53 protein-coding genes (1 of these 53 running past the window's edge) are annotated in these 57,671 nt (G+C 30.7%); 27 read left to right on the top strand and 26 right to left on the bottom strand.

The annotated features are described in order from the left end of the window. The 4 genes from OA93_RS25145 to OA93_RS18650 form a co-directional block, all read left to right on the top strand. The coding region (locus tag OA93_RS25145) for a hypothetical protein (RefSeq protein ID WP_039115257.1) at positions 1-663 on the top strand (663 nt) is incomplete at its 5' end. Beyond that, on the top strand, positions 653-1,120 hold the full coding sequence (locus tag OA93_RS18640; RefSeq protein WP_039115258.1) for a hypothetical protein: 468 nt from the start codon (positions 653-655) through the stop codon (positions 1,118-1,120). The genes OA93_RS25145 and OA93_RS18640, both read left to right, overlap by 11 nt. A gap of 156 nt (positions 1,121-1,276) precedes the next feature. After that, on the top strand, positions 1,277-2,248 hold the full coding sequence (locus OA93_RS18645; protein WP_039115260.1) for a hypothetical protein: 972 nt from the start codon (positions 1,277-1,279) through the stop codon (positions 2,246-2,248). 2 nt (positions 2,249-2,250) lie between these two features. Continuing rightward, the gene (locus tag OA93_RS18650; RefSeq protein ID WP_039115262.1) at positions 2,251-2,658 is read left to right on the top strand and encodes a hypothetical protein; all 408 of its coding nucleotides are present in this window, start codon (positions 2,251-2,253) and stop codon (positions 2,656-2,658) included. A 496-nt stretch (positions 2,659-3,154) separates the two neighbouring features. Here OA93_RS18650 and OA93_RS18655 read toward each other — a convergent pair whose 3' ends face one another. From OA93_RS18655 to OA93_RS18720, 14 genes are all read right to left on the bottom strand, one after another. Further along, entirely contained in the window at positions 3,155-4,090 is a 936-nt protein-coding gene (locus tag OA93_RS18655; RefSeq protein WP_039115264.1) for a DUF6252 family protein, read from the bottom strand. 203 nt (positions 4,091-4,293) lie between these two features. Beyond that, on the bottom strand, positions 4,294-5,415 hold the full coding sequence (locus tag OA93_RS18660) for a type II secretion system F family protein (RefSeq protein ID WP_039115266.1): 1,122 nt from the start codon (positions 5,413-5,415) through the stop codon (positions 4,294-4,296). Next, a complete protein-coding gene (locus OA93_RS18665; protein ID WP_039115267.1) occupies positions 5,415-5,915 on the bottom strand; it encodes a hypothetical protein in 501 nt (166 codons plus the stop codon). Before OA93_RS18665 ends, OA93_RS18660 begins: the two co-directional genes overlap by 1 nt. Next, positions 5,896-6,234, bottom strand: coding sequence for a hypothetical protein (locus OA93_RS18670; RefSeq protein WP_039115268.1), 339 nt, complete (start codon positions 6,232-6,234; stop codon positions 5,896-5,898). The genes OA93_RS18665 and OA93_RS18670 overlap by 20 nt, the downstream gene beginning before the upstream one ends. Continuing rightward, positions 6,209-7,420 (bottom strand): hypothetical protein, encoded by a 1,212-nt coding sequence (locus OA93_RS18675; RefSeq protein ID WP_039115270.1) that lies wholly within the window; start codon positions 7,418-7,420, stop codon positions 6,209-6,211. The genes OA93_RS18670 and OA93_RS18675 overlap by 26 nt, the downstream gene beginning before the upstream one ends. 4 nt (positions 7,421-7,424) lie before the next feature. Further along, positions 7,425-8,213 carry a hypothetical protein gene (locus tag OA93_RS18680; protein ID WP_131474506.1) on the bottom strand — a complete coding sequence of 263 codons (789 nt, stop codon included), beginning with the start codon at positions 8,211-8,213 and terminating at the stop codon, positions 7,425-7,427. Between the two features lie 39 nt (positions 8,214-8,252). After that, complete coding sequence (locus OA93_RS18685) at positions 8,253-8,759, bottom strand: hypothetical protein (protein ID WP_039115274.1); 507 nt, start codon at positions 8,757-8,759, stop codon at positions 8,253-8,255. Between the two features lie 3 nt (positions 8,760-8,762). Continuing rightward, positions 8,763-9,716: a hypothetical protein gene (locus OA93_RS18690; RefSeq protein WP_039115275.1), complete on the bottom strand. Its 954-nt coding sequence runs from the start codon at positions 9,714-9,716 to the stop codon at positions 8,763-8,765. After that, positions 9,700-10,224: a hypothetical protein gene (locus OA93_RS18695; protein WP_039115277.1), complete on the bottom strand. Its 525-nt coding sequence runs from the start codon at positions 10,222-10,224 to the stop codon at positions 9,700-9,702. The genes OA93_RS18690 and OA93_RS18695 overlap by 17 nt, the downstream gene beginning before the upstream one ends. After that, on the bottom strand, positions 10,217-11,404 hold the full coding sequence (locus OA93_RS18700; protein ID WP_039115279.1) for a hypothetical protein: 1,188 nt from the start codon (positions 11,402-11,404) through the stop codon (positions 10,217-10,219). Before OA93_RS18700 ends, OA93_RS18695 begins: the two co-directional genes overlap by 8 nt. Further along, a complete protein-coding gene (locus OA93_RS18705; RefSeq protein WP_039115280.1) occupies positions 11,404-13,311 on the bottom strand; it encodes a secretin N-terminal domain-containing protein in 1,908 nt (635 codons plus the stop codon). Before OA93_RS18705 ends, OA93_RS18700 begins: the two co-directional genes overlap by 1 nt. Beyond that, positions 13,312-14,721, bottom strand: a complete 1,410-nt coding sequence (locus OA93_RS18710) for a GspE/PulE family protein (protein ID WP_039115283.1) — start codon at positions 14,719-14,721, stop codon at positions 13,312-13,314. Next, positions 14,718-15,194: a hypothetical protein gene (locus tag OA93_RS24945; RefSeq protein WP_123912116.1), complete on the bottom strand. Its 477-nt coding sequence runs from the start codon at positions 15,192-15,194 to the stop codon at positions 14,718-14,720. Before OA93_RS24945 ends, OA93_RS18710 begins: the two co-directional genes overlap by 4 nt. Positions 15,195-15,200: 6 nt before the next feature. Beyond that, positions 15,201-15,635 (bottom strand): type II secretion system protein, encoded by a 435-nt coding sequence (locus OA93_RS18720; protein WP_039115286.1) that lies wholly within the window; start codon positions 15,633-15,635, stop codon positions 15,201-15,203. 1,010 nt (positions 15,636-16,645) lie between these two features. On the opposite strand from OA93_RS18720, the gene OA93_RS18725 reads away from it, so the two are divergent. Beyond that, a complete protein-coding gene (locus OA93_RS18725; protein WP_052259521.1) occupies positions 16,646-17,263 on the top strand; it encodes a murein L,D-transpeptidase catalytic domain-containing protein in 618 nt (205 codons plus the stop codon). 29 nt (positions 17,264-17,292) lie between these two features. Here OA93_RS18725 and OA93_RS24950 read toward each other — a convergent pair whose 3' ends face one another. Continuing rightward, complete coding sequence (locus OA93_RS24950; RefSeq protein ID WP_131474507.1) at positions 17,293-17,526, bottom strand: hypothetical protein; 234 nt, start codon at positions 17,524-17,526, stop codon at positions 17,293-17,295. Positions 17,527-18,273: 747 nt separating this feature from the next. Here OA93_RS24950 and OA93_RS18730 point away from each other — a divergent pair. From OA93_RS18730 to OA93_RS18745, 4 genes are all read left to right on the top strand, one after another. Then, positions 18,274-18,819 carry a hypothetical protein gene (locus tag OA93_RS18730; protein WP_123912117.1) on the top strand — a complete coding sequence of 182 codons (546 nt, stop codon included), beginning with the start codon at positions 18,274-18,276 and terminating at the stop codon, positions 18,817-18,819. Between the two features lie 177 nt (positions 18,820-18,996). Further along, positions 18,997-19,374, top strand: a complete 378-nt coding sequence (locus OA93_RS18735) for an IS6 family transposase (RefSeq protein ID WP_052259522.1) — start codon at positions 18,997-18,999, stop codon at positions 19,372-19,374. An 855-nt stretch (positions 19,375-20,229) separates the two neighbouring features. Continuing rightward, positions 20,230-21,645 carry a DUF1254 domain-containing protein gene (locus OA93_RS18740; protein ID WP_039115291.1) on the top strand — a complete coding sequence of 472 codons (1,416 nt, stop codon included), beginning with the start codon at positions 20,230-20,232 and terminating at the stop codon, positions 21,643-21,645. Positions 21,646-21,676: 31 nt separating this feature from the next. Continuing rightward, positions 21,677-23,104: a DUF1254 domain-containing protein gene (locus OA93_RS18745; protein ID WP_039115293.1), complete on the top strand. Its 1,428-nt coding sequence runs from the start codon at positions 21,677-21,679 to the stop codon at positions 23,102-23,104. Positions 23,105-23,703: 599 nt separating this feature from the next. Here the strand turns inward: OA93_RS18745 and OA93_RS24235 are convergent. Then, positions 23,704-24,102 carry a hypothetical protein gene (locus OA93_RS24235; protein WP_052250213.1) on the bottom strand — a complete coding sequence of 133 codons (399 nt, stop codon included), beginning with the start codon at positions 24,100-24,102 and terminating at the stop codon, positions 23,704-23,706. 17 nt (positions 24,103-24,119) lie between these two features. Further along, positions 24,120-24,836: a hypothetical protein gene (locus OA93_RS24240; protein ID WP_052259523.1), complete on the bottom strand. Its 717-nt coding sequence runs from the start codon at positions 24,834-24,836 to the stop codon at positions 24,120-24,122. A 722-nt stretch (positions 24,837-25,558) separates the two neighbouring features. Here OA93_RS24240 and OA93_RS18755 point away from each other — a divergent pair. The 16 genes from OA93_RS18755 to OA93_RS18830 all read left to right on the top strand — a co-directional run bounded on the left by OA93_RS18755 (position 25,559) and on the right by OA93_RS18830 (position 47,206). After that, a complete protein-coding gene (locus tag OA93_RS18755) occupies positions 25,559-26,941 on the top strand; it encodes a sigma-54 dependent transcriptional regulator (RefSeq protein WP_039115295.1) in 1,383 nt (460 codons plus the stop codon). Beyond that, positions 26,916-28,058 (top strand): FIST N-terminal domain-containing protein, encoded by a 1,143-nt coding sequence (locus OA93_RS18760; protein WP_039115298.1) that lies wholly within the window; start codon positions 26,916-26,918, stop codon positions 28,056-28,058. Before OA93_RS18755 ends, OA93_RS18760 begins: the two co-directional genes overlap by 26 nt. A gap of 2 nt (positions 28,059-28,060) precedes the next feature. Further along, on the top strand, positions 28,061-31,087 hold the full coding sequence (locus tag OA93_RS24245; protein ID WP_052259524.1) for a PAS domain S-box protein: 3,027 nt from the start codon (positions 28,061-28,063) through the stop codon (positions 31,085-31,087). A 143-nt stretch (positions 31,088-31,230) separates the two neighbouring features. Continuing rightward, entirely contained in the window at positions 31,231-31,665 is a 435-nt protein-coding gene (locus OA93_RS18770) for a response regulator (RefSeq protein WP_039115300.1), read from the top strand. Between the two features lie 20 nt (positions 31,666-31,685). Further along, positions 31,686-32,414: a polysaccharide biosynthesis/export family protein gene (locus OA93_RS18775; RefSeq protein ID WP_039115303.1), complete on the top strand. Its 729-nt coding sequence runs from the start codon at positions 31,686-31,688 to the stop codon at positions 32,412-32,414. Positions 32,415-32,425: 11 nt separating this feature from the next. After that, positions 32,426-34,576: a Wzz/FepE/Etk N-terminal domain-containing protein gene (locus OA93_RS18780; RefSeq protein WP_039115305.1), complete on the top strand. Its 2,151-nt coding sequence runs from the start codon at positions 32,426-32,428 to the stop codon at positions 34,574-34,576. 5 nt (positions 34,577-34,581) lie between these two features. Further along, positions 34,582-35,808, top strand: coding sequence for a hypothetical protein (locus tag OA93_RS18785; RefSeq protein ID WP_039115308.1), 1,227 nt, complete (start codon positions 34,582-34,584; stop codon positions 35,806-35,808). Continuing rightward, positions 35,799-36,914: a glycosyltransferase family 4 protein gene (locus OA93_RS18790; protein ID WP_131474509.1), complete on the top strand. Its 1,116-nt coding sequence runs from the start codon at positions 35,799-35,801 to the stop codon at positions 36,912-36,914. Before OA93_RS18785 ends, OA93_RS18790 begins: the two co-directional genes overlap by 10 nt. Further along, on the top strand, positions 36,911-38,203 hold the full coding sequence (locus tag OA93_RS18795; protein WP_240474766.1) for an O-antigen ligase family protein: 1,293 nt from the start codon (positions 36,911-36,913) through the stop codon (positions 38,201-38,203). Before OA93_RS18790 ends, OA93_RS18795 begins: the two co-directional genes overlap by 4 nt. Positions 38,204-38,339: 136 nt before the next feature. Further along, on the top strand, positions 38,340-40,700 hold the full coding sequence (locus tag OA93_RS18800) for a hypothetical protein (protein ID WP_039115314.1): 2,361 nt from the start codon (positions 38,340-38,342) through the stop codon (positions 40,698-40,700). 1 nt (position 40,701) lies between these two features. After that, positions 40,702-41,391: an acyltransferase gene (locus tag OA93_RS18805; RefSeq protein WP_039115316.1), complete on the top strand. Its 690-nt coding sequence runs from the start codon at positions 40,702-40,704 to the stop codon at positions 41,389-41,391. Continuing rightward, a complete protein-coding gene (locus OA93_RS18810) occupies positions 41,388-42,614 on the top strand; it encodes a glycosyltransferase (RefSeq protein ID WP_039115318.1) in 1,227 nt (408 codons plus the stop codon). Before OA93_RS18805 ends, OA93_RS18810 begins: the two co-directional genes overlap by 4 nt. Before the next feature lies 1 nt (position 42,615). Then, positions 42,616-43,686, top strand: coding sequence for a glycosyltransferase family 4 protein (locus OA93_RS18815; RefSeq protein ID WP_039115320.1), 1,071 nt, complete (start codon positions 42,616-42,618; stop codon positions 43,684-43,686). A 120-nt stretch (positions 43,687-43,806) separates the two neighbouring features. Beyond that, the gene (locus OA93_RS18820; protein WP_039115322.1) at positions 43,807-45,015 is read left to right on the top strand and encodes a DUF1972 domain-containing protein; all 1,209 of its coding nucleotides are present in this window, start codon (positions 43,807-43,809) and stop codon (positions 45,013-45,015) included. A gap of 6 nt (positions 45,016-45,021) precedes the next feature. Then, positions 45,022-46,101: an MraY family glycosyltransferase gene (locus OA93_RS18825; RefSeq protein ID WP_039115324.1), complete on the top strand. Its 1,080-nt coding sequence runs from the start codon at positions 45,022-45,024 to the stop codon at positions 46,099-46,101. Between the two features lie 199 nt (positions 46,102-46,300). Beyond that, positions 46,301-47,206, top strand: coding sequence for an NAD(P)H-binding protein (locus OA93_RS18830; RefSeq protein WP_117615857.1), 906 nt, complete (start codon positions 46,301-46,303; stop codon positions 47,204-47,206). Positions 47,207-47,329: 123 nt separating this feature from the next. On the opposite strand, the gene OA93_RS18835 is transcribed toward OA93_RS18830, so the two are convergent. The 9 genes from OA93_RS18835 to OA93_RS18875 form a co-directional block, all read right to left on the bottom strand. Continuing rightward, positions 47,330-48,514 (bottom strand): DUF3570 domain-containing protein, encoded by a 1,185-nt coding sequence (locus OA93_RS18835; protein ID WP_039115326.1) that lies wholly within the window; start codon positions 48,512-48,514, stop codon positions 47,330-47,332. A gap of 18 nt (positions 48,515-48,532) precedes the next feature. Beyond that, positions 48,533-48,766, bottom strand: coding sequence for a DUF4266 domain-containing protein (locus tag OA93_RS18840; RefSeq protein ID WP_039115327.1), 234 nt, complete (start codon positions 48,764-48,766; stop codon positions 48,533-48,535). After that, on the bottom strand, positions 48,763-49,656 hold the full coding sequence (locus OA93_RS18845; protein ID WP_052259525.1) for an FAD:protein FMN transferase: 894 nt from the start codon (positions 49,654-49,656) through the stop codon (positions 48,763-48,765). Before OA93_RS18845 ends, OA93_RS18840 begins: the two co-directional genes overlap by 4 nt. Before the next feature lie 40 nt (positions 49,657-49,696). After that, the gene (locus OA93_RS18850; protein WP_039115328.1) at positions 49,697-50,131 is read right to left on the bottom strand and encodes a thioredoxin family protein; all 435 of its coding nucleotides are present in this window, start codon (positions 50,129-50,131) and stop codon (positions 49,697-49,699) included. 84 nt (positions 50,132-50,215) lie between these two features. Then, positions 50,216-52,723, bottom strand: a complete 2,508-nt coding sequence (locus OA93_RS18855; protein WP_039115330.1) for a cation-translocating P-type ATPase — start codon at positions 52,721-52,723, stop codon at positions 50,216-50,218. An 88-nt stretch (positions 52,724-52,811) separates the two neighbouring features. Beyond that, positions 52,812-53,501 (bottom strand): VIT family protein, encoded by a 690-nt coding sequence (locus tag OA93_RS18860; RefSeq protein ID WP_039115332.1) that lies wholly within the window; start codon positions 53,499-53,501, stop codon positions 52,812-52,814. A gap of 11 nt (positions 53,502-53,512) precedes the next feature. Continuing rightward, positions 53,513-53,911, bottom strand: coding sequence for a hypothetical protein (locus OA93_RS18865; RefSeq protein ID WP_039115334.1), 399 nt, complete (start codon positions 53,909-53,911; stop codon positions 53,513-53,515). Between the two features lie 217 nt (positions 53,912-54,128). Then, positions 54,129-54,566 carry a DUF2231 domain-containing protein gene (locus tag OA93_RS18870; protein ID WP_039115336.1) on the bottom strand — a complete coding sequence of 146 codons (438 nt, stop codon included), beginning with the start codon at positions 54,564-54,566 and terminating at the stop codon, positions 54,129-54,131. A 26-nt stretch (positions 54,567-54,592) separates the two neighbouring features. After that, the gene (locus OA93_RS18875; protein ID WP_039115338.1) at positions 54,593-54,868 is read right to left on the bottom strand and encodes a hypothetical protein; all 276 of its coding nucleotides are present in this window, start codon (positions 54,866-54,868) and stop codon (positions 54,593-54,595) included. Positions 54,869-55,831: 963 nt separating this feature from the next. Here OA93_RS18875 and OA93_RS18880 point away from each other — a divergent pair. Both OA93_RS18880 and OA93_RS18885 read left to right on the top strand, forming a co-directional pair. After that, the gene (locus tag OA93_RS18880; RefSeq protein WP_039115339.1) at positions 55,832-56,920 is read left to right on the top strand and encodes a pentapeptide repeat-containing protein; all 1,089 of its coding nucleotides are present in this window, start codon (positions 55,832-55,834) and stop codon (positions 56,918-56,920) included. A 562-nt stretch (positions 56,921-57,482) separates the two neighbouring features. Next, positions 57,483-57,671, top strand: partial view of a DUF6252 family protein gene (locus OA93_RS18885; protein ID WP_039115340.1) — the 5' portion only. Its footprint extends 384 nt past the window's final position; 189 of the gene's 573 nt are visible here — the first part of the coding sequence; it begins with the start codon at positions 57,483-57,485; its stop codon lies beyond the right edge, outside the window.

Consider the following 57,671-nt stretch of genomic DNA (forward strand, 5'->3'; position numbering starts at 1 on the left):
TCAGCATTATATGAGCCAATAACTATTAAAGAATTTATGCAATACAAAAAACAATTTTGGGATGCATTTTCAAATTCTCCAGAACTATTTTCGTCAGGATATAAATCATACACAATAGGAGGAATGAATGGGGAAAAGTATAAAAATAGTGGATTTATTGGTTTAAATAAAGGTACGTTTACTATTGGTTCTAGTGAGTTAGGTAGTACCATTTCTTACGACCCAACTCCTATTGACAGGTCAATTCCTAGTTTTTTGCAAGTACTTAAGGAGGCACCCAAAAGCGCAAGAATGGCTGCGGGTATGAATACAGCAAAAAATGATGTTGCAGGAGTTAGTTTGGTGGTAGCAGGACCTACTTTACTTTCTGGTGAGGCAACCGCATTAGGTTATGCCAGTGCTGCATCAGATGTAGACCAACTTACAGGTATTTCTACTAAGTTAACTGAAGGTAATGAAAATGCTCAAAAAGCAGTTTTGTATGCGAAATTTTTTATTGATGCAGCTAATATGTTTAATAATGTAGAAAGTATTTTTAAATTTAATACTATAGAAGTGATAGGAGCAACAAAACTTTTGCCAGATACGATGATTGGTACTGCCACATCAGCTGGAGATGCACAGAGTGCAAGTGAACTTAATCAAGAAAAAAATGAACAATAATAATAATAATAATAATAATAATAATAATAATAATAATAATAATTGTTTGTTAGTTCGAAAAGTATCATGGATAAAAACATTATTTCCACTTTTAGCTGGGATATCAATTTATAGTATTTGTTGTGTTTTGTCTTGGGATGATTTTAATATTACAGTCTTTCTGTGGGTTCAGTCTATGGCTATTTTGTTGATTTTTTTTTCTAGATATAATGCAGTAAGACTTTATTTGTACGAGGATTATATGATTGTTAAATTTTATCTTTTAAAAAAAGAAATGAAAGTAAATTATAATCAGGTGAAAGAAGCTCTAATAAGTTCTAATAGATATGACGGAACGACTATTAGATTTAGAGTAACCGTTGGCGATAAAAAATATACTTTCCGAATTGATAAATTCGATACTGAATTCACTAATTTTCTTAAGGCAAAAGTTAATTATAGGATTTCTAATAATTAGTAAGCCTAAATGATTTAGTAAGAGCATCGATTAAAACAACAAAACCTAATACTAGATATGATTCTGGTATTAGGTTTTGGCGTATGGTAGAAGTTAAGAAAGTAAAGCAGTTTTTATAAGGTCTTTGAAAAGAGTATAAGGTGTTATCCTTTTGGTATGCAAGTTCCAACCAGACATGGCAATACCAACGAATATCGATATGGGTTTGGTTCTCATGAAAAAGACGATGAAATCATGGGAATTGGAAATAGTTATGATTTTGGTGGTTATAGCTTGAATGTAAGAATAGGCATGAGAAATCAACAAGACCCCATAAAAAATGCTTCGATTTCTCCGTATGCTGTGTTTAATGATAATCCAATTTATTATACTGACCCTACTGGGCTTGCTCCTGATTGGCATCGAGATTCTTCGGGTACTTTAGTTGCTGATAAAGGAGATACAGCCGAAACATTGGCGAAATTTAAAGGAACTTCATTGCAGGAAGCTAGAGCAGAATTCAATAAAAATCATTACCGTTACGAAAGTCAAATGGCTGGAGGGGAATCTTTTTATAAATCAGAAAGACATGTTTCTTCTGGAGAATATGGTCCAGACAAAGACCCTGTACATGCAGTTATGGCAGCTGGTGTAGTTACTTTACCAGTATTGGCAGCATCAGGTAGTTTAGCGGCTGGAGGAGCTTATTTGTGGTCAGAAGGAGCAGCGGGATATGCATATTTGGCATCAGAAGGAGCAGCGGCATGGTCTCAAGTAACTTGGGGTTCTGCTGTAACATATGCTGTAACAAATGCAACATTACAGTATTATTCTAATGGAAGAAATGCAGGAAAAATAAACATGGTTTCATCGTTAAGTTCAATAGTTCCAGGAATTGGTCCTGCAATTTTTGGAGAAACATTTACTAGGACACCTAATAATATTATGGAAGGAGATGGACCTACAATGCCAGAATCATTTAATAAATGGGCTGTTCAGGCTGGTTCGGCAGTATTAAGCAATCGTTTCGGAAAAGCAGCAGATAGTCATCTTTCTGGTTCAGCTTTTGGAGAGGCGATGGTTAGAGAATATTTTAAAAGCATAATAGGAATAGGGGCTAATTCTGTTCCAGAGGTAATAAAAGAATAGTTATGAAAGGTAATACAAAAGGTTTATTGATTGTTGGTTTTGTATTCATTCTTATGATATTCGGATATATGAGAAGTTATTGGGCTGAAAAAGAATTAAAAAAAGATGGTAAAATAACAATTGCGAGAATTGATTCTATTTTTGTACCTCCTAAATGGTCTTCAACTATATATTTATCTTACTATATAGATAATAAGAAATGTACCTCTTCTAAAGAGGATGTAAATTATAAGAGTTCTAAGAAAGATATAGGGAAATTTTATGAGTTTAAGTATTTACCAAATTCGCCTAGAATTGTTAGACTAAATTTTTCAAAACAAATCACTGATACAACGGCTATTTTAAAAGCGGGATTTTCAAGAGAGGAAATAGAAACTGGTAATTTTACTATAGATGAACCTAAAAACTAAACCTTAAATAGCATCGATAATAAAAAAACCTAATACTAGATATGATTCTGGTATTAGGTTTTTTTATTATCGATTCTAATGTCGTTAAACGTTCTTGATTAATTTTTACATAAGGAAAATTTGTAAAAAACGTTTTGTGTTGTTTTTATAATTTTAATTAAATATCTTAATTTCTTTACTTGATTAGCTTTGGAGAGAATTTTAGATTTTTTTTTTTGAAAGTTTATTAACATTTGTTAATCTGCTTTTTAGTTCATTTTTGGGAAAATGAACTAAATTCAAGAAGAGGCTATTCCAAAAGAATAGCCTCTATTTTTATATAGATCTTTATTTTTTGATAATCTCGAAAAAGTAGAGTAGTAAGATTATAGCAATATTACCATGAGATTCTGCTATAGTCAATAAAAAAAGCTAACTGCAATTACGAAACGGGTTTCATTTATTGAATAAAAAAAATCCGCTAAAAGCGGATTTTAAATTATATTACAATAATTATTTAATACGTGACATTAAAGGTTCCTTCACTCGCTTCATGTGTTGTAGTTACAAAAAATGATTTAAAAGAAGCAGTAAATTTTCCGCTAATTTTCTTCTTGGCAGTATCATGACTTAAAATAGTAATGGTTCCATTCCCAAAAAAACCTCCATTATTAGTGCTATCTTTTGTGTAATTAATATAATTATAATCAGACGTTTTGTAATTGCCGGCTTTAATAGTACTTGGGAAACTTATCGAAATGTTTTCCCCGACACCATTTTCCCCGTTAATAAATATTTTTCCTAAAGACGATTTTGCAATCACATTTGTTACATCAAAGGTGGCTCCATCTAATTTGGCAGTTAAAGTGTTATTGTTTGCAATTGGGGGTGCATTATCCTTAAAACTAATGTCATTAAAAGAACCTTTGGTAATGACTTTGGTTTCTGTTTTATTATTAGAAGTATATCTTAAACCTGTAAATTGAAAAGTTCCAGATATTTTTTTCGTTTTTTGATCAATAGCGGTGATAGTAATATTTGCTGTGTCCTTATAATCTGAAACACCAAACTCTTCTAATGCATCTTCTGGAGATTTCGCTATAAAACTGCTATACTCATTGGATGAAGGAATATAGGCGAATGCTAACATTGGAATTGAAGTGCTTGCATTTTTCCAAGTATAGGTTCCTACTTTATTTGATGGTATAGTCAATTGAACAAAATCTCCATTTGGAGACCTTAGTCCTGTAATAGAAACAAAATTATCATTTACAATTGCTTGTACAGCTGTAGAAACAAAAGTTTTTCCATCAATCTCAAATTGTAATTTTCCTGATTCGGCAGTTGGATCAGTCACATCGATTCCGTCATCAAACGATTTATCACTGCTACAGGAAGTAATTGATAATCCTAGCGCAATTGCTAATAAAAGACTAGTACTTAGTTTTTTCATTTTAATTATTTTTTTATTGTTTTATAACAACAAATGTACTTTTCAAATGGACCATTGCGGAGCAGAATATATTATATGAGTAGTAATAAAAGTTTTTATTTTACCGGGAGATTTGGAGCGATGTATCAAACTTTCAGTTTTAGTTTTTTATAATAAATCAGGATAAAAGAGTATTATATTTTCTGTGAATAAGAGAGAAAAAATTATTTATTTATAATTTTACTTAAATCGAACATTGGAGCATACATTGATACCATAATCACTCCGACAATAACACCAATAACTATAATAATCAGTGGTTCCAAAACAACACCTATCATTTTAGTCTGGTGGTTTATCTCTTCATTATATTGCTCAGTTAAGCGCTCAAACATTGTTTCCAACTGATTAACTTGCTCAGCCACTTCGACCATAGAAATCATTTTATTTTCGAAAACAGGGTGCTTCTTTAAACTTTCATTCAAAGATCCGCCTCTTGTAATATCTTCCTTTATTTGTACAATAGCAATTTCTATGGGATAAAAGCCAATCATTTTTGCTGTCAAAGTCAATGAATTGATTAGTGTAGTCCTCGAGGTGATTAGCAAATTCATAGCTTGGCAAAAACGGGATAAGTAAATTTTGCGAATCAAGTTTCCAAAATAGGGAATCTTTAAAAGTATATGAGTAGTAAATGATCTATAGCTATTCTTATTTTTTAATAGCATATGAATTAGTACCATACTGACCAATACGCCAATTATAAATGAAAAAATAATTCCAGAATGATTGGATATTTTTATAATAATTTGAGTACTTTGAGGGAGTTCACTACCAAATTGCTTAAAAACAGAACTAAACATAGGAACTACTTTATTGAGCATAAAATAGAGAACCAGAAACGTAACCAACATAACGATAGTAGGGTAAGTCATTACTGATATTATTTGTCTTTTCATCTGGATCTTTCGGTTAAAATATTTTTGTAGTTCTACCAGGACTTCTTCTAGTTTTCTAGTTTCTTCACCTATCTGGATGCTATAATATTCGTAGGGTGAAAATTGATTACTTTCCCGCATTGATTCATAAATGCTTTTTCCTTCTATTACATTTTCTTTTATTTCAAGAATGATTTCTTTTTCGAATTTATTACTCGATTGGTTGCATACAATTTCCAATGCTTTTTTAAAATCTACACCAGATTTTAATAGCATACCTAATTCTCTATAAAAAATCTCCTTTTTTTTATCCGATAGTTTTTTTGAAAAACCAAAAGAAGGTGATTCTATCTTAAAATTTTCCTTCTTGTTTTTTGTGACTTTGTATGTACTTAAATCGAAACTCATTATTTTTTTATTGTTTGTAATAATTCATTTGAATATACCCTTTTGTAAAATCTTAAATCCAATGGTTTTTCATTGGATTTTATTTTTAATCTTAATTTCTGAAAAACAAATTCTCCCGAATTGCTTTGTACTGTATCCATGATTATGCTATTTAGCTTAATCTGGAACGTATCTATAAATGTTTTACTATTTCTTAAAATATAATCATCGGAAAATCGATAGCTAACTTTTTCTCCCGTATACCCTTTAAAATAAATTTCGCGCTCAATAATTATCATTTTCTCTTTTTCAAAAATATCTTTATTCAAGCTATACGTCAATCGGTTCAAATCATTGATTATTTCATTTTGATTTTTAAAATCTAACATCCGTCCTGTAATAATAGAGAAAATAACAAACAGTGCTCCTATAATGATGGCTGCTATTGCCATACCTACAATAGTTTCGATAATAGAAAAAGCAGGGACAGATCTTGGGCTATTACGGATTATTTTGTACATAGAAACTTTTTTCAAACTTAAGTTGCATACTATCTTTGTATTGTATCGAAATCTTTTTTAGATTGTCGTTTATGACTTCTTCTTCTTCTTCTATCAAGAGATTTTCGTTTGCTATCGAATCATTTTGGATTTGTTTCAAAAAGAAGATTTCATTTACTTTGTTTTGGTTACTGTAAAACATTGTTGAGGTTTTGGTTGTGAAAACTGAAGTAAAAATTAATACTGCAAAATATAAACAGATTGAAATAATCGTCAAAGCAATAACTGATTCTAATATAGAATTGGCGGGTAGCTTATAATACTTTTTTAATGATTCCATAAGTTGTTTTTGGGGTATTAAACAAGGGGATTGAAATAAAGTAATTAGGACGTTTAGTAGTATTTATCTCTACATCACTAATCATATTGTCATAAGTCGAAGAGTTTGTTTTAAAAAAAAAGCGATTGGTATAAACTGAACCATACACATTGCTTTTGAGCATTAATTTTCCGGTGCAGTACAAATCGCCAAATAACAATCCCTCTTGATCTATTTCTATACTGTTCTTATCATTCATCTCAAGAGAATTACCAAATAAAACAATTGCTCCAGCTATTAGGCACTCTTTCTTTATTTTTATCTTAGACTCATTCTCGCTATCATTATAAACACAGATTACTGATGGATAATTTAAGACTACTTTTTCTTCGAGTTCAATTCCTTTTTTTGCAAAAGCTTGCACTGTACCTGTAAAACCTGCTTCGAAAGTTATTTTGGGCGCAATTAAAATTACATCTTCTAATATGGCATTTTTTTTAACCCGAATAGAATCTTCTGATCGTAGAATAAAATTGCCTTTAAGAATAATATTTGCTAATGTTGCCTTAACCTGTATTTCTTTTGTTGCATTAAAAAAAGAATTAAAATACAAGGAATCCAGAGGTTTATCAATATCATTTAATTTTGTTTTTTCGAATTTTGTCCCTTCAAATATTTTTTTAAAATCCGAATTTATAATTGGTAATTGCGGCTCAGAAATAGTATTTTTTCCTTCAGCAAGAAGTTGGTTCTTGCTATTGTTTATGTACGATGTTTCAATAAAGGTACTTGGCAGTTGACAGTTACCGACAAGTTTTATTTTGCCCGAATAGGTGAGCGATTTTGATAAATTGCTTAGATAAATTGCCGTTTTATCAGTACCACTTGCTCCAACAAAATAAACTGAAGCTACAGTATCTTTTGCTATATATGAATTAGCAAGAACTATTGAAAAAAGCCCATAAGGTTTTGTCTCATAACTGCCTTCGATACTTGAATTTTGTTCTTTTTCTACTTCTGTGGGAACCATTTTATTACCTAAAGCAAAATTTACAACAGATTGGTTTTGAATGTACAGTTCCTCTTGTAAATTATAATACAAATTGAGCTGATTGTATAAATTAGAAAAATACAACAATGCGCCACAAATTATAGAAACAATTAAGCAGATATAAAGGGCGTATAATAAACTATGGGCTTTAATCATCTGTTTATTGCTTTGGTTTCTTGGCAAATATTTTTTTGAAAAAAGTGATTAATTTAGAATCCTCTTTTGGTTTATTTGAGTTAGCTTGATCTTCTTTTTGGGCAATTTTCTCTTTTTCTTTCTGTTCTTTTTTAGCGTTTTGTTTTTCCTTGGCTATAGCTTTATAAGTTGCTAACTTGCTAAGGTCATTACTATATGCTGCCTTTTTTAATTCTTTTTGAGATTCTTTATTTTGGTTGTATTCTTCTTTACGTTTAAAATTTTCTGATTTGGTTAGTTTTTCTTGTTTTACAACAACAATTCCTTTCTTATAAATCAGCGTATCTTTCTTTTCAAAATCAATCCATTTTTTTGATTTGAGATTGGAGCTGTAATTTCCGCTTTCTACCAAATTTCCAGTTTCGTTATAACGGAAATATTTTCCTGATCGCAAACCATTACTCCAGCTTTGTGTAGTTGCCAAAACACCATTAGAATACCAAGTTTTCCAAATACCAACCCGAAGACCGTTCTTGAACTTGCCTTGCTCTGCTAATTGATTATTATGAAACATTTTTATAAATCTATCGTTTAGCATATCACCGGCAATACCGCCTTGGGCTCCATGAATTTGTCCGCCCTTAAACCAATAATAGGTTTTATTTTTTTTGGGTTTTATTTTTTTATCAACAGTATAAAACTCATACCTAAAATCTTTATTCGAGATTCTTTTTAAGGTATATGGATCTGAAAAAGAAACCAATGCAAAGGCGATAAATAGGAGGAGAATAAGAAGGGATGGAGTTGTTTTCAATGTGACGTTTTTAAATATTTTATAGAATAAATTATAAGCCTATTTTAAGCGGATTATTTTGGTTTCTGAATTAAAAATAACTTGAATAGAATCTTTGTATTTCTTTTTAACCATCAAGCCATTCATAGGACTATTGAGTTTTAATCTACATAGCTTTGAATCTATTTTTAGCAGAACCAGTTCTTCATTTCTTCCCTTGGATTCAATATATCCGTAATAAGTAAGATCTGGCCAGGTAATATTTGGTTTAGGTTTTGGAACTATTGAGGCTCTATTTTTTTTTGTAGTCGGGAAACCTAAATTTTGCTTTTCATCAACAGTAGTACCACTCAGTAATTGTTTGTTAAGAAACGGGTCATGCTTTATTTTATCTAATTCAAAAGTGTCTTTGTTTACTTGATGAAAAACAAAATCGTTATTTGAGTTTTGCCTTTTAAGCACTGTTTCGTTAAAAAAAAAGGATCCATTAATGCTTTTATATATCACAGTTCCCCATAGTACTAAAACTATGAGAATAAGAATTATATTTATTTTCTTCTTTACCATATTTTAATTTAGAGAAAACTTGAAACTAGTGCTATTAATTCCAATATTTCCTGCGGTATCTATCGCTTTCACTCTCCAATAATATTGTGCGTTATTCGAAAAAGTTTCTTGAAATGTTGTTGATGAGCTATTTTTAGTTTCAATAATTGTTGTAAAATCGGCATCATTTGAAAATTCTATTACATAAGAAATAGGCGATTTTTCATTACCTGTGTCGGCAGCAATACTCCAAGAAAAATTAATCGTTGAGCTAGCCGTTAGGCTTGCGTTATCTTTAGGTTCAATATTTTTAGGTTGATTAGGAGGAGTCGTATCGATACTAAATTTTCGAGTCGAATATTGTTTCGTTTCAGTATCTAAATTTTGAGCTTTTACTCTCCATTGGTAATTTCCATCCACTAAATTAGGTACATCAATAGTTATAGATGTTTCTGTTAAATCATCTTTGCTATAGATTACCTGATTGGTTACTGTATTTAATAGTTTAATAGAATAACTTGTAGCATTGTCCAGCGATTCCCAACTTAAAGGAACATTAACAAAATTTATAAATTTATTATTCTCAGGACTTAGCAAAATCACTTGTTGATTGGTTAAATCATCAGGTATTATTGTTGAAAAAGGAGATGGGAAAGAATAGATTGACTCATACGCAAAATTTTCGGCTCTTACTCTCCAAATATAATTTCCAGATTTTAAAGGCAATGTGATATTTGTTCTGGTTGTTAATGAATCGAGCAATAATATTTGATTGGACTCGAATATTTGAATACGGTATGTATCTGCTCCTTTTATATTGTTCCATACAAAATTCACAACATTACTTTCTATTATAGTTTCACTTGCGGGAGAATTAATTTGGATTGTATCATCACTAATGTCTTTTTCAAGAATATCGTCGCATGAATACATTAGAATCACTAAGAGTAGTAGTATTGTTTTATTTATTGTTTTCATAATTTTGAAATGTCATTTTTAAATGTAGGACTTCAGTTTTGTTATTATTTTTTATGGTGTAAAATTTCATGCTAATTATTCTTGAAAGCGTATACTTTTTTTCAAAATCGTAAGCTAATTTCAGGAGTTGATTACTTTTTCCTGTTACATCTAATTGATTGGTGATAACACGATAATCATCTTCTGGAAAATCATGAATAGGCTGTAAATCACTAATAGAGATTTCGGGCGAATTTTTTGCCGCAAAACTCACGATACCTTGTTGTACCATTTCTTTGGTGATTCCATCTTTGCCAATTATTTGATCCAAATAAGCAACATCTTTGATCAAACCATTCGTGCTCATTGCTTTTTTATTGATATCGGCTGCTTTTTTTGATAGTGCCTTGTATTCTGTAATTACTTCAAATAAAGGATGAAATGATCTTTTGTAAGCTGTAATTGATATTATTAAAAAAAGAAATAGCAAGGCGTAAACTTTTTGTTTGTACGAATATTTTTCAAACATTTTTTAGCGTAATTTTTATTTCGAATATGGACTTATTTTTTTTGTCTTTTTTTAAACTTATAATTTCAAAACGTTGCAACCAATTCATTTTCTTCAACCCTTCTAGCCAATTATTAAATGTGACTTCCTCAAAAGTCTCCCCTTTAATTAAGATAGTCCTATTTTCAAATAATACTTTTTTATCTTCTTTGTACCCTTCTTTTATCGGAATGATATTTAATTCATTTAAGGAGATAGCAATGGGTATTGTTTTAATGATTTGATATGCATAAAAGGAAAGAAATTTAGAAGACAGCACTCCAGATTCTTTCAGAACTTTCAATTTTTTTTCTTTCTGTTTTTCTAAATCTAATATCAATTGATAGGACTGATCGGAATATACAGTTTGCAGGTTGAGTTCTGCATTTCTAGCTCCATAGTACCGAATCAAGGAATAACTCATTAATAGAGTGCTTAGAAATCCCACAAGTATTGTTATTCCAAAAAAATGAAATGCTTTTTTATAAATTAATCCTTCACTTTTTAAAGAAATGTCGATAGTTTTTGAAACTTCATCTGGCTTAACAAAATAATGTATGACAACTCCATATAACGGCAAAAAATCACTCAAAAGATTTTCGTTTCCAATTTTATATGATTTGCTTTTTAATATTTCATTTTGTTTAGTAAAACCTATTAGCCTTTCTTTTTGGAACTTTAAACATAAATCTGCCGAAATTAATTGTTCGTTTTCTACTACATTATATAACAGTGCGCCCAAAAAAGAACCTACATAAACATCCAAAACTTGAAATCCATTTTCTCGAAATTTGATAAGAGTTTCATCAACGATGTTTTTTCTGCAAAAACTTATAAAATTCGACTTTAGTCCCTTTAAATCAGTGTAGCATATTGCGTTAAAATCGATGTTTTTTTGCCAATTTATATCAGCTTCATTATCAAAATCAATTTCTTTATTTAAAACTCCTTTTCCATCAATGACGATTAAAAGAGGTTTCCTTTTATCTGTTTTTGTTGTTAATTCTTCAAAAGATTCAAATGTGTTTGTAGCAAGAATGGTAATCTTGTTTGCCTTTTTTTTAATGGAAAGCAAATTATAGATTTCACAATCGTCTTTTTTAATTACGCCAACAACATTTATATCGTTTAGCTTTATAAGTTTAGATAGTATCGCTAGCATTAATATATAACTGTAGGTTTAATAAAAATATGAAGTTTAGAGTCGTTTTTACCTTTCTTTCTGCTACTGAAAAACCATTTTAGGATTGGAACTCTTGACAATAAGGGAGTACCCGAACCAGAGTTTTCTTTTTTTAATTCATCTAAACCGCCTAATAAAATCATCTCACCGTTTTTGACCCTTACCAGTGATTCAAATTTTTGAGTGGCTTTTCCAGGAGGAGCATCTTCACCGGCTCTTGCCAGGAAAGAACTCTTTTCGACAGCAATGGTTAGCGTTACATTTTCATCAGTAGAGACATAAGGTTTTATGGCTACACTTAGATTTGCATCTGTTGATTTCCATGTTCCTGAGTTTAAAATGTCATTACCAATGCTATTGTTTATTAATCGATTGCTTTGTTCAAAGTAATAACTTGTTTCTCCAATAGACAGTTTTGCTTCATGTCCGCTTATGGTAGCTATTTTAGGGGTTGACTCTATTTTTAAAACAGAATTATTTTCTAATAGTTTTAGATTCAAATAAAAAGATTCGGTTACTTTTCCGATTTTAAATAGCCCAAAGCCATTAAAAGCGTTTATCAAACTGTTTACAGAAGATCCATTTAAAGTTACATCAGAACTGGGAAATAACACGCCACTTGTTTTGGTGGCGTTTATTTTGTCTAAACCTGCTTTTATTCCAGTTTGGATATCATATGATTTATTATACTGTACAATAATTACTTCAATTTGAACCATTGGCACTACTTTGTCAATTTGCTTGATATATACTTTTAATTCCTCTAGAATAGATCTTGAACCTGAAACAATTAACCCATTTAATTCAACAAATTCTTTTATTTCTAATTTCTCTGAGAATACTTTTGGGAGTGTATTGATTACCGACTCAATTGATCGATTTTCTAACTGAATCATCTCGGTAATCCTTAATCCTTCTGTGGCTTCTTCTCCAATTAAGTAAAAATGACCTTGCTTTTTATACGTATATTTTTTCCCTCTAAATATATGTTCCAGTAATTCATCAAATGTGATATTTGTGGCAGATAGTGTTGTTTTCTCATTTTCGGGTTTATTGTATAAAAAATAATTTATATGCAATTTTTCTGCAGCCTCAGTTAATAAATCTGATGCATCTGCGATATAGGCATTTATCTCTAGAAAGCCTTTTTTATTTATATTCACATCGTAGTAACCAGGAACGCCACTACTAACTCTCGCTTGTTTTGATTTTTGGCTACTATTTGTAATAGCATTCGCTGTAGGGGAAGTATTCTTTTCTAGATAATAAAATCCATTATCATCCTTAGTGACTAATAGATCATTTGATTTTGACATCATTTCTATGACCTGATCAAATGGGCGATTTAAAATATAAGAAGAAATTTTCAGGGTTTTTACATCTTGTGCTACTATTAAATTTTTGCCCGATTTATCGATAATTGCTTTTGCAATTGCAGGCAATGAGTCATTTTCTAGTTTTACAGATAAAAAATCATTCTGAGCATTATAAGTTACGTCTATAATCTTGGGTGTTTTTTTTTCGGGAATTACTACAGTTTTTCTTTTTTTGAAAACAATAATATTATTCATAAAAGTAACCTCCAAGTCATATTTCTGAGCAATATGAATAAAGACATCTTTTACCGTTACATCAAAGAAATTGTGAGCTATAGGTTGATTAAGTTCCACATCCACATCTACATTCAATTGATGCTCTTCGGCTATAGAAGAAATAAAATTATGCAATGTTAATCCAGAAACATCAATTTTAATAACTTGGTTTAATCCTTTTTTTTGCAAGGATAATTCATCAAATTTCCTATTTAATTCGCTTATGTCTTGTTGTGCTGCTATACTTGTTGTAAAAAATAACGCAGTTAGTATGTAAATAACCTGTTTGAGCATTTATATGTTTATTAAAATTGAATATATTTCTTCCAGAGAAGTTTCTCCCATTGCTAAAATCTTAAATGCTTTATCAGAAAGTGATTTGTAATTTTTATCCTTACTAAATAATTCTGTAATGGTATTATTTTTAATTGCCTCAATGATGTTATTATCAATGTTCAGAATCTCGTAAATAGCTTTTCTTCCTTTATAACCAGTATGGAAACAACTATTACAGCCCACTGGTTTGTAATAAGATAAAATGTCATAAGGGAATTTAAAATTCAATGGAAAATCTTTAGGGTTGCAACTGGCTTCTTTTTTGCAATTATCGCAAAGCTTCCTTACGAGTCGTTGTGCGACAGAAAGATTTAGGGTCTCGGCAATTAGATAGGAGGGAACCCCCATGTCGATTAGTCTGGAAATTGTTCCTATTGCCGAATTAGTATGGATAGTTGATAAAACCAAATGGCCTGTTAATGATGCTCGAATTGCCATAATAGCTGTTTCGGAATCACGGATTTCTCCTAGCATGATTACATCGGGGTCCTGACGTAAAAATGATTTTAATGCTGAAGAAAAGGTTAGTCCAATATCTTCTTTTAGTTGTACTTGATTGATTCCTCTTAATGTATATTCAATAGGGTCTTCGACTGTCACAATGTTTCTTCGAGTTTCATTAAGTAACTTTAATGTAGCATATAGCGTTGTTGTTTTTCCCGAACCTGTTGGTCCGCTTATAAGGATAATTCCATTAGGCTTTTTTACCGCTTCAAGATAATTTTCTAATTCTTCTTTTTGCAGGCCCAATACATTTAAATCAATATCTGAGGCATCTTGACCTAAGAGGCGCATTACTATTTTTTCGCCAAATAATGTAGGTAAAATAGAAATCCTGATATCAAACGAATCATTGGTAATCCTTCCATCTTGAGGAAGTCTTTTCTCTGTTATATTTAATTTGGCTTGAATTTTAATTTTATTAACGAGCTCCAGGTAGTTATCACTTTCTATTTTATAGCGTTCAATTAATTGCCCATCTATTCTAAAACGAATGCGAGAGGAATCTTCATAAACTTCAAAATGAATATCACTACATTTTAATGACTTTGCTTCAATTAATAAATTCTCAAGAAAGTCTCCCTTATCTAGATTTAGAGACTTATTAGAATTTAAAGCTCTTTCTTTTCGATAATAAATAGATAATGCCTTTTCAATTTCTATTGAATCTATGGGATGTAAAACAATACTTTTTCCTAAAAAAAGTTCTAATTCTTCTTTGATATCCACTCCATTATTGGAATTATCAACATATAATTCCAATGTATTTTCAAATATATATTTAGGTACTATACGGTATTGATTGGCAAGATCATTAGTTACAACATACAGAATTTCGGGAAGGATTGTGATATCTTGTATTATCATAACAAAGAGATTTTTTGAAAGAATAAAAAATATTCTTTTAAAAGGACAAGACATAATAACAATGCCGAAAAACCAGCTAAAGGAACTGTTTCTTCTTTAATATACTTCCTTAAGGCAAGTTGTAAAATAATAGCAAACAACATAGAAAGAACAAAGAACAAAATATAATTTTCAACTAGAAATAATGGGGTAATGGCGATATAAAACAATAAATCCCCCAATCCAAAATAGTGATGAAATGGATTTAGAATTTTTTTAGATTTTATAGCCATGTATACTACTAAGACACTAAGTGTAGTAAAAAAGAAACAGGAGTTCAAAAGGATTATTTTCCATAAAGCATGACTCCTTAGAGGACTTTTAAAAAATGATACAGAGAAAATCACTACAGGTAAAATAAGGTGTATTTTTCGGCACTTCCAATCTTGCGCAAAAACAGCACTTAGAGCAAACAACAAAACTATCAAAGCCATTTTAATTTATTCTTTCGTTATTTCGATTAGTATTTTTTTGCTGTTTATTTCCCAGGTATTAAAACTACCATCGCCATCCAAGTCAGAAGTAGCTGTGGCCCTAGCTAAAAAAGAATCGTTCGAAGCTTCCAATATCTCTATTTTATAAACAGCTTGGCCACCTTCATCAACTGTTTTTTCAGGTTCAAAACCAATTTCTTCTAAACTGCTGGAATATTTTGAATGTCTATAGAAGTAACTTTTCTCAAGCCCATAAACCTGATTTAGCATTGCTTGGGCCTCAATCGCTTTTGCTTGACCTATTACAGAGGTCTGGTTTGGCAACACCATAAGCAATAGTATGCCAATTATACATAACACAATTAAAATCTCAGTTAAAGAGTAAGCTTTAACAGTTGATTTTTTAATTACTTGATAGTACTTCTTACTCTTATTTGACATTTACATCTTATTTATTTGATAGCTAATTATATTAAAAACCATTTTTTTTTATTTTTAATAAGTCGTCTTGATTAAATCATTAACGATTGCAATTATAGGGTACATACACTCAAGAGTAGGTTAAAATAAATTGATAAATCACGATAATAAGGTATTTATTTGATTCTAATTATTTTATTTGAAGCAGCATGAAAGATGGTATATAGCCTCTGAAAGGAGAAGTATAAATTCGGAGGAGAGAAATGACGGGTCTTTTTTTACTTTAATTATTTTAACACCAAAAGTTTTGAATCATTTAAGTTTTTTTAGGGAAGCTTTAGACTTTTTTGTATAGCATTCTAATTGAGGGGGATCTCCAATTATTTTTTGCAGGGATCTACTGGGGTAATTTTAAAAATCCTAATCATGGGAAGTTTCTCAGCGTTTTTCTCTGATGAATTGATATTGCGTCGGTGTTTTCATTACCACCAATTTTATTTGAGTTACAGATTAAGTCAATTTGAGTGCAGTGGTAGATACGACCTTTAGGATTCATCTCTTTTTGTTCCTTCAAAACGTTAAGTAAAATGTTTTTGCTGGTAGGGAAAATAGATATTAAAGTAGAGTATGAGTATTTGAAGTTAATATAGAAATATCTTTTGCTACATGAAATACATTGTCAACTGCCACACATGATGACAACAGAAATCCTAAATTAAAAAAGTATTACTTCTGAATTTTTTCATACTCTTAAAATTAGTTAGAGAGTATTGACTTTTATGACAAAGAAGGGAGTTGTTCTATCTATAAGTTAGTTAATCTGATGCAAAAAACAATAGGTTGTGTATGTAATGTATTGTTTGTCTTTTTATTATGTTATTGCAAAAGTCTTAATTTGTTATTTTATGGTTTTATTTTGTTTATTTAGACTGTTTACTATGACTAATTTTGCAAATGTAAATTTTAGTTTGCGATTGTCTAAATAGTATTCGTAAACCCAAATTTATTTTTTATGATAGAAAATATATTTTATGAAGGGATTTTATTTATTAGTTCATTTTTTGCTAAGTTTTGTTGTGAATGCAAATGTATTAACAAATGCAAATGAATACAGAAGAGATACCATACCGACAAATGCTGAAATGGTAAGGATTGAGAATCAGATAGAAGAGGTGAGGGAAATAATAAAGACTAATGTGCATTATAATGCAAAAATTGCCTTTTTTGTTGATATGCAAATAAAATCTGGTAAGTTTCGATTTTTTGTGTACGATTTAATTAAAGGTGAGGTTATAGATAAGGGGCTTGTCGCACATGGATCTGGATCTGAAACTAACATTAAAGGAAATTTAAAATTTAGTAACGAACCCAATTCACGATCTACCTCTTTGGGAAGGTATTCTATTGGTAAATCTTATAAGGGAATGTTCGGGAAAGCATATAAATTATCGGGTTTAGATGCTACGAATAATAATGCTGAGAAGAGAGCAATAGTTTTACATTCTTATTCTGCAGTTCCTTCTCAAGAGCAGGATTACTATATATCAAATAGTCAAGGTTGTCCAATGATTAATGAAGATTTCTTTAAGAGATTAGAAAAAATCATTGATTCTTCAAAATCAAAAATAATTTTAAATATCTATTATTGAAATATTTAGAATACGATTAAAGATACTTCTTATAGTTTAGTCGCATAAAGAGAATGATAGATAATTTGGTGAATACAGGATAGTAGCGAAAGTTTGTGGTTGGTGGTCTGTTGCATTCTTTTGGCAAGTGTTCCATCATCAAGCTGACTTTTCCCTCTCTTGATATTTTCCGTACATGTGTCCAATTCTTTGTGGCATGAATAGTGTTGCAATATTTGATGCTTAGCTCTATAGTTATGAGCTTGAATCCTAAAGTGTACCATTGCCTTGGTTTTTTTGCATTTTTTTAAATATTAAAATCGGGTGTACTTGTATCCACTTTTAGGTATGAACTCTACCTAAAAACAAATTCGTTTTTCAGGTATTTTTTTTACTAAAACGATTATGGTTTTGAATTAAATCTCTTTTCATATAAATGAAAAAACTGTGTCATTCTTGATTTATTTAAAAAAGTTTTTATATGTACGTGTCTTTTTGTGTTGTTATTATGATTTGTAGTAGTAGTCCTCTTAAGTGGTATCACAATAATTTTGCGTAATATTTATAATTTTTTTGAAAGGATAAACTTTTATATATGCTATTTTGGTTTGTATGTTTAACAAAACATGTGCGTTAGTTCATTACATTTTAATAATGATAAAAGTGTGCTTCTATCGGATTGTTTTAATTTATAAAGAATAAAACTGTTATAGATTAAAATTGCACTTTAATAAAAGACATGAAAGTCTAACAGAATAGTCAAGAAATTTTTTTCTGTTTCAAAAGGAGTTTCAAAACTTCACAATTATTTTCAGAAAACTTTTTGTTAAACAAAAGGAGAAATATGATTTATTTTAATGCAATAAATTATTTGGCGATAAAACTTAATGGCTTGTAAGAGAATCAATTTTACTTTGTATAAAAGCAATTGAATCCTCTGATATTGGAGCTTTAAAATTATATTCTAGCCAGAACTAAAGAAAAATTAATAAAAAACGGAATACTTTATTATAAAAAAAAATAACTAAATAATGAGAATCCTTGTCAGTATCTTTATAATGTTTTTTATTTCCTGTGAAAAAAAGAACAATGAACTTAGTTTTAAGGGACATGAATATATTTCAATGGCAGAAATCAAGAAGAAATCCCCGCCTTTAAGACTTCTTGATTCATTGAAAAAAAAATATATGGATACTGTCGATAGGGAGGATATACCTGTTAAAATTTTATCCGCAAAATTGCTTAAAAACGAATATTCAAATTTTAGAGATATCCATCTTGTTTTTAAAAACATATCTAAAAAGGATGTTCAAGCAGTTAAAATTCAGTGGTTTAGTGTTAATAGTCTTGAGGAGCCATCAAATTTGAGATATTTTTTTGTCCGTGGTGAAAGTTGCGGACTCAGTGTTAAACTATTAAAACGAAGTATGGTATCAAAAGTCACATTTGAAGAATTTTCAAGTGACGCTAATCGTGTTATAAAAGCAAGGGCATATGAGGTAATCTTTTCTGACGGAACGGTATGGTCACTTAAAAATCAGGAATATCTAGATGCTTATTTAATTAAAAGTTATTGAAAATATTTTTTAATATTATTCTGTATGGGTAAAGAGGTTCCGATATTTTTGTTTTAATCCTAGTAATATAAAGCTTGCGTTTTGTCATTTATTCTTTTAGGTTTTTATAATTTAAAAATTTGGTTCTGTCGCATCTGGGAATAACTTTTATCTTTAGAATTTTAAAGCGATCAAAAAATGAATACTAGAGGTCATTGTTATCCAAAATACATAATTCTTCAGGCAGTATATTTCAAATTAAGATTTACAGGTAGTTACCGTGGTGTTGAGGAAATAATGAAAATTAGAGGAGTGATTGTGGATCATGCTACGATTCAGCGCTGGGTTTATAAGTTTACACCTTTGCTTGAGTCAGAGATGAAGAAGAGAAAAGGTAGAGTGGGAGGGAGCCGGAGATTAGATGAGACCTATATCAAAGTAAATGGTATTTGGTGTTATTTATATAGAGCAGTAGATAAATTAGGGAATACAGTACACTTTCTTTTGACCAGAAAAAGACAGAGAATAAGCGCGCGGTCTTTTCTAATTAAGGCAATTAGTAACAACTGCAGATAAGAGTAATAAACATTGATAAAAGCGGTTCTAATACTGCAGCGATCAAAGTATATAACAAACGTTCGTTCTCAAAGATTAAAATCCGACAGTGAAATTAATTTCAATCATACTATTTCAGATAGAATATATTTGTGCCTTTCCACATCATATTTCTTCTTAAACATTTTAAAACTTTTTGTGGTGTATTTTTCTTTTGGACTGCTTAAATGTACTAATGTTAATTAATCTTATTTATTCCTTTAAAATCTAGGTTTATAGGCGGTTTGGATGTCCCGTAGAGGAACAGGATAAATTTCTATAAAAATTATGGAAGATTTGAAGAGATTGGCTTACTACAGGTAGGAGCTGTCTCTACATGTCTTCAATATTTTGGTTTGGATGTCCTCTTGGGGATTGATGTAAAAAAATATACTATTTCTCAAATTATTTCAAGAAAATGTTACATGATGATTTATTTAAACTAAAAATAGACAGTCTTAACTTTTGTCGCAAGAATATAGTAGCTCCAAAATTATATGATCTATGATATTGCAGTAATGCTTATAATAATAATTTGAAGATCATGAAAAAACGATAGATTGTAATAGTTTAATTTTCATGTTTTTAAATTAAAAGTAACAATTTTATTTTCTGATTCAAACTTTGTTTTTATTGGAAAATTAGTATTAAATTTACTATTGCCTCAATAAACGAATCTTTTTAGACTTGTAATTTAAAATGATTATAATATTTAAGCAACAAAATTAAATTTAAGCATTTAGAATATTTTTTATTTTTTGAATTGATATTTCCTGTATCTGGTTACATATATTATAGATTCTTTAAACGATTAATTAAATAATAAATTTCCAAATTATGCAAAAATCACTTTTAATTTTTATCACTTTTCTATTTTTAACAAGCTGTAAAAAAGAAAGCTCTACTCAAAATGAATTAAGTCCTAAAGAAGCAAAAGCTCTTGCAAAAGAAGCATACATTTATGGTTATCCGATGCTGATGGGGTATAGATCTACGTACTACTCAACTGTAGATAAAAAAAGTCCTGCCTATCGAAGTGATTTTAATATTATAACACACGACAGACGACCTGCAGATGATACCCGAAAAGATGTGGTTTCAATGAATGCAGACACTCCTTATTCTTTATTTGCAATGGATTTACGCACAGAACCCATTGTTCTGTCTGTTCCTGCCGTAAAAGGCAGATATTATGTTTTCCAATTTATTGATCTCTTTACCCACAATTTTGCTTACGTAGGCACCAGGACTACAGGTACAGAAGCAGGAGATTATTTATTTGTCGGACCAGATTATAAAGGAGAAATACCAAATGGAAAGTTTAAAAAGATTTTTCATGTAGAGAGTCAGCTTGCAATTGGAATTGGAAGAACCCAATTATTTAGTAGCAAAGATTTATCGAATGTTACTCAAATTCAGGATAAATATAAAGTTACTTCAATGAGTAAATTTTTAGGTACTGCATCACCAGCAAAAGCTCCTGAAATTAAATGGGTTTCTGTTAATCCAAAAGATTTTGAAGATTTAAATTTTATTAAGTATTTAAATGTCTATTTAAACTTAGTTAAACCATTCAATAAAGAAGATGCAGACGAGATAGCAAGATTTGAAAAAATAGGAATTAAGCCGGGAGCCGATTTGGATACCTCGCAGTTTAGTGAGGAGATTAGAAAGGCTATTAATGAAGGTGTCGAGGAAGGAATTACAGCTATTAAAGAAAAAGCAGCCCATATTAGTGAGCAGAAAAATGGCTGGAATATGATGGATCCTTTTGGAGACCGAGCATTTTATAAAAAAGACAGACTTCTGCGTGCCGCAGCAGTTATGGTTGGAATCTACGGAAATGATAAGATTGAAGCTTTTTATCCTGTTGCTTACATTGATAAAGAAGGACAGACATTGAACGGAAAAACAAGCAAGTATAAAATTCATTTTTCTAAAGATGAGATTCCGCCTGCAAAATATTTTTGGTCTATAACCATGTATGATAAAAGTGCGGATGGCACAGGAGGATATTTGATTAAAAATCCTATTAAAAGATTTCTTATCAGTTCTACTTCTGAAGGACTAAATTACGATAAAGATGGAGGACTGACAATCTACATTCAAAATCAGAAACCAGACAAATCGAAAGAGTCAAATTGGCTTCCTTCACCAGCAGAAGAGTTTTATTTAATGGCTAGAATTTATGGCCCCAAAGAAGCAGCTTTGAACGGTAAATGGTCACCGCCAGCAGTTGAGAAAGTAGAATAAGTTTCTAAGTATTAATTCAAAAAAAATAATTATGAAAAAGAAAATACTAGTATTCATTTTGGTTGTAATAACTTTCGTTGGTTGTAAAAAAGTAAATAAAGCCGAAGAAATAAGTTCATCAAATCAGGATTCGGCTAAGGTTGATCTCAAAGAAATTAGAGAAATAACAAAGGAAGCATACATATATGGATTTCCTTTAGTAGATAACACCAGAATACAATATGCTTATTTTGTAGACAAACAAAATCCTGAATATAAAGCACCATGGAATACCATTCGTAATATTCCTCGTGTTTTTACATCGGAAGATAAAGCTGTTCAAACTCCAAACTCGGATACTCCTTATTCTTGGATTGGCTTAGATTTAAGAAGTGAGCCAGTTGTTTTTATTATACCTCCGATTGAAAAGAGCAGATATTGGAGTTTGCAGTTAATTGATTTATATACATATAACTTTGCTTATTTAGGAAGCCGAGCAACTGGAAATGGAGGAGGTGCTTTTATGCTTACTGGACCTCACTGGAAAGGAGATATGCCAAAAGGAATTACCAAGGTAATTCAATGTGAAACAGATATTGCATTGGGAATAATCCGTACCCAGTTATTCAACGCCGGCGATTTAAAAAATGTAGAAAAAATACAGAAAAATTATGTTATAAAAACACTTTCTGCCTATTTGGGTAAACCAGCACCACCAAAAGCAAAACCACTTGATTTTGTGAAGCCTCTTACTCCGGAGGAGCAAAAAAAATCATTAGAATTCTTTAATAATTTAAATTTTGCCTTGCAGTTTTGTCCGATACATCCTTCTGAAAAAGATTTAAGAGCTCGATTTGCTAAAATTGGGATTCAGGAAGGAAAAGTTTTTAATCCCGCAAGTTTGAGTCCTGAAGTTAAAAATGCTATGGATGAGGGAATAAAAGATGCTTGGGCAGAAATGGCTGATTTGAAGAAAAAAGTAGTGACTGGTGAAGTTTCTTCAGGAGATGGTTTTGGGACAAGAGAATTTCTAAAGAATAATTATCTTTTTAGAATGAGCGGTGCTTTTCTAGGAATATATGGAAATTCAAAAGAGGAAGCAATTTATCCGACCTATTACGTTGATGCAAAAGGTGAAAAACTGAATGGTAAAAATCGCTATATTTTGAAATTTCCTCCTGGACAGCTTCCACCTGCCAATTCTTTTTGGTCGATTACCATGTACGATCAGCCAGCAAGTCTTCTTGTAGCAAATTCACTTAATCGTTATTTGCTCAATTCAACGATGCTGGGACAATTTAAAAAAGATGCTGACGGCAGTTTAACTTTTTTCTTTCAATCTGATTCACCCGGGAAAGATAAAGAGTCGAATTGGCTTCCTTCACCAAAAGGCGATTTCGCTTTAATAATGCGATTATATTGGCCAAAAGAAGCTGCTTTAAACGGAACGTGGAAACAGCCTCAACTAGTTAAGATTTAATGTTTTTTTATTTTAAATCATTGTGTAAGTTATTGTGAATCAGATTCTATTTGTGCTTCTCTTAATATGAAATTTTATTAAATAGCAAATAAATTTAGAACCGAATTTAGGTGGTCATTTTATTTTAGCATATAAAGGTCAATAAAAATAATTTTTCCAATTTTCTAATTAAGATCTCATTATTTGGCTTTGAACAGCAGTTGAAAGTAATTTAGGAGAATATAAAACTTAATTTCCGGCGTACATTCTCGCTGTTCGAGTCCTGTTAGGCTATTATAAGCTAAGTTTTAAATTTACCTTATTTTTCATGTAAATACCTGTATGTTCTACACTTTGTTTCTTTGTTTAGTGTGATTCTAGAAAAAAGATAATAAAAAGTAAAAACAAGTAAAAGTCACTTATTTAATAGGGTATATAAAAAATGGCGCCAATTGTCTTCAATTGACGCCATTTGGCTGTGGTGACCTCTACGAGACAAATTTCTATAAAATTTATGGAAGATTTGAAGAGATTGGCTTTATGAATTTGGTTTGGATGTCCTGATGGGGATTGATGGATAATTCATGTATTTATTTTGATATGAGTTATAAATATTCGAGTTAGGAACTATCAAGAATTAATAAATTACATTCATTTACCTCTAAAGATAACATTACTATCGAATTTCGTTCAAACAAAGGATACACTTTATGATGCAAAGAAACGGGAGTAAATTCAATAAAATAAGTCAGCAGTTCTTTTGTTGTTGGGTAATTAGGAGTTTTTGATTTTAACTTTCCGTTAGAATTGTTCCAATCACGAATAAACTTTTTTAAAGCAAGATTCACCTTTTCTTCCCCAATATAATTTTGAAGTGCATACATAGCCAATATTCCTTTTGCAAAAGCGGCTCTATTTTTTCTTTGGAATATTTTTTTCATCACCATTAAAGCAGAATATTGGGCAAGGGTTCTCAAAATCATATTTTTTCCCTGAACATTAGCCGCTTGGAGCTGCATTCCCCACCATTGGTGTGCTAATTCATGGGCAATTCTATAGAGAATAATATCGATAATGATTGGTGGTCAATATTAAGCATAAATTCATTGGATTCAGAAAATGGTATTGCCCCGGAGAAAGACTCTGCTTGTTCAATGTAATTAGGAGTTTCTATGATAAGCATATTCCTATGTTGATAAGAGCCAAAATTCGTGGAAAAATAATCAAAAGATAATTTGACAGCTTGGGTCATTCTGTGCACGTTATATTGATGTCCTTTTTGATAATAGATTTCTAAATCTACCGGAGTTGCCAAACGATCATTTTTAGGAAACCATTTGCTCTTGGAAACTTCATAATCTGCCGATATTATCGCATACTGATTTACTTTTGGTTTATCCGTTTTATAATGAAAACAGGAACGATTACCTAATGTCCAGTCCTTTAGTAAAGTGCCGCAAGAAATGGCTTTTTGACTTTTGTCTGTCCCAATAGTAACTTCAAAATTGAGTAAATCAGCATTACCTCCAGTACCTGCATAAGTTAATTTCGTTTTATCATTTCTTTTGGCCATTTCTTTTGCAGGTGTCAATTCAAATTCTGTCCTAATTCTTGTATTATCAAGCTCATATTCTTTGCTGTAGCCCAGAGTTGGTAACGCTTTATTTGTCAAGTATGTTCCGTTTTGAAGGACACTGTTATTAGAATCATTTTCTTTGAAACCTTTAGCTGTATAAGTCTGCTTAAATTTCATTTTAATAGCTTCACCTGCCTGGACAATGGTGTTATTTATATAGAGTAGTTGATAGATCTGGTAATACAGTTTAAGAGAAGGCAGATGATGAGTGCCCAGTCATTTCTAATTAAAGCAATTAGTAATAACTACAGGTCAAGAGTAATAAACATTGATAAAAGCGGTTCTAATACTGCAGCGATCAAAGTGTATAACAAGGCTTCGTTCTCAAAGATTATAATCCGGCAGTGTAAATATCTCAACAATATTGTAGAACAGGACCATCGTTTTATAAAGTGGAGGATTTTAAATGGTTTAGCTTTTTAAAATTTTGAATCTGCAAAGAGAACTTTAAGCGGTATTGAGATTGTTCATATGCTTAGAAAGAATCAGATGGTTAATCCTGAGAAAACTATATTTAAATTCTTTTGTAAATTGGCAGGCTAACTTTTAAATTACTTAAATTCTTATATTTGATTCTGACAGATGCGACAGAACCCAATAATTACGAACCGTGCTCTCGGACAGTTCCAGTTTTTTTTGCAAATTCTACTACTGAAACGTGTGTCTTAAGTTTTTGTAGCAAATTAGAGGGTGACTTCACTTCGCAAACGCATTGTTAATCAAGCATTCTTTTTTTTTCTTCTTACAAAAAGTAATAAATATATGATTGAAAATTAAAGACATAGAGTTTTTTTTGTAACTTGGTATGAATTAGATTTAATTTTAACAAACAGATACTTATGAAATTATTCAAAATTTTTTTAGTTGAAGATGATCCCTTTTTTGGAGAAACTTTAAAGTATCACCTTAAGTTAAATCCTGATTTTGAAGTTTTTTTATTTAAAACAGGAAAAGAATGTTTGGATAATTTATTTCAGAACCCCAATATAATTTGTTTGGATTTTGGATTGCCAGATATAACAGGTGATTTACTTCTTAAAAAAATTCAACAAACAAATAATCAAATTCCCATTATCATTATAAGTGGTCAGGAAGAAATTGAAGTAGCCGTTGATTTTTTAAAATCGGGTGCAAAAGATTACATTGTGAAAAGCAATCACACAAAAGAGTTGCTTTGGAATTCAATTATTAAAATCAGGGAAAATTTAAACCTTATAAATGAAGTAGAAGAACTAAAGGAAAAACTCGAGCAAAAGTTTAGTTTTGAAAATACTATAATAGGGCAAAGTGAAGGAATAAAAGCTGTTTTTAATAAAATAAATAAATCTTTAAGTACTAATATAAATGTTTCTATAACGGGAGAGACAGGAACTGGTAAAGAGATTGTTGCAAAGGCAATTCATTACAATTCTGAGAGAAAAAACAAACCCTTTGTAGCATTAAATATGGCTGCTATTCCAAAAGAATTGGTCGAAAGCGAGTTTTTTGGACATGAAAAAGGAGCCTTTACTGGGGCAGATCAAAAAACGATTGGGAAATTTGAGCAAGCCGATGGCGGAACTATTTTTCTTGACGAAATAGCTGAGCTAGATTTAAATCTTCAAAGTAAATTACTACGAGTGCTTCAAGAACGCGAAGTGACAAGACTTGGTGGAAAGGCAGTCATTAAGTTTAATGCCAGATTAATTATTGCGACTCATAAAGATTTAAAAGAGGAGGTTAAAAAAGGAGCATTTAGAGAAGATCTGTATTATAGAATTATCGGTTTGCCAATAGAATTACCACCTTTAAGAGAGAGAGGTAACGATATTTTACTTTTGTCAAAACATTTTATCGATTTGTTTGTTAAAGAAAATAAATTGAAAACGATTACTATTACCAAAGAAGCTAAAGAAAAACTCCTTAAACATAAATTTCCAGGAAATATAAGAGAACTTAAATCTATAATAGATCTTGCTTGCGTTATGTGTGAGAGCAATGAAATTTGTGTAGAAGATTTAACTTTTGACACAATAAATGATACCGATTTTTTCTTGTCTGAAGATAAGACATTAAAAGAGTTTACTTCTGAAATTATACTGCATTACTTAAAAAAGAATAATGATGATGTATTAAAAACAGCCAAACAATTAGACATCGGAAAATCTACGATTTATAATTTAATTCAAGCAGGTCAAACTAAAAAAAATGATTTAAATGAAAGTAGCCACAGTTTTATTTGAAAGCAATTCTTTTGTAAGAGAATTAAATAATGATAATTTGGATTTTACTGATTCTGACTTAGTTTTAGGTTTTGGATCAAGAGATTTAGTTTCTGATGATACAATTTTTAATCAGTTGAAAAATAAATTTCCATCTTCACAATTAATATTATGTTCTTCGGCTGGGGAGATTTATGACAATGAAGTTCTTGATGATACAATAGCTCTTACTGCAATTAAATTTTCTTCAACAGTAATTAAAACTTATGAAGTAGATATAACAGATTTTAAAAATAGTTTTGAAGCAGGTTCTTCCTTGATTGAGAAATTTGTTCAGGAGGATTTAAAATTAGTTCTGGTACTCTCTGATGGTGGAAAAGTAAATGGGAGTGAGTTGGTAAATGGTATGAATGCCGTAAAAAAGGAAAAAGTATTAATAGTGGGTGGTCTTGCTGGTGATGCTGCAAAATTTGAAAAGACTGTTGTAGGATTGAATGCCCGACCAACTCAAGGTAAAATTATTGCTATTGGTTTTTATGGCCAGAAGTTATTGGTATCTCATGGCTCTTTAGGTGGCTGGGAAAGTTTTGGATTAGAAAGGATAGTTACAAAATCGAAAAGCAATGTTCTATATGAAATTGATGGTAAAAACGTATTAGACCTTTATAAAAGTTATTTAGGAAAATATGCGGATGAATTACCAGGTTCGGCACTACTTTTTCCGCTATCTATTAAGATTGAAGAAGTAGACGAACCCATTGTTAGAACTATTTTATCGATAGATGAAACCAATCAAACCATGACTTTTGCAGGAGATGTTCCCGAGGGGAGTAAAGTGCGTTTTATGAAGGCAAACTTTGACAGACTAATTGATGCAGCAAGTGATGCTGCGTCTTCTTGCTTAGAAGTAAATAGTTTTAGCCCAAAACTGGCTCTCTTAATAAGTTGCGTAGGAAGAAAATTAATTCTTGGAACCCGTATTGATGAAGAAGTTGAAGCTGTTTCTGATATTTTTGGAGGCGATACTATTCTTTCAGGGTTTTATTCCTATGGAGAAATTTCGCCATTAAAACCTTTTGGAGAATGCATACTTCATAACCAAACAATGACTATTACTTGTATAAATGAAATAGAGTAGTTATGGATATTCATAAGCTTTTGCAAAGACAAATTAATAAAAATATAAGTGATGATCTTAAAAATCATCCGGATTTTCAGTCTTTTATAAAAACGGTCAACGACTCGTATCTATCATTTGAAAGAGATAAAGATTTAATGGATCATTCTTTTAAAGTAAGTGAAAATGAATACAATGAAGTAAATCAGAGTTTAAAGAAAGAATATGAATTAAAACAAAAGTCTATTTTAAAGTTATATGAAAGCCTAACAGAATTGGATGAAGGGTATCGATTAATAAATGAAAGTGAAAAAAATGATCTACTTTTTATTTCAAAATATTTAAGTGAACAAATAACTAAAAGAAAAGAGACTGAAAAGAAATTATTTGAGACTGCCCAATTTTTAAAAATATTATTAGAAAGCTTACAATCGGGGATCTTAGTTGTAGATCATAATGATACTATATTATTTGTTAATCAGTATTTATGCGATATGCGCAATATCAATGCTCTGCCAGAGGAAATGATAGGAAAAAAACCAGCGGAATATTTAAATGATGCCCAGTTATTATTTAAAGATAGTGAAGCCTATAGAAATAGGATTAATGAAATTTTATCCAATAAAGAAATTGTAACTGGTGAAATACTTGAAACAGTAGATAATCGTTTTTTTGAAAGAGACTACATACCAATTATGGTCAATAATGACTGTATTGGACACCTTTGGAAATCAACAGATGTAACCCAAAGAATTAAGAGTAAAAATTTACTAAAGCAAAGTGAAGAGCGTAATCGTATTATAATGAACTCCTCACTTAATGCTATAGTAACAATAGATGGTACTGGAAAAATAACTTTTTGGAACAATCAGGCCGAAATTATTTTTGGATGGAAAAAAGAAGAAGTTTTAGGTAAAACATTAAACGAAACCATAATTCCCAAACGTCATAAAGATAGTCATTCACAAGGGCTTAAGCATTATGAAGCAACAGGTAAGGGGCCTATTTTGAATAAACAAATAGAACTACCTGCAATAAATAATAGTGGACATGAATTTCCCGTAGAAATTTCTATTATACCTCTGGAGCAAAATGGAGAAGTATTTTTTTGCTCCTTTATGCAAGATATCTCAGAGCGAAAAAAAACAGAAACTAAACTAAAAGTTCAAGAAGAGAAATATCGCAACATTATTGCTAATATGAACTTAGGTCTCATAGAAGTTGATACTAATGAAATAATTCAATATGCCAATCAAAGTTTTGCTACTATCTCAGGATTTGAAGTTGAGGAACTTATTGGTTTGAATCCTTCAAAAACATTTGTCCTCGGTAAGAATATTGAAATGATGAATAGTAAAAATAAATTACGGGAAAAGGGTTTGTCAGATGTTTATCAAATGCCAGTAAAAAATAAAAGAGGAGAATTAAGATGGTGGGCCATCGGTGGAGCTCCCAATTATGATGATAAAGGTAAATTGGTTGGGTCGATCGGAATTCACTTAGATATTACCGAGCAAAAACAAATGGAGATTGAACTTGAAAAGCAAAAAATCAAAGCAGAACAAGCCTCTAAAGCAAAGGAAGCTTTTTTAGCCAATATGAGTCATGAAATAAGGACACCACTAAATGGTATAATTGGTTTTTTAAGAGAATTAGAGAGGCAACAATTAACTGATTTACAAAAAAAATACGTCGAGAATAGTACAGTAGCTTCAAAACATTTGTTATCGATTATAAATAATATATTGGATATTTCTAAAATAGAAGCAGGAGAGATGTCCCTTGAAGTAGAAGATTTTATTCTTGAGAATACAATTGCTAACGTCGTTAATGTACTCGAACCACTGGCAAAGAAAAAAGGACTAAAATTGATTTCGCAGATTTCTAAAGATGTTCATGGGGTCTTAAAAGGAGATATTTTAAGACTAGAGCAAGTATTATTTAATCTAATAGGAAACTCCTTGAAGTTTACTAATAAAGGTAAAATATATTTGAAATGCGAAGTATTAAAAGACACTAAAGCTTTTCAAAGACTACAGATTTCAGTTGTAGATACAGGAATAGGAATGGAACAAAGCTACGCTGAGAATATTTTTAATAAATTTTCGCAAGAAGACAAAGCAATTACCCGCAAATTTGGTGGTACAGGATTGGGTATGACCATTACTAAAGAACTAATCCTGCTTATGAAGGGCAAAATTAATGTACAAAGCGAAAAAGGTTTGGGAACTACCGTGAGCTTTATAATCGATTTAGAGAAGGGTAATATTAATAATATTAAAAAGATTCAAAATGAAATTAATGTAGACATTTCAGGCATAAATGTTTTATTAGTAGAGGATAATATTATTAATAGAATGGTTGCTATTAATTCATTAAACTATTTTAATTGTGTTGTTACCGAAGCAACCAATGGTATTGAGGCGATTGAAATTTTAAAAAATAAAAGTTTTGATATTATATTAATGGATGTGCAAATGCCCGAAATGGATGGTATTGAAACAACAGTAAAGATTAGAGAAGAATTACAATTGCAAACTCCTATTATAGCCCTTACGGCAAATGCTTTTAAAAGTGAGGTTGATAAGTGTAAAAATGCAGGCATGGATGATTATATCACTAAACCTTTTGAAGAGTTTGATTTAATAGAAACAATTTCAAGATTTACAAATAAACAATCAGATGCAACAAATAAACCTTGCAAAGAAAATAATGAAAAACTCTACAATTTAAAGTCATTAGATAGTATTAGTAGAGGCAACTCTGAGTTTATTACAAAAATGATAATGATTTTTATAGATCAAATAAAAGAAGTTATTCCAAACGCAGAAACAGCTCTTGCTTCGGGCGAATTTTTAGCAATGAGCAAACTTATACATAAGATTAAACCAAGTATTGAAGGGATGGGAATAACTAGTATTGCAGATAAAATCAAAACTTTGGAAAAGATCACTAAAGAAGGTAAAGACAAAGAAAAGATTAGCAACCTATTCTCTCAAATAAAAATGGTGTTGCTTACTGTGATAGAACAACTACAAGAAGAAATTTAAAGTTAATTTCTCTATTCCTTGGAATTATTTCCAAAAAATGGAAATAATTTCTTAAAAATAAAAACACAAACCCTTTGTTTTCAGTGTTTTGAAATTTTGGCTTGACTATAGCTTATATGTTATCAATATAAAAGTAGGATAACATGGAAACTAAAACTCAATTTAAATTCTTTATAGTAGATGATGATTTTTTTTGTGCCAATTTGTACAATCAATATCTCACCAACATGGACTATAATGACGTAACACTCTTTGCTAATGGCATTGATTGTATTGATAACCTGCATCTAAAACCGGATATTATTTTTTTAGACCATAATATGGAAGATATTACGGGATTTGAGGTATTGAAAAAAATTAAACGATACAATCCCAATATATACGTAGTTATGGTTTCGGGACAGGAAAATATCAAAACTGCGGTTGATGCCTTAAAATTTGGTGCTTTTGATTATGTAATAAAGGGTAACGATGTTAATGAAAAAATGACTGCGATTATTACTAAAATAATTGCTGTCAAAGAGCAATTAAAAAAAGTATACCCAGGTTTAATTAAACGTTTGTTATCTATTTTTTAATCAAACATACCATACCTACTATGAAAAGTTTACTTACATTTTTTTTAATAACGTTACTTTTTTGTTGCTGTAAAACTCAAAATTTACTAGTAAGTGATGCAAAAGTAAATGATAATGAATCTTTTTTAAGCGATCCCAATTATCAATATAAAATACGAAAAGACGATAAAATATCAATCTCAGTATGGGGAGAGGATAATTTAAGTGTAGGTTCAGTTTACGGAATTTACAATTCAAACGAGGTCTACGGAAAATGGTTAATGGTAGATACAAATGGTACTATCGAAATACCAAAAATAGGAGCAATGACCGTTCTTGATAAAACCGTTCCAGAGTTAAAAGAGATGATTAAAAGTGAGCTTAAAAAATGGTTAATCAATCCTATAGTAGATATTAAGGTACTCAACAAGGAGATTATCGTTTTAGGAGAGGTAAGAAACCCAAATACAGTTGCGATAGATAAGGATCATGTTAGTCTTTTGGAAATGATTAGTAAAACGGGAGGATTTGAATTTTATGCCAATTTAAAATCAATTAAAATTTTAAGGCAAGAAGGAGAAAACGTAAGAGTTACTAATATCGATCTTACTCTTGGCAATAATATTGCAAGTATCAATATACAATTGCATCCAGGCGATATTGTTATTGTTCCATCCAAAAAGAATAAAGAGTTTGATAAGCGCGTAGCCACTATAATTCCATTGACTACAACAATAAGCGCTGCTGCAATAATAATGGGAGTATTATAAATTAAAATCCTATGAACGAAAATGTACGAATACTAAAACCTCTTTTTAGAGGATTGCCAATTATAATCTTAGCAATGCTAATTTTGATACTTGCTGCAAAAAAGTACCTTAATTACGTAACTCCAATGTACGAGAGTACAGCCAAGTTAAAACTAGCTGATGTACAGGAGGGAGTTCCTAGTGCCAATCTTTTTAAAGATTTTGATGTTTTTGCTTCGGCAAATAAAATAGCTACTGAAATAGAAGTTCTAAAATCAAACCTGTTAATAGGAAAAGCAATTGATGAGCTACCATTTAATAAAGAAATATATCGAAAAGGTAATGTACGATCTGTAGAGTTATTTAGGAACTCTCCAATCGTAATAGATGGTACTTTTAACTCTGAAAAGGCACTAGATAAAAGATATGGTTTAGATATTATCTCAAATAAAGAATTTGTATTCTATTATCCGGATTCAGAAAATGGTATACCTGGTTACTTTGGAAAATCTCTTTCAATTAATGGAGGTATTCTTTTAATTCATCTTAATGACCCCTTTATAAAATCAAAGAAAGACTTAAAAATTATAGACTCTTATGAATTTGAGTTTTTAAGTAAACAAAAATTAATGGATAAGATTAATAAGAATCTTGATATCGTAGCTGTTGATAAAGATGTACCTGTTATACGCATAAATCTTAAAAGCAATGTACCTGAAAAGGCTGCCTTATTTGTAAATAAATTGGCAGAAGTTTATGTAAAAGATTATATCGAAAGTAAATTTAGAGCAGCAGACACCACTGTCGATTTTTTAAAAAAAGAGATCAACACTTCTAATAAGAATCTTTCTGCTTCAGAAAATAATATCCAAAATTTTAGGGACAAAGAGCATATTATCAATATACCTCAGGAAACCGAGACAGATTTAAGAAAAATTGCCCAGCTGAAAATAGAAAAAGTTAACTTAAAAATGAATCTTGATGCAATAAAGGATCTAAATAAGTATATCGCTAATGCAAAAGGAAATTACTTAGATTTAGCTCCAAATTTTGAGGCTTTCACTGATTTACTCTCTACAGAGATGATTAAAAATATGAAAAGTTTACAAGCTGAAAAAAAAGACCTGTTACTTACTTATACTCCTGAGAATGAAAAAGTAAAAGTAATAGATGCTAAATTAAAAGATTTGACAGATTATCAGATAGAAAGTATAAAGAACACAGAAAGTAATTTGCAAACAAAATATTCAGAACTTACAAACGAAATTAATGAATCTGAAAAAGTTTTTATAGGGCTTCCTGAAAAAGAAAAAAAATTAGCGATTTTAAACAGAGATTTTAACTTATATGAAAAAAACTACAATTTTCTTAATGAAAAAAGAATTGATGCAGAAATAGCAAAATCAGCTAAAATTGCTTTTCATAAAGTCATTAGTCCTGCCGAAATTTCGACTACACCCGTTTCACCAATACGTTCTATAATAATTATAGTTGCTGCTATAATGGGAATGTTTGGATCTATAGTATTAATATATATCGTTCATTTTGCAAAAGCAAAAGTTAATGACGTATATACTATCGAAAAAAACAGTAGTATCCCGGTGGCAATTGCAACCCCATATATCAAAGTAAATGCCCAAATTGAGGATCATTTTTTAAAAGAGGCCTTGCAAATAGAGTTAAAAGGGCTCGTTCAGGAAAAAGGAATTATAACAATTAGTTCTTATGATAATACAAGAGCACATTTGTTTCATTCTAAAAATCTTATCAAGGCTTTCTGTTCTCAAGGACGAAAGGTGTTGGTTGTTGATACTACTGGGGAGTTTTTGAATCAAATAGATCACAATAGCTATATCAACTTTTCGGACTCTAAATATTTAAGCGCAATCCAATCTGTTTTTAAAAATGAAATTGAACAAAAAATGGCAAGCCATGAGTTATGTATTATTCACAACCAAGCTATAAATAAAGGACGACTTGCATTATTGTTTATGAGTATAGCATCTCAAAATTTTGTTGTCTTAGATAGTCGAAAAACTGCCGAAAAAACAATACTAGCCATTGAATTATTACAAGAAGAATATCATTTGCCTAATATGTGGTTTATCCTTAATAAATCAGGTTATAATCCCAGTATTTTTTCTTGTGTAAAAAAGGGGTATAGAAAATATTTAAATAAATAAGCTAAATGTACACACTAAGAACATTACTAGTCAAAGATTCTTTTTTAGTTCTCATAGATCAAGTAATTACTAGTGGTACAAATTTTTGTTTAACATTAGTAATAGCCCAAAAATTAGATATAAAAAGTTTTGGTTTATACTCTTCGGTTTTATTGATTGCATATCTTTTATTAAGTGTCAATAATGCCTTAATTATTCAGCCATTTCAAGTTACTATTGCAAAAACAGAAAATAAAGAGCAATATATTACCACCTTATTTTTCGGGATACTTTTTTTATTGATTCTCCCTTTACTAATAATAACGGGTATGTTTCATTTTCTTAAAGATAGAATTTTATTTCAAATAAGTCCAAGTGCTGTTATTTGTTTTACAATAGGGTTTTTGATTAATGATTTTTTTAGAAAATTACTTTTAGGAGTATCCAAAATAAAAAGAGTATTGGTTATGGATATGCTATTCTTAATTCTGGCTTTTTTATTTTTAGTACTAAAGAAATTAGACTTATCGGAGGTTTTATTAATCTTTGGAATCATTAATTTAATTTCAACAATCCCAGGGTTTTTATTTATGATAAAGAATTATCAAAAGCCTGTTTCCTGGAGGATATTTTTTGAAGCTCATTTAAAACAGGGTAAATGGCTATTAAGTGTAGCTGTATTACAATGGTGCTCTAGTAATTTTTTTATTCTTATTTCAGGGATTTATCTTGGTATTGAAGCATTGGGCGCTTTAAGATTGGTACAATCATTTTTTGGAATCATAAATATTGGTTTACAGACAATAGAAAATTATTTTCTTCCTAAAATAGCCATGATATATGATAAAAATAGCATCACTGCAAAAAAATATTTGTTAAGATTAACTATAGCAGGTGCCTTTGGATTTGGCATATTAACAATATTGTTTTTCATTTTTTCTGATCAAATTATAGTATTGGCAGGAGGCCTAAAGTATGAACATTATGGTTATGTAATAAAAATGGTAGCTGTTCTTTATTTTTTTATTTTTTTAGGTTATCCGATACGAATTATGATTAGGGTATTGATGCTCAATAAAGTTTTCTTTACAGGTTATTTACTTTCATTTTTTATCTCGCTGGCTAGTTTTCATTTTCTATTAAAATATTCGGGTCTGTATGGTGCTGTTACAGGATTAATTATAAATCAAATCATAATGATTTTGTATTGGCAATATCAGTTAAACAAAAAGCAATTTCAATTATGGAAATAATTCACTTAATTCTCGGAAAAGCAAACCCTCAAAGGATGAACGGAGTTAATAAAGTAGTTCATCAATTGGCAACAAAACAACATCTTTATGGTGAAAAAGTTGCTGTTTGGGGGATTACAGACAATCTTGAAATAAACTTTGACGAAAGGAGCTTTGAAACACGATTGTTTAAAAAAATGGATTTTCCTTTTTCCTTTTCAAAAGAACTTAAACGGGCAATAATTGATAAAAAGGACAATGCAATTTTTCATCTTCATGGAGGCTGGATTCCGGTATATTATTCGTTGACAAAATTATTTTTTAGATATAATATAAAATTTGTCCTTACTCCCCACGGAGCTTATAATGTTATTGCGATGAAAAAGAATACTATTTTGAAGAAGGTATATTTTTATTTTTTTGAAAAAAGAGTACTTCATATAGCTCAAAAAATTCATTGTATTGGTAAAAGTGAGGTACATGGTTTAAAAAGAATTTTTAATACTAATAAATTTATTTTGCTACCCTATGGCTTTGAAAATAACTTGCCAATAGCATTAAAGACAATTACCGATGAAAACATAATTTTTGGGTTTATAGGCAGATTAGATATTTACACCAAAGGCTTGGATACTTTAGTAAAAGCATTTAAAAAATTTCATGCAAAAGAACCTTCTTCAATGTTATGGATCATTGGAGATAGTAAGGAAAGAAACACGCTGCAACGGGTTATTTCCAGATATTTATTAGATAGTAGCGTTATTCTTTACGGAAGCAAATTTGGTATGGAAAAAGATGCATTATTACAGAAAATGGATGTCTTTGTTCATCCCTCAAGAAATGAAGGGTTACCACTTTCGGTGATCGAAGCAGCTAGTTACGGAAAACCTTGCATCGTAACAGATGCAACTAATATTGGTTATGAAGTTGTAAAATACAATTCGGGCAAAACAATTTACAGTCAAAGTAGTAAAAAATTAGAAGGAGCTATGAGTGAAATTTTTGCAGACTATATAAATCAGGATAAATTTATTGTGATGCAGCGCAATGCTATTAAAATGGTAAAAGAAAATTACAATTGGGATGAATTACTCTTAAAATTCAATACAGATTTATATCAAATATGATGGAAAAGCAAATCATTAACCACGAGCCTTTTTTAAAAACAATAAATAATTATATGTTTATTGTTTTACTACTTATGATAGCCTGTTTTTTTACATGGAGTGAAAATGTAAATATTACAAGAGCTATAAAAGTAGTTGGGCGCATGGGACTTATGTTTTCTTCAATTGCTATATATTATAAAATAATTCGTTATGGAGCAGTACATACATTAAGTTATAAAAACATTTTTTCACCCTTATTTTACTTTGGTTATTTAGCATTGGGGTTTTTATCCTTTATGTGGAGTACAAATCCTGGTTTTAGTGCCTTACAATGGTTTATGACTTTTCAAAGCCTTGTTTTCGCCTTTTTTTTTATTAAAAGTATAAAAACATTAGATGCCTTTTTTGAAGGGCATACAATTCGGCTTTATCATCTTTTAGGCAATTCTGTATTTGTTTTACAAATCATATTTGTTGTGGGAATGTGGATCGATCCTGATACTTTTTTCAGGCTTACCAATGGAGGAGAAGAAGCCAGATTGGGAGGCGTAATGATGAATCCAAACGAGCTAGGAATGCTCGCAGGAGTGGGTGTTGCCTGCCTTATTTTTGATTTGTACAGAAAAAAAAGTAAAGTATGGACAATACTAAAAATACTTGTAATATTTTATGCTTTATTCATGACAGGCTCAAGATCTTCGTTAATAGGAGTACTTTTAATTATTTTTTTTCATATCAATCAAACTAAAAAGAAAGGATTAAAACTAGCTATAATAGCCGGAGTGCTCATGGTAGTTCCTTTTGCAATAAATCAAATTATCTTAAAAGGAGGTGATGAAAAGCGTCTGGAAGAAATACTAACCCTAACAGGGCGATTGCCCTTTTGGCAAGCATTAATAACCGAAGGTTTGCCCAGAGAACCATTATTAGGTTTTGGTTATATGAGGATCGATTATAAAGAGTTTTTTCAAAGTGTTCATACTTACCCTGGTAAGATGACGCATAATACTTTTATGCAGGTATTAATGAACTTAGGATTTGTTGGTCTATGCATAGCCATCTTTCAATTATTTTTTACTTTCCGGGCATTCATCTACGAGGATAAAGAAAATCGTCTGATGCTCATCGGAATCCTTATTCCTGTTTTAATAAATTCATTTACCGAGTTTGGAATTTTTGGCGAAAGCAATTATGGAATTTTATTTTATCAGATGATCATTTTTTCCGTTTGCTTTAAAACAAACAAGCATTTTACTTCAGAGCAGAAAATTTATTTAAGGAAAAGAAGACCTGATCTTGTTACATAATTGATTTCCAAAAATATATATATATTCCAAAATATGGAAATTCCAAAATGATTTAAAACTTGTAACTTATTGATTTTAATGATTTTACATTTTAGGCACGGTTTTCCAAATAGATTGATTAATAAACTTTCTTATTATGGAAAATATATTTAGTAAAATCGGATACACTATTTCTAATCAAAAAAATAGTGAACAGGATATCGTTCAGAATGTTCTATTTATCAAAAATCTAAACGGGAGTATCAGATGGATTTGGAACGCAGAGAACAGCAAACCTCTTTTCTTGAAGTTTTATAACGTTGGAGGCATTCGGGCTAAGATCTTTACTTTGGCAGTTAAACTAATTTTTGTCTTGAGAGTACAAAAGATAGTTTTCAATAAAAAGAAATACTATTTTAAAAAAGAAGAAAATTCATTTTTTGATTGCCAGGAAAATTGGGCATTATTTACAGGCACCATGGGTTCTAATAATAAAGCTATTTTATATGCCGATGCATCATTCTTTAAAATAGCAACTACTGTTAAGGCTAAGAGATTAATTAAATCAGAGCATAAAATCTTATCGAATATCACTTTTGATTTTTTTAAAATCCCCAAATCAAAACAAATTTCAGAAAATGTAGTTCAATTTTCAGATATAACTTGTGGAGGGACACGTACTAATAAAATTGAAATTGCACATCTGAAAGCATTAACAGAAATGAATTTTAGAGGACATAATTTAATACAAATTAAAGATTGGGAATTATTTAAAGATTTAAAATTTGATTTTATTATGACCAATGATAGCAGACTTCCTATAAACATGATGAGAAAAATCAGCATGCTTTTAAACGAAATATCTGAAGATGATTATATTAATGTCTCGCTTTCTCACGGCGATTTTACATCATGGAATATGTTTGAGAGTGAAGAAAAAATTTCATTGTATGATTGGGAGCTATTTGCTTTTGACAGATCTACAGGATTTGATTATTTCCACTTTATTATACAACAAGGAATTTTGATAGATAAAAAATCCTGGAAAGAGATTTATATCGATATAAAAGAGCAATGTAGAGGAGAATCTGCCAGCTTTTTATTTGATTATGATCTGGAGATACTTCATAAATATTTAAAATATTATCTTCTTATAAACTGTATTAACTACCTAAAAATATATGCAGCACAAGATAAATGGCATATACAAGTTGATTGGTTATTGCAAGTTTGGAATGATGCTTTAAATAGTTTTGTCATAAAAGCAAAAACCGCCAGAGAACTTATAATCATGGATATTTTTGATGCATTGCAAAATCAAAAATATGCAACAATTAAATTTCATGATGGTCACCCTGAGCAACTTAGTGTTAATTCGGATATTGATATCTTAATAAATAAAGATCTATCTGCGTCAATTTTAAAGCTGATTAAAAGCCATTCATTAGTTGCCAAAGTTTCTCAAAACAAAAAGTCATTTATGAATTCATTACAGTTAGTAATGATTGATGGGACGATTTTAGCTATTGATTTAATTTGGGAATTTAAAAGAAAAAATATCATTTTTTTGGATGCTAAGAAAGCTTTGAAACATGCTTATGTTAACAATTTTGGAGTAAAAAGTTTATCCTTTAAGGATACTCAAAAATACATAAGTGCCTTTTATATTCTGAACAATGTAGCAATTCCTAGAAAATATAAATTGTATATCAAAGAAGAGAAGCATCAAGTAGTAAAAAAGACTACTAATAATAGTTTACAAAGCATTACTTCTCCAAAAACAGATTTGTTAAAACAGCTTTGGGAAAAAAGAGAAAACAAAGGAATCTACTATTTTAGAAATTCATTCTACTATTTGTATGATACGGTTTTTAGAAGTTTCTCCAGAGGATATATAATAACTTTTAGTGGTGTTGATGGAGCTGGAAAATCTACTATAATCGAAAACGTAAAAATTATGATAGAAAAACAACTAAGAAAACCAGTAGTTGTTTTGCGCCATCGCCCTTCGGTATTGCCAATTATTAGTACTCTTTTTAGAGGAAAAAAGGCTCAGGAAAGTTTTGAAAACACGCTTCCTCATTCAGGAACTAATAAAAGTTTAGTATCATCTTTAATTCGGTTTATGTATTATTATGTTGATTATTTTCTTGGTCAGTTTATTATTTTTATCAAATATACTATCAGAGGATATGTTGTAATCTATGATCGTTACTATTTTGATTTTATAGAAGATAGTAAAAGAAGCAATCTTATTTTGTCAAAAAAAATAGCATTATTAGGCTATAAGTTGTTGCTCAAACCTAAATTCAATTTTTTTCTTTTTGCAGATTCTGGAACAATTCTTAGTCGAAAAAAAGAGCTAGATGAGAACGTTATAAATGAACTAACTACAAACTATCAGAACCTTTTTAGTAAACTGGATAAAAGAAGTAACACAGCAGTTTACAAAACAATTGAAAACAAAGAAATTAATCAGACGCTACATATTGTTTTACAAACTTTAATTAATAGATAATATGAAAGCTCTTTTACAAAAACTAATACAATTTCGTAACCCTGCTTTTAAGTTTGATGAGAGTTTAGATTCATTAGCGTTATTACAATTTTTTTGGATACAAGGCATCGCTATTATAAGAGGTTTATTTGTTTTTATTTATTTCAAAAAGGCAAAAGGACTTATGCTTGGCAGAGCAGTTACTTTTTTTAATCCTTCAAAAATTCATTGGGGCAAGTTTTTACGATTAGGTAATCATGTAGCAATTTCGGCCTTGGGCAAAAATGGTATTTGGTTTGGAAATAATGTAAGCATAGGAGCTTTTAGCCGAATAATTATTTCGACTTCATTAAATAATTTAGGTAATGGGATTATAATAGGTAATAATGTTGGTATTGGAGAATTTGCTTATCTAGGAGGAGCTGGTGGTCTTGAAATTGGAGATGATTGTATAGTGGGGCAGTATTTAAGTTGTCATCCTGAGAATCATAATTATGAGCAGTATGATATTTTAATAAGACATCAGGGAGTAACCAGAAAAGGAATAAAAATAGGTAAAAATTGCTGGATTGGAAGCAAAGTGACCATTTTAGATGGTGTAGAAATAGGCGAAGGTTGTGTAATAGCAGCAGGAAGTGTAGTTACTAAATCGTTTCCTAGAGATTGTATTATTGGAGGGGTACCTTCTAAACTTTTAAAAACGAGATCATGAGCACTAAAATCATTTTGGCTAGTTGTTATGCCGTAAATCCATATAAAGGATCTGAAGACGGAATGGGATGGAATTTTATAAGACAGATTGCTCGTTTTAATAAAGTAATAGCTGTTACCAGAGAAAATAATAAAGATGCTATTGAATCGTATATGCTGCAAAATCCTGATGCTATTTACAACAATATAACTTTTATATATTTTGATCTTCCGTACTGGATGAGATTTTGGAAAAAAGGAAGTCGTGGTGCCATGCTGTATTATTATATGTGGCAAAAAGGAATCGTTAATCATATAAAAAGAAAGAAGCTCAATTTTGATATTGTTCACAATGTTAACTTTCATAATGACTGGACGCCAAGTTTTTTATGGAAACTAGAAAAACCTATGGTTTGGGGACCTGTAGGGCATCATCCACTTATTCCAAGTGTTTATTTAAAACCCTATTCATTTAAATATATTATTAAAGATCGCCTTACCTGGCTTATAAAAAATTTATTTTGGAACTACTCTTCAGGTCTTAAAAAGACTATAAAAAATGCAAGCCATATATGGTGTATGAACACAGGTGTGGTAGAAAAACTTAATCTTAGTGGAAGCTCTTATTCGGTATTCCCATCAGTAGCTTCAGAAGATTTTAGCAAAGCCAATGCCATCATAAAAAATAGCTTCCATGTTATAAGTGCCGGACGCTTTGTACCTCTTAAAGGGTTTGACCTCACCATTCGTTCTTTTATTGCGTTTTTAAATTCTATTTCTCTGCCAGAACGTGCTAATTGTAAATTAACATTAGTTGGATCAGGTCCAGAAAAAGTTTTTTATGAAAAAATAATAGCAGAGAGTAATATGGGGGATAATGTTGAAATAATTGAATGGATAGAGCGCAAAGAACTGATGAAACTGTATGATAAAGCAACTGTTTTTATGTTTCCATCACATGAAGGGGCAGGAATGGTTGTGGCCGAAGCTTTATCGTATGGATTGCCTGTAATATGTCTTGATAATATTGGTCCGGGCCAATACATTACAGCAAAATGTGGTTTTGTAATTCCTCATTCAGATTATTCCTCAACGATTTTTAATCTGAAAGAAGCATTAAATAAATTGTATTTGAGTAATACATTACTTTTAGAAATGAGCACTAATGCCAGAAAACGCTATATAGAAAGATTTACATGGGAGAGTAGAGGAGAGCATTTAAATACAATTTATAATAATTTATAAGATGAGAGTTATTGCAATTCATTTATTAAACGATTACAGCGGAAGCCCTAAAGTACTTAAGCAGTTACTTGCAGGATGGGCAAAAAAAGGCGTCGACTTGCATTTATACACTTGCAGTGGGAGGGAAGGTTTTTTGTCAGGACTACCAGATGTAAAATACCATTTTTACTGGTATAAATTTATGAAGAATCCTTTACTGAGACTCCTTTTTCTTACAAGCAGCCAATTTTTGCTAGCCTTTAAACTGTTGTTTAGCTTAAAAAAGAATGATGTGGTGTATATAAATACCGTACTTCCTTTTGGAGCAGCCATTGCTGGAAAAGTAAGAGGCAATAAAGTGATTTACCATGTGCATGAAACAAGTATGAAACCTCTAGTATTCAAGAAATTTCTTTTTGGAGTTTTAAATTTATTTGCTGATGAGGTTGTTTATGTTTCTAATTTTTTAGCCAATAAAGAACCCGTAAATATTAAAAAAAGAATCATATACAATGTTTTAGAAGAGGATTTTGTGAAATTGGCCTTGGCCAATAAAAACCAGGAAAAAGAAAAAAAGATTGTTTTAATGATCTGTTCATTAAAGGGGTATAAAGGAGTAAATGAATTTTTAGAATTAGCACAAACTAATCCAGGATATATTTTTAAATTGGTTGTGAATGCAACAATTATAGAAATTCAGCAATATTTTAATGCTATAAAACTTCCTGAAAATTTATTCATTTATCCCACACAAACCGATACACATTCCTTTTATAGCGAAGCAAGTGTTGTATTGAATTTATCAGATCCTAAACTTTGGGTCGAAACATTTGGTTTAACAATTCTTGAAGCCATGGCATACGGTCTTCCTACCATAGTTCCTCCTGTAGGTGGTGTTACAGAACTTGTTATAGAGGGTAAAAATGGCTATTTGATTGAAAGCAAAAGAATTGATAAAATATCTGATAATTTAAAAGAACTTCTTGAGAATAAAGTATTGTATAAATCGATGAGTAATAATGCTTTTGAAATGAGTAAGCTTTTTAGTTTGGAATATTTTGAAAAACAATCAGCTGAAATAATTTTCCAATAAATGAAAGGCAAATCCAAAATATGGAAGTTTTTAAAAGTGAGTAAATCGTAAATACTTGGTAATTAAGTAGATGTGTTTAAAGCATGGTTTTGGCAAAGCATATTACAAATACAATAAGCTATGAAAAATAAAAGAATCGCCATTATTGGCACAGTAGGTTTACCAGCAAAATATGGGGGATTTGAAACCCTTGCAGATCATCTAGTAACTAACTTATCAGACAAGTATGATTTTACTGTTTATTGTTCTAAAAAGAAATATACAAAAGAAGAACAGCTAGTTTGGTATAAAGGAGCAAAATTGCACTATATTCCTTTAGAAGCAAATGGGATTCAAAGTATTCCTTATGATTCTCTTTCTATACTTCATGCCTTAATGAAAAATGATGTTTTATTAATATTAGGAGTAGCAGGAGCTTGGTTAATACCATTTATTAGGCTTTTTACAAGTAAGAAAGTGATAATCTCTATAGATGGCATCGAGTGGAAGAGAGATAAATGGTCGTTATTGGCAAAACTATATTTATGGTGGTCTGAGATGATTGCTGTTAAATATTCGCATATCGACATTTCAGACAATGAATCTATACAAGATTATACAGCCATACGATATAAAACCTTAAGCCGTGTTATTGAGTATGGAGCTGACCATACAATGAAAGTTATTCCTATAAAAGATGATTTAAAAAAATATCCTTTTTTAAAAACGAAATATGCTGTAAAAGTTTGCAGAATAGAACCAGAGAACAATGTACACTTAGTATTAGAAGCATTTAGAATAAATAAAAAAATGGCTTTAGTTCTTGTGGGTAACTGGAATAATAGTGTTTATGGGCAAAAATTAAAAGAAAAATATAAAGATATAGCCAATATTCATTTATTTGATCCGATATACAATCAGCGGGAAATCGATTTGATAAGAGGAAACGCAACGTTATATATTCACGGACATTCTGCAGGAGGCACTAACCCTTCACTTGTAGAGGCAATGTATTTAAAGCTTCCTGTTCTTGCTTTTAAAGTTTCATATAATATTACAACTACAGAAGGTAAAGCAATCTATTTCTCATCTGTAGAAGATTTAGTTAAAGAATTGGGTACATTATCTCCCCTAAAATTAATAAGCCTAGCCAATGAAATGGTATTAATTGCTGAAAGAAGATATACTTGGAAAAACATTTCTAAGCTATATGAATTGTTAATAAAAGAAGCTCTTTCAATTAAAAGTAAAGTGGGGGTTACTTCTGAATTACAAAATCTGGATGCTTCTTTTTTGCAAGAATTTCAATTGTTACACATAAATAACAGTAATTTATTTTACGAAAACTAACCAATCATGAAAACAATACTTGAAATTTTATCGTACGGATTATTATCCTTGATTTTAACCCTTGTTTTTGTTCCAATGATTAGGAAAATTGCAATAAAAGTGAATCTTGTTGATAAGCCTAATTATAGAAAAGTTCATTTAAGCGCAGTGCCTTTGGTTGGTGGAATTTCAATAGCTTTAGCTGTATTAGTTACTATTTTTACTTCAAGTTTCAGAGTTATTTTTCTTAAAGAATACTTCCCAATATTTGCGGCAGCAATGGTTTTGTTGATCGTTGGAGTTATTGATGATAAAAAAGATATAAAAGCAAAATACAAATTAATTATTCAGGTACTTTTAGCTCTTATAATTGCATTTTCAGGTACAAGAATAACATCATTATATGGGTTGTTTGGAGTTTATGAAATTGTAATTTGGCAACAATATATAGTCACAATTTTGACGATAACAGGTGTTGTCAATGCCTTTAATCTTATGGATGGAGTTGATGGTTTAATTGGAGGGCTATCTTTATTAGGATTTTTAATTTTATTTTTTGTGGCTATTTATTTTAAGGATTATAACTTGGCTTTTTCAAGCGCATTATTTATCGGAGCCGTTTTAGGTTTCTTAAAATTTAACTTAGGCAAGAAAAAGATTTTTATGGGAGATTCAGGTTCCTTATTTATCGGTTTCATTTTAATTACAGAAGCAATAAAGCTTTTGCAAAAACAGCAAATATATAAAGACCACAATTGTAGTTACACTATAATACTACTTATTCTGTTTTTCTCAATTCCAGTTTTAGATTCTTTGCGGGTTTACATGGGAAGAATTAAAAGAGGTAATTCCCCCTTTAGTGCAGATAAATCACATTTACATCATTTACTTCTAGGAACAGGACTTAATCATAAAAAGACGACACTCGTGGTTAGTGCTATTTTTGTATTCTTACTTTTTATTGCGTTGATGTTGCGATATTTTGTGTCAATTACTTTTATAATAGCTATTAGTATTATTGCATTTTCAACTATAATCAGAGTGCTTTTAATGATTAATAAACTTCATCTGTGGAGACTTAAATTAAAAAAACTGGAAAATAGATAAAACGTTGTTTTATATGCAAAGACTTTTCTTAATTCTATTATCCTTTTTTAATAAAGGTATTATATAAAATAGAAGTTGAATAAGTATACCAAATGAAAGATTATCTTATCACTGAGAATGCAGGATCTGTTTAATATCTGTTTTTCAAATGCACTATGGTTTGGTAACATTTAAATTGTAACTAGTTAAAAAAATAATCATGAAAATTCTCTTAACAGGCGCAACAGGTTATATAGGCAAGCGAATCTTACCATTATTAATAAAGGAAGGTCATGAAGTTATTTGTTGTGTAAGAGATAAAAACAAATTTTATTATCCTGATAAATTTGAAAAAAATATAAAAGTTATTGAAGTTGATTTTCTAAATCCCGAAAGCCTAATAAATATTCCTAATGATATCGATGCAGCATACTATTTAATTCATTCTATGTCTGGTACAGCCACCAATTATAATGAATTAGAAAGTATTTCAGCAAATTATTTTATAGATAAAATAAATAAGACAAATGCGAGGCAGATAATATATTTAAGCGGTATTGTAAATGATAAGTCTTTATCTAAACATCTATCTTCAAGAAAAGCAGTTGAGGATATTTTAAAAACAGCAACAATCCCCACAACGACTTTAAGAGCGGGAATTATTGTAGGATCAGGAAGCGCCTCATTTGAAATAATACGTGATTTGGTAAGCAAGTTACCTGTCATGATTACTCCGAAATGGCTTAATACCAAATGCCAGCCAATAGCTATCACTGATGTTTTAGAATTTTTGAAAAAATCATTATTAAATACCAAAACATATAATCAGAGTTTTGATATCGGAGGCCCGGATATATTAACTTATAAAGAGATGTTATTGCAATTTGCAAAGGCAAAAAATCTCACAAGATATATTTATACCATTCCGGTAATGACTCCAAAATTATCATCTTACTGGCTATATTTTGTAACTTCGACCTCCTATAAATTGGCATCTGCTCTGGTTAGTAGTATGAAAGTGGAAGTCGTTTGCAATGATAATAGAATTAATGCACTATTAGAAGTGTATCCAATTACTTACGTGCAGGCATTAGAAAGTGCTTTAATGAAAATTAATGAAGAATGAATTGTTATGGGGTGATAGGAATTTTAAAAGTACTGTTTTTACAATTGAAAAAAATATAAATAGAGAGGGATGTAATTTAAAACAAAACCAGGATCTAAATTACAGATCCTGGTTTTTATTTAATTATTTATACTTAATGTTTATACTAATAATATCAGATGTCATGTTAGTAGTTCTGGTATAATGACCATACCTAATCTCCAATGTATTCCAATGTTTAAGACCGAAAATTCCATTAGGAGGCGTGTATTTCATCCCCATCCCAAAGAAACTACTATCGAACTTTGATAAATCATAGTTGCTGGTGTAGTATTCATCTGCAGCTGTATGTTCGCCATAAGGTTTAAAATACTTCGTTCCTGTTTGGGTATAATATCTGTAAAATGGACTTAATGAAAATGCTTGAGTTAATTTTACAGGAACTTCAATATCGGCCGTATGTGCTTTTAAACTCCAATCGTCTGAATAGTATCTATAATAAGCTCTTATAATAATGTTGTCTCCTAAAAAATAACTAGCTCTAATTCCCAAAGGAATCTTTAATCTGGTATCTGGCATTTTTTCCTGATGTACAGAACCATCAGTGAAATACACTCGATGAAACGGCAGACTTAAATACCCATTTTGGCTAATTACATCGCCTACTAGCATTACTTGCAATCTTTGGTTTATAATCTGAGCGTAACTTAAAGTTCCTGCAAAAGTGTTTCGATTCGCAGTATCATAACCCTCACTACCGGGAACACGAAGTTCGATTGGCGCAATTAGTTTTAATTGATCAATAAAAGTTTGGAATTTGGCTGTAAATTCTCCATTTCTATCTTTGGTTTTTTGAGAGAAACTTATATTTCCTCCAAAAGATTGATAATCAAATTCCGTTGAAGACGAAACTCCAATACCAATAGTTCTTCCTTTTGCTTCATTTTCTCTAAGATAAGATAAAGAAGGATAAAAGCGGTTGTCTGATGATGAGGCCGATGAATTAGCGCTTAAATCAATCATATCTGAAGAGGCAGAAGTATAATGATCAATACCTGCTTCGATATCAAAAGTATGTTTGATTCCTGTTTCTCCGTATTTTACCAGTTTAACATCGATGGTATTGGCAATATCTGTAAGATGTTGATCGCCAATTCCTCCGGTAACAGCTGAGTTATCTCCGTTTTGGTTATAATAACTAGAAACTAAATTTACTTCTTCAACTTTTAGTTTCTTGCTTTTATAACTGGTAGAATCTGTAGGAATGTTTTGTGCTCTTAATTGAAATAGTCCCAATAAGGCAAATCCTGTAATAAAAATTCTTTTCATTTGTTGATAGTATGAAAATTAGTTACAACCGCAGCCACCGCCGCTTTTTCCAGCATTTGCTCCGGAAGCTCCTTCACGGTAGGATTGAAAACTGAGTTCTGTCTTTTCGATTTTTCTATTAGAAAGTACCATTTCAGAATCGTTTATTTTTCCTTTTTGGTATTCTTTTACCGAAGTACAAGAGGTGAGTAGAATGCCTGTAAAAGCAATGCTACATAATAGTACGAGCGCTTTTTGTTTTGGCTTTTTCATTTCAGGTTGATGTTTTTTGAAGTGTAAATTTTATTGTTGTCGTCGATGATAATACAATATAAATCGGGGATTTGATCTATTAAAAATAAACCTGCTTTAATCCCCATAACAGCAATTGGAGTTGCCATTGCATCTGCAAACTCGGCATTTGCAGCAATAATAGTGACACTTTTTATTCCAGTTACTGGTAATCCTGTTTTTGGGTCTATGGTATGCGAATATTTTTTACCGTTAATGGTTACGAACTTTTCATAGTTACCAGAAGTTGCTATTGCTTTATTAGAAATCTCCATATACGAAAATGCCGCAGTAGGAGAGTCGGGATTGGCAACTCCAATGGTCCATTTTTTGCCATTAGGTTGTAATCCCCATGCCGAGAGATCTCCGCTTGCATTAATGATTCCGCTTTGAATATTATGTTTTAAAAGCACTTGCTTGGCCATTTCAGCTGCATAGCCTTTTCCGATTCCACCAAAACCAATTCGCATTCCTTTTTTCTTTAAAAAGACAGTTGTATTTTTTTTGTCTAGAATAATATTTCTGTAATCTATAAGATGCACCATTTTTAATGCCGTGTCAGCATCTGGCAGTTTAGTCATTGATTTATCAAAATTCCAAAGACTTTTGTCGATACTTCCATAAGAAATATCAAATGCTCCTTGTGTAATTCTCGAAATACCAAGGCTTCTTTCAATTAGGTTAAAAACTTCCAGATCTACTTTTACAGGTTGAATTCCAGCATTATCATTAATCAGATTAGTTTGACTATCATTTTTATAAGTAGTCAAAAGTTTTTCAATCCGTTTGATTTCATCAATCGCCAGATTAATATTCTCGTTTCCAATCTTCTCATTTTCTGCAACAACAGTAATAGTAAAGTTGTTTCCCATGAGTTTTAGGGATTGTGAATATTTTTGATTTTTCAGGATGTTATTTTTTACTATCACAGATCGCTTTTATTTCGGCTGTCCACTCTTCGGGAGTCATTTCTGGTTTTCCATGCCAGGTTTTAATTACTTTGCCATCTGCATTCAGAAGAAGTGTTAAAGGGAAACTTCCTTCTTTGTTGTATATTTCGGCTAAATCCTCGTTTCGTTTTACTTGCTCTGGAGTTCCAATGTTTTTCTTCTTGCGGGGAAAATCAGCATTAACTAATACTAAATTTTCATTTGCCATGTCTGCGAATGACTGATTTTCCAAATAGTCTCTACGCGTTACAATACAAGGCCCGCACCAGTCTGAACCTGAGAAGTTCAATAAGATTAATTCGTGCTTTTCCTTTGCAATTTTTTTTGCATTATTAAAGTCGGATTCCCAATTTATAGGAAGTACTGTCAATAAAAGGAACATTGTAATTAGTTTCATTTTGCAGTTTTGTTTTTAGGTATTTAGGAAATAACGAATTGGGACTTTGTTTATTTTTTAGATTCGCTTAAGATTAGATTAAATTTAGGCAATATCTTGTTTGCTTCTTTTATATAGTTTTACAATTTCGTACCAAGCCACTGACACAAATCCTGTAGCAATTGCTATTACTAATTGATTGGTATTTAAAAAATCAAATTCAAAGAATAAGGTTAACGGTTTTATATAAAGGATTAACCCTAAAAGAATGATTGTAATTAAAATAATAAGTGGTACCATTGGATTTTTATATCTAATTGTTGTCAAGATTGAATAATAAAACGAGCGGTTAATTAAAGTAAGGAATATATTAGCAACTATTAGAACAGTAAAAACCATAGTTCTGGTTAATGCTTCATTATAATTATTAAAAGTACAATATTGATAAATAGATAGTGTTCCGATTGTAATAATTATTCCTTGCAAAAAGCTTGTAGATAATTCTTTCCAATTAAAAAAAGTTGTTGTAAAAGGTTTGGGTTTTTGAGACATTGTATTTTTTTCCATAGGTTCATTTTCATAAATTATGGAACATGTAGGGCCCATTATCAATTCAAGAAAAATGATATGTATTGGCGAAAAAATATTTGGATAGACCCACCCTAAAGCCAGGGGGATAAAGACTATTAATATTATAGGTATATGTATTGAAATTATGTATTGAATTGCTTTTTTTAAATTGGCATATATTTTTCGACCTACAGCCACAGCTTCTACCATTTTTGAAAGATCATCTTCTAGTAAAATTAGTGACGCGGCCTGCTTTGCAATTTCTGTACCTTTTTTACCCATCGCTATACCAATATGTGCGGCTTTTAGTGCAGGACCATCATTTACCCCATCTCCGGTCATAGCTACAATTTGGTTATTTTGTTTTAAAGCATTTATTATTTTTAGTTTAGCTTCTGGAAACATTCTCGTAAAAATGTTTATTTTCATTACATTGGTTTGTAATTCATTATCATTCATTTTCATCAATTCATCTCCAGAAATACTTTTATCACAATCTTTAAACCCTATTTGTTTTGCGATTGCTTGTGTGGTTGGAGTATTATCACCTGTTATTATCTTTACCGAAATTCCTGCGTTATAAAAATTTTCCAATACTTTTTGGATGTTTTTCTTTGGAGGGTCATAAAAGGCTACAATTCCTAAAAACTTAAATGGAAAATCTTGCTGATTAAGAGGGAAAGTATTTCCTGTAAAAGTTGATAAAGCTACTCCAAGGACTCTATATCCATCTGCAGATAAGGTATTTATAGCGTCATGAGTTTGTTTTTTTTCAATCTCTGAGAGCATAGCCACTTTCAAAATGGCCTCGGGTGCTCCTTTAGCAGCTATAATGCGTTTACCATCAATGGCTTCAAATATATGAGTCATCATAGGAGGTTTACCACCAAGTGGGTATTCATGAATGAGTTTATAATTTGAACGATCGTCTTTCTGGCAGGTCTCTTTATATGCCTTATGCAATGCAATTTCCATTGGGTCAAAAGGAATTGGTTCACTTGCCCACATAGCAGCAGTTAGTAATTCTTTTTCTTCTTCTGTATCAATATTTTCTAAGGTTATTATTTTTTGGCTTGACATTAAAAATAATTTAGCAAGCGTCATTTTATTCTCCGTAATCGTACCTGTTTTATCGACACAAATTATTGTTGCGCTACCTAATGTTTCAACAGTTTTCATTTGTTTTACAACAACCCCCATTTTCATTAATCTCCAAGCTCCTAAAGCCATAAAAGTTGTAAAAGCTACAGGGATTTCTTCAGGTAATATACTCATAGCCAGAGTTAATGATTGTAGCAGGCTATTTATTATATTTTGTGAATACAAGTAATTTATTATCCAAACTATAGCAAAAACAATTGTCCCGACTATAACCATTTTTTTTACAAAGTCACTTATTTGTATTTCCAAAGGGGTTTTCTCTTCTTTAATATGCTCTAAGCTAGTGCCTATTTTACCTAATTTTGTTTGATTCCCTATGGCAGTTACTGTTGCGATTGCCAAGCCTGTAGCTACAGTAGTTCCTAAATAAATATGGTTATCTTCTTTTGTCTTATCCTTAAATACAGATAATGATTCTCCAGTGAGGATAGATTCATTTACAGAAAAATCATTTGAATGTACTATAATGCCATCTGCTGCAACTGAAGTACCTTCTTCAACAATCAAACTATCTCCTACAACTATTTCTTCACTTTTTATTTCTTCTTCTTTTCCATTACGAATCACTTTACACTTTGGTTGTGCAAAATCTTTAAGCTTTTCTAATGCGTTTTTGCTTCTTGAGTATTGAAATAATGATATCGATACTTGAAAAATGATTGCTGCTACCAGAAAAAAGCCATCATTTGTTTTACCGCTTATAAAATAAATAAGTGCTGCAATTAGAAGTAAAATTATCATTGGTTCTTTTGCAATCCGTTTAATTGTACTTAACAAAGTATTCTCTTTTTTGTAATCTAGCTTATTTAGGCCATACTTTTCCCTGGAAAGAATTACTTCTTTATCTGTTAATCCATTTATATTAAAATTATTTACAGGCATATTTGAATTGCTTTTAGGGATGGTTTATTTATTATTTGCTTCGTTAGTACATTATATTTTGAAGTTAGATATACGTATCATTTAATTTTTAAGTAGTTTGAACTCCAAACAGATACCCTACTAAAGCAGACATCCCCATTGCAATGGTTCCCCAAATGCAAATTCGTGCAACGGCTTTTAAAGTATGTGATCCACCCGCTTTAGCAGCTAATACGCCTGAGAAAGCTAAAAAGAGTATTGAAAAAGCATATTGATAAAATACCATTTCTTTTATCGGCGCAAAAATGGCAACCAGAAGAGGTAATAAGCCTCCAATAATAAAAGATACTGCCGATGCAAAAGCAGCAATTAATGGATTAGCTTGTGTGATTTTATTTATTCCTAGTTCATCGCGCGCATGGGTTTCAAGCGCATTATGGGCTGTCAATTCGATAGCAACCTGTCTGGCTAATTTTTTATCTAATCCTCTTTGAATATAAATATCCGTTAATTCTTCCAGTTCTTCTTCAGGCTGGGTTTCAAGGGCTGTTTTTTCTTTTTTTAAATCAGCTGTTTCTACATCAGATTGGGAACTAACCGATACATACTCGCCGGCAGCCATAGAGAGAGCACCAGCAACTAAACCTGCAATTGCAGCAAGGAAAATAGGCTCTCTGGTTGTACTCGCCGCCGCAACACCAATTGCCAAGCTAGTTGTGGATAAAATACCATCATTGGCACCAAGTACAGCTGCTCTAAGCCAGCCACTTCTGTTAATATGATGATTTTCAACATGCATAGTTCTAGTTTTTATTTTTGTTTAATCCAGTCTGGATCTTTAGTGGTTTTTTCAAAACCTCCAAAATTAGTCTTCAATAACTGTCTTATTTGTAATGCTGTTTTATTTCGGGTAGCGCTTTTCCATTCATTAAAATCATAAATATGAATTTGTTGGGCATAAGGATTAGTTGTAAATGCTATTCGGGATATTAAGAATTTATATTGTTTTATTTGCTGAGAAACATGACGATTAGGCACTACAATGAGTATTGTTTCCCAATCTAGATAATTCTTAGGAATATCCTGACGGTCTTTTAACCCTAAAAATTCAAGAAAAGCTATTATTTTTTGGTCATTAAGTTTGCGTATGTTTAAATCTACTATTTTTAAAAGGCTATGAAGCTTTGCTTCATCTAGGATAAGACTCATGATATAATATACTATTTTTTATATAAAATTACATTAACCAAGTATAATATAATGGTTTTGGGAGGTTAGAATGATTCTAAATTTTATAGTTTTGTTTTTGTGTTTAAATAGTTGGTTATAAAACGGTTAAATTGATTTTATCAGCAATAATCACAGTGGGGATTTATGAAGCCGCTGTGGATTATAACTGATTTCTGCAAACACATTGATGTTATTACTACCTAATTTCAGAGTGTCTAATTTCACCGCCAGTAGTACCTGTTTGTTGGGCAAAGTATAAAACTACAAGACAGTATGCAATTATAGCATACCCAATGTAATTTGCATATGATTTCTTTTTCCAATTGCTCCATAAAGCTAGTATTGAGGTTATACCTAATATATAAGATAATAGGGCAAAAACTTCCGCTTTTTCTTCATGTTCGTGAATTAAACTTTTAGAAATTCCGTCAATTTGTTTTACTAGATCCTCAGCTCCTTCGCCTGTGGCTATAGCTGCAAATGCTGCTATTGCACCCAGAATAAAAATACAATAAGCGGCTCTTTTTACAATTTCTGATTTTACAAAAAATCCACCAATGAGAACCAATAAGGCTACGATTGGTATAATAATTGGCAAGTGATTTAATACTAAATGATAATGCGCTCCGTTCATAATGTTTTGTTTTAAGTTATTAAATTTTATTTATTTTTCATCAATAGGGTATAAGCTCCATTGGTAATCAATTTTTTGTTTTTAAGTTTTTCAGGGTTTAGAATCTCCAAATAGCCATTTTCTTTGGCTCTAAATGAAAGAGCTATTGTAATAATTTGCACCTGATTATTGGTTATATCTGGAACAGCATCAACAATGGGTAGGTTAGTGGCTTCGTATGAGCCATAGCCAATTAGGGCAATTATAATAAGACCTACGATGAGTTTATTCCTCACGGAAAACTCAATTATTTTAGTAAGCATAAGTTTGTTTTATTAATCGTCGTTATAAAAAATAAGGAATACCAAAGACACACGCCATTAGACGTGAAAGTTTTTAAGCCAATAAAAAACGATTAACAGTTTCTGGGTGGCTGCCAGATAGACGAAAGTGAAATAGAAGAATAGGAAAAAGAATATGTATATAAAATTTCTTTTTTATACTTAAAATTGACTTTTTGTATTGTTTTATATTCTTGTATTAGTGGATAAAAGACAACAGAGGATATATTAGTATGTGATTTAAAAGGTAATTTCATATCCTTATCATAATCAGCATCAAATACATGTTGCGCCTGGTAATGAATACGTAAAAAGTTCAAAATAGTCAAATTACTATTTTGCTGTTTGTGTTCCATATAATGTTCTACCAAGAGAGGTAGCTTTATTAATTCACCTAATTGAGTAATTGAGAGTAGGTAAACAGATAAAAATAATATGGATAAATATTTTTTCACAGTACAAATATACGTAATATTCGGATGTTTTTTTTAGTAACCAATTGTTTATAAGTGTTGTAAATAGTTAAAAGAGGTTCAATAGTTTTGTCTCATCAAGAGTCTAGTTTTCGTAGCGTATATAAATTTAGTTTATTTATTTAATTGTAAATCAGTAAACTAAAGAAATCGATACAATGGGTGATTTATTTAAAAGTTAAAGGGCAGTAGTGTTATCTATATAGAGCTTGGCATACATTTGATTTTCTATTCACTTTATAGTTGAGGATATAAAAAGACTTAGGTTTTAAAAAGTTTGAATCTGCAAAGAGAGCTCTTATTAGAATTGAGGTTGCGCACATGTTGAAAAAAAACAAATAAGAAATCGAGAGAGTAGTAGTTAAAAACAACTATAAGTAGCATACAAACAACTATAAGTGTTTGCTTTTTTTTGATGGCAAAAAAGCATCCGAATATCTTTGCAATGTCGAATTAATAAAAAATAGTACTTATGCTAAATACTAAAATGATTGGCAATAAAATTGCCGAGGCTCGAAAAAAAATAAATATTTCTCAAGCTCAGCTTTCTCAGCGGCTATTCATAAGTTCTCAGGCGGTAGGAAAGTGGGAGCGTGGTGAATCAATGCCAGATATCACTACTTTTAGCCGTCTGGCAGAAATTCTGGGTGTCGATCTTAATTATTTTTCAGAGCATTCCCAATCTGAAACGACTGAAACAGTAATCGATGCGTCTATTGTTAAACAATCTGATGAATTGCAATCCTCATCTATTAAAGAGAAGAAAAAGATTAAGTGGGATTTGTCAGATAGTAACTGGGTAGAAGCTGACTTTTCCGGATTGAAAAACCTGCATGAAAAATTCAGTTCCTCCAACATGCAGCGTTGCTTTTTCATTGGTTCAGATTTGTCTGGTCTTCTTCTAAAGAATAATAATGTTGATGGCTGTGATTTCTCAGATTCTGACATCAGCAATAGCCAGATTCAGAAATCCAATTTACACAAAAATTTATTTAAGGGATGCAGTCTGAAAGAGGCAGAATTTTCTACTAGTTATATTATGGGATGTAATTTCTCTGGAGCAAATCTTACCAGAGTGAATTTTCTAAAAAATAATCACGTTGATACTTGTGACTTTTCAGGTTCGGATATTAGCAGCAGTTACATTCAGGGCTCTAGCTTAGCCAATACTATTTTTAAAGACTGTTGCCTTAAAGAAACGGAGTTTTCAAGAAGTAGTGTCATGAGGTGTGATTTTTCTGATGCCAATTTTTCTGGACTGGCCTTTAAATCTGGAGCTTTTGGGAAGAATACAATTGTAAATGTTATTTGGAATCACACTTCTTTTACAGCAATGGAGATTGAAGATATAGTTTTCGAGGGTAGATTAGAAGACTGTTATTTTGAAAACTGTACCTTTAAAAGAGTAACATTCCAGAATGCTGTACTTACGAACACTTTCTTTAAAAATAATAATTTGAAACGGGTTAAGTTCGTAGACTGTCAAGCAGATCAAATGACCTATGAGTTTCTGAAAAGTGGAAGCGCGGATTTGACGGGTATCAAATTATTAACACCCTAAAGAGGATTTTTACAAAATAGCTTAATGAGAATTAACTATCAATATGAGTTTGGTGAAGAAAACCTGTAGGATCTAAATAAATGGGAAAAAAAATGCTAAATCGAAAGATTTAGCATTTTTTATGAGAGCGTATTTTTCCTGAATCTTTTTGATTGTTTTTTTGTTTAACTAGTCTACCAACATTTGCCTCCTATCTGTATCAGAGGACATTTAATGGTTTGGTAAGATTTACTATTTAAGTGTGGGTGATAAAGCCCCGTTTGGTATTGATAATTTTGAAAATTTCACCAAAGGTGTCGACAAAAGGGATTATGGGATCTAACTATATGATTTATCTTTTAGGAGTTCTAAATCTTTTAATCCATAACTAATAAAGGCTATTGCTTTCCAATTCAGAAGAAGTCAAATAATTTCTTTTAGATTATAGATTAAAGCCGAACTAGTAATAGTTCGGCTTTTTTTATGCGAAAAAACTATTCTAGAACTATTTTTTTAATTGTTTCATTAATGTTTTTTTATTAGGAAAAATTAGATTTAATTTGCCGAAAACTAACAAATAAATATGAAAAAAATTTTAGGAACAGGATTAGTGATTTTATCATTATTCTTTGCAGGATGTAGTAGCGATAGTGGCGATGATACTAATGACGCAAACAATGCTAATAATGCAAACAATCAGGCTAGCTCAATTACTGCAAGTATTAATGGTGCTGCCTGGACAGGTAAGGTTAATAGCGTAACATTAATTCGT

The sequence above is a fragment of the Flavobacterium sp. KMS genome, from assembly GCF_000813005.1.
GTDB lineage: Bacteria > Bacteroidota > Bacteroidia > Flavobacteriales > Flavobacteriaceae > Flavobacterium.

What these genes read in the sequence shown, in the direction of transcription:
- OA93_RS18640 (WP_039115258.1), top strand. Translation starts at nt 653, where the DNA reads ATGAACAATAATAATAATAATAATAATAATAATAATAATAATAATAAT.
- OA93_RS18645 (WP_039115260.1), top strand. Translation starts at nt 1,277, where the DNA reads ATGCAAGTTCCAACCAGACATGGCAATACCAACGAATATCGATATGGG.
- OA93_RS18650 (WP_039115262.1), top strand. Translation starts at nt 2,251, where the DNA reads ATGAAAGGTAATACAAAAGGTTTATTGATTGTTGGTTTTGTATTCATT.
- OA93_RS18655 (WP_039115264.1), bottom strand. Translation starts at nt 4,090, where the DNA reads ATGAAAAAACTAAGTACTAGTCTTTTATTAGCAATTGCGCTAGGATTA.
- OA93_RS18660 (WP_039115266.1), bottom strand. Translation starts at nt 5,415, where the DNA reads ATGAGTTTCGATTTAAGTACATACAAAGTCACAAAAAACAAGAAGGAA.
- OA93_RS18665 (WP_039115267.1), bottom strand. Translation starts at nt 5,915, where the DNA reads ATGTACAAAATAATCCGTAATAGCCCAAGATCTGTCCCTGCTTTTTCT.
- OA93_RS18670 (WP_039115268.1), bottom strand. Translation starts at nt 6,234, where the DNA reads ATGGAATCATTAAAAAAGTATTATAAGCTACCCGCCAATTCTATATTA.
- OA93_RS18675 (WP_039115270.1), bottom strand. Translation starts at nt 7,420, where the DNA reads ATGATTAAAGCCCATAGTTTATTATACGCCCTTTATATCTGCTTAATT.
- OA93_RS18685 (WP_039115274.1), bottom strand. Translation starts at nt 8,759, where the DNA reads ATGGTAAAGAAGAAAATAAATATAATTCTTATTCTCATAGTTTTAGTA.
- OA93_RS18690 (WP_039115275.1), bottom strand. Translation starts at nt 9,716, where the DNA reads ATGAAAACAATAAATAAAACAATACTACTACTCTTAGTGATTCTAATG.
- OA93_RS18695 (WP_039115277.1), bottom strand. Translation starts at nt 10,224, where the DNA reads ATGTTTGAAAAATATTCGTACAAACAAAAAGTTTACGCCTTGCTATTT.
- OA93_RS18700 (WP_039115279.1), bottom strand. Translation starts at nt 11,404, where the DNA reads ATGCTAGCGATACTATCTAAACTTATAAAGCTAAACGATATAAATGTT.
- OA93_RS18705 (WP_039115280.1), bottom strand. Translation starts at nt 13,311, where the DNA reads ATGCTCAAACAGGTTATTTACATACTAACTGCGTTATTTTTTACAACA.
- OA93_RS18710 (WP_039115283.1), bottom strand. Translation starts at nt 14,721, where the DNA reads ATGATAATACAAGATATCACAATCCTTCCCGAAATTCTGTATGTTGTA.
- OA93_RS24945 (WP_123912116.1), bottom strand. Translation starts at nt 15,194, where the DNA reads ATGGCTTTGATAGTTTTGTTGTTTGCTCTAAGTGCTGTTTTTGCGCAA.
- OA93_RS18720 (WP_039115286.1), bottom strand. Translation starts at nt 15,635, where the DNA reads ATGTCAAATAAGAGTAAGAAGTACTATCAAGTAATTAAAAAATCAACT.
- OA93_RS18725 (WP_052259521.1), top strand. Translation starts at nt 16,646, where the DNA reads ATGAAGGGATTTTATTTATTAGTTCATTTTTTGCTAAGTTTTGTTGTG.
- OA93_RS24950 (WP_131474507.1), bottom strand. Translation starts at nt 17,526, where the DNA reads ATGGTACACTTTAGGATTCAAGCTCATAACTATAGAGCTAAGCATCAA.
- OA93_RS18730 (WP_123912117.1), top strand. Translation starts at nt 18,274, where the DNA reads ATGAGAATCCTTGTCAGTATCTTTATAATGTTTTTTATTTCCTGTGAA.
- OA93_RS18735 (WP_052259522.1), top strand. Translation starts at nt 18,997, where the DNA reads ATGAATACTAGAGGTCATTGTTATCCAAAATACATAATTCTTCAGGCA.
- OA93_RS18740 (WP_039115291.1), top strand. Translation starts at nt 20,230, where the DNA reads ATGCAAAAATCACTTTTAATTTTTATCACTTTTCTATTTTTAACAAGC.
- OA93_RS18745 (WP_039115293.1), top strand. Translation starts at nt 21,677, where the DNA reads ATGAAAAAGAAAATACTAGTATTCATTTTGGTTGTAATAACTTTCGTT.
- OA93_RS24235 (WP_052250213.1), bottom strand. Translation starts at nt 24,102, where the DNA reads ATGCAGCTCCAAGCGGCTAATGTTCAGGGAAAAAATATGATTTTGAGA.
- OA93_RS24240 (WP_052259523.1), bottom strand. Translation starts at nt 24,836, where the DNA reads ATGAAATTTAAGCAGACTTATACAGCTAAAGGTTTCAAAGAAAATGAT.
- OA93_RS18755 (WP_039115295.1), top strand. Translation starts at nt 25,559, where the DNA reads ATGAAATTATTCAAAATTTTTTTAGTTGAAGATGATCCCTTTTTTGGA.
- OA93_RS18760 (WP_039115298.1), top strand. Translation starts at nt 26,916, where the DNA reads ATGAAAGTAGCCACAGTTTTATTTGAAAGCAATTCTTTTGTAAGAGAA.
- OA93_RS24245 (WP_052259524.1), top strand. Translation starts at nt 28,061, where the DNA reads ATGGATATTCATAAGCTTTTGCAAAGACAAATTAATAAAAATATAAGT.
- OA93_RS18770 (WP_039115300.1), top strand. Translation starts at nt 31,231, where the DNA reads ATGGAAACTAAAACTCAATTTAAATTCTTTATAGTAGATGATGATTTT.
- OA93_RS18775 (WP_039115303.1), top strand. Translation starts at nt 31,686, where the DNA reads ATGAAAAGTTTACTTACATTTTTTTTAATAACGTTACTTTTTTGTTGC.
- OA93_RS18780 (WP_039115305.1), top strand. Translation starts at nt 32,426, where the DNA reads ATGAACGAAAATGTACGAATACTAAAACCTCTTTTTAGAGGATTGCCA.
- OA93_RS18785 (WP_039115308.1), top strand. Translation starts at nt 34,582, where the DNA reads ATGTACACACTAAGAACATTACTAGTCAAAGATTCTTTTTTAGTTCTC.
- OA93_RS18790 (WP_131474509.1), top strand. Translation starts at nt 35,799, where the DNA reads ATGGAAATAATTCACTTAATTCTCGGAAAAGCAAACCCTCAAAGGATG.
- OA93_RS18795 (WP_240474766.1), top strand. Translation starts at nt 36,911, where the DNA reads ATGATGGAAAAGCAAATCATTAACCACGAGCCTTTTTTAAAAACAATA.
- OA93_RS18800 (WP_039115314.1), top strand. Translation starts at nt 38,340, where the DNA reads ATGGAAAATATATTTAGTAAAATCGGATACACTATTTCTAATCAAAAA.
- OA93_RS18805 (WP_039115316.1), top strand. Translation starts at nt 40,702, where the DNA reads ATGAAAGCTCTTTTACAAAAACTAATACAATTTCGTAACCCTGCTTTT.
- OA93_RS18810 (WP_039115318.1), top strand. Translation starts at nt 41,388, where the DNA reads ATGAGCACTAAAATCATTTTGGCTAGTTGTTATGCCGTAAATCCATAT.
- OA93_RS18815 (WP_039115320.1), top strand. Translation starts at nt 42,616, where the DNA reads ATGAGAGTTATTGCAATTCATTTATTAAACGATTACAGCGGAAGCCCT.
- OA93_RS18820 (WP_039115322.1), top strand. Translation starts at nt 43,807, where the DNA reads ATGAAAAATAAAAGAATCGCCATTATTGGCACAGTAGGTTTACCAGCA.
- OA93_RS18825 (WP_039115324.1), top strand. Translation starts at nt 45,022, where the DNA reads ATGAAAACAATACTTGAAATTTTATCGTACGGATTATTATCCTTGATT.
- OA93_RS18830 (WP_117615857.1), top strand. Translation starts at nt 46,301, where the DNA reads ATGAAAATTCTCTTAACAGGCGCAACAGGTTATATAGGCAAGCGAATC.
- OA93_RS18835 (WP_039115326.1), bottom strand. Translation starts at nt 48,514, where the DNA reads ATGAAAAGAATTTTTATTACAGGATTTGCCTTATTGGGACTATTTCAA.
- OA93_RS18840 (WP_039115327.1), bottom strand. Translation starts at nt 48,766, where the DNA reads ATGAAAAAGCCAAAACAAAAAGCGCTCGTACTATTATGTAGCATTGCT.
- OA93_RS18845 (WP_052259525.1), bottom strand. Translation starts at nt 49,656, where the DNA reads ATGGGAAACAACTTTACTATTACTGTTGTTGCAGAAAATGAGAAGATT.
- OA93_RS18850 (WP_039115328.1), bottom strand. Translation starts at nt 50,131, where the DNA reads ATGAAACTAATTACAATGTTCCTTTTATTGACAGTACTTCCTATAAAT.
- OA93_RS18855 (WP_039115330.1), bottom strand. Translation starts at nt 52,723, where the DNA reads ATGCCTGTAAATAATTTTAATATAAATGGATTAACAGATAAAGAAGTA.
- OA93_RS18860 (WP_039115332.1), bottom strand. Translation starts at nt 53,501, where the DNA reads ATGCATGTTGAAAATCATCATATTAACAGAAGTGGCTGGCTTAGAGCA.
- OA93_RS18865 (WP_039115334.1), bottom strand. Translation starts at nt 53,911, where the DNA reads ATGAGTCTTATCCTAGATGAAGCAAAGCTTCATAGCCTTTTAAAAATA.
- OA93_RS18870 (WP_039115336.1), bottom strand. Translation starts at nt 54,566, where the DNA reads ATGAACGGAGCGCATTATCATTTAGTATTAAATCACTTGCCAATTATT.
- OA93_RS18875 (WP_039115338.1), bottom strand. Translation starts at nt 54,868, where the DNA reads ATGCTTACTAAAATAATTGAGTTTTCCGTGAGGAATAAACTCATCGTA.
- OA93_RS18880 (WP_039115339.1), top strand. Translation starts at nt 55,832, where the DNA reads ATGCTAAATACTAAAATGATTGGCAATAAAATTGCCGAGGCTCGAAAA.